General features: G+C 31.6%; 53 protein-coding genes and 1 tRNA gene (1 of these 54 running past the window's edge). 30 read left to right on the top strand and 24 right to left on the bottom strand.

What is annotated here, in order from left to right:
* The 3 genes from NHF47_RS07780 to NHF47_RS07770 all read right to left on the bottom strand — a co-directional run.
* On the bottom strand, nucleotides 1-751 hold the 5' portion of the coding sequence (locus NHF47_RS07780) for a 3'-5' exonuclease (RefSeq protein WP_252764385.1). The gene continues 20 nt to the left of window position 1, outside the view; the window shows 751 of its 771 coding nt (coding positions 1-751); it begins with the start codon at nucleotides 749-751; the stop codon falls past the left edge of the window.
* Between the two features lie 94 nt (nucleotides 752-845).
* Nucleotides 846-2,180, bottom strand: a complete 1,335-nt coding sequence (locus NHF47_RS07775; RefSeq protein WP_252764384.1) for a dihydrolipoamide acetyltransferase family protein — start codon at nucleotides 2,178-2,180, stop codon at nucleotides 846-848.
* An 84-nt stretch (nucleotides 2,181-2,264) separates the two neighbouring features.
* Nucleotides 2,265-3,413, bottom strand: a complete 1,149-nt coding sequence (locus tag NHF47_RS07770; RefSeq protein WP_252764383.1) for a glycosyltransferase family 2 protein — start codon at nucleotides 3,411-3,413, stop codon at nucleotides 2,265-2,267.
* 111 nt (nucleotides 3,414-3,524) lie between these two features.
* On the opposite strand from NHF47_RS07770, the gene NHF47_RS07765 reads away from it, so the two are divergent.
* The 12 genes from NHF47_RS07765 to NHF47_RS07710 all read left to right on the top strand — a co-directional run bounded on the left by NHF47_RS07765 (nucleotide 3,525) and on the right by NHF47_RS07710 (nucleotide 19,075).
* The gene (locus tag NHF47_RS07765) at nucleotides 3,525-5,375 is read left to right on the top strand and encodes a CocE/NonD family hydrolase (RefSeq protein ID WP_252764382.1); all 1,851 of its coding nucleotides are present in this window, start codon (nucleotides 3,525-3,527) and stop codon (nucleotides 5,373-5,375) included.
* A gap of 173 nt (nucleotides 5,376-5,548) precedes the next feature.
* On the top strand, nucleotides 5,549-7,411 hold the full coding sequence (locus tag NHF47_RS07760; RefSeq protein WP_252764381.1) for an ABC-F family ATP-binding cassette domain-containing protein: 1,863 nt from the start codon (nucleotides 5,549-5,551) through the stop codon (nucleotides 7,409-7,411).
* Between the two features lie 63 nt (nucleotides 7,412-7,474).
* A complete protein-coding gene (locus tag NHF47_RS07755; protein WP_252764380.1) occupies nucleotides 7,475-8,293 on the top strand; it encodes an O-methyltransferase in 819 nt (272 codons plus the stop codon).
* A gap of 85 nt (nucleotides 8,294-8,378) precedes the next feature.
* Complete coding sequence (locus NHF47_RS07750) at nucleotides 8,379-9,068, top strand: ABC transporter ATP-binding protein (RefSeq protein WP_254005711.1); 690 nt, start codon at nucleotides 8,379-8,381, stop codon at nucleotides 9,066-9,068.
* A 7-nt stretch (nucleotides 9,069-9,075) separates the two neighbouring features.
* Complete coding sequence (locus NHF47_RS07745; protein ID WP_252764379.1) at nucleotides 9,076-9,243, top strand: hypothetical protein; 168 nt, start codon at nucleotides 9,076-9,078, stop codon at nucleotides 9,241-9,243.
* A 242-nt stretch (nucleotides 9,244-9,485) separates the two neighbouring features.
* The gene (locus NHF47_RS07740; protein WP_252764378.1) at nucleotides 9,486-12,410 is read left to right on the top strand and encodes a pitrilysin family protein; all 2,925 of its coding nucleotides are present in this window, start codon (nucleotides 9,486-9,488) and stop codon (nucleotides 12,408-12,410) included.
* A 100-nt stretch (nucleotides 12,411-12,510) separates the two neighbouring features.
* On the top strand, nucleotides 12,511-13,371 hold the full coding sequence (locus NHF47_RS07735; protein WP_252764377.1) for a RimK family alpha-L-glutamate ligase: 861 nt from the start codon (nucleotides 12,511-12,513) through the stop codon (nucleotides 13,369-13,371).
* Nucleotides 13,372-13,584: 213 nt separating this feature from the next.
* On the top strand, nucleotides 13,585-14,154 hold the full coding sequence (locus tag NHF47_RS07730) for a cob(I)yrinic acid a,c-diamide adenosyltransferase (RefSeq protein WP_252764376.1): 570 nt from the start codon (nucleotides 13,585-13,587) through the stop codon (nucleotides 14,152-14,154).
* Nucleotides 14,155-14,354: 200 nt separating this feature from the next.
* The gene (locus tag NHF47_RS07725; RefSeq protein ID WP_002986941.1) at nucleotides 14,355-14,576 is read left to right on the top strand and encodes a DUF2795 domain-containing protein; all 222 of its coding nucleotides are present in this window, start codon (nucleotides 14,355-14,357) and stop codon (nucleotides 14,574-14,576) included.
* Nucleotides 14,577-14,662: 86 nt separating this feature from the next.
* Nucleotides 14,663-18,019, top strand: coding sequence for a preprotein translocase subunit SecA (gene secA / locus NHF47_RS07720; RefSeq protein WP_252764375.1), 3,357 nt, complete (start codon nucleotides 14,663-14,665; stop codon nucleotides 18,017-18,019).
* An 83-nt stretch (nucleotides 18,020-18,102) separates the two neighbouring features.
* Complete coding sequence (locus NHF47_RS07715; RefSeq protein WP_252764374.1) at nucleotides 18,103-18,675, top strand: hypothetical protein; 573 nt, start codon at nucleotides 18,103-18,105, stop codon at nucleotides 18,673-18,675.
* Nucleotide 18,676: 1 nt separating this feature from the next.
* Nucleotides 18,677-19,075 (top strand): hypothetical protein, encoded by a 399-nt coding sequence (locus NHF47_RS07710; RefSeq protein WP_252764373.1) that lies wholly within the window; start codon nucleotides 18,677-18,679, stop codon nucleotides 19,073-19,075.
* A gap of 45 nt (nucleotides 19,076-19,120) precedes the next feature.
* Here the strand turns inward: NHF47_RS07710 and NHF47_RS07705 are convergent, their stop codons facing one another.
* Both NHF47_RS07705 and NHF47_RS07700 read right to left on the bottom strand, forming a co-directional pair.
* Entirely contained in the window at nucleotides 19,121-19,966 is an 846-nt protein-coding gene (locus tag NHF47_RS07705) for a DUF5777 family beta-barrel protein (RefSeq protein ID WP_252764372.1), read from the bottom strand.
* A gap of 16 nt (nucleotides 19,967-19,982) precedes the next feature.
* Complete coding sequence (locus NHF47_RS07700) at nucleotides 19,983-20,375, bottom strand: OB-fold putative lipoprotein (protein ID WP_252764371.1); 393 nt, start codon at nucleotides 20,373-20,375, stop codon at nucleotides 19,983-19,985.
* Nucleotides 20,376-20,462: 87 nt separating this feature from the next.
* Here NHF47_RS07700 and NHF47_RS07695 point away from each other — a divergent pair, with 87 nt between their 5' ends.
* Complete coding sequence (locus NHF47_RS07695; RefSeq protein WP_252764370.1) at nucleotides 20,463-20,825, top strand: hypothetical protein; 363 nt, start codon at nucleotides 20,463-20,465, stop codon at nucleotides 20,823-20,825.
* 12 nt (nucleotides 20,826-20,837) lie between these two features.
* A complete protein-coding gene (locus NHF47_RS07690) occupies nucleotides 20,838-21,377 on the top strand; it encodes a YceI family protein (RefSeq protein WP_252764369.1) in 540 nt (179 codons plus the stop codon).
* Nucleotides 21,378-21,411: 34 nt separating this feature from the next.
* On the opposite strand, the gene NHF47_RS07685 is transcribed toward NHF47_RS07690, so the two are convergent.
* The 4 genes from NHF47_RS07685 to NHF47_RS07670 all read right to left on the bottom strand — a co-directional run bounded on the left by NHF47_RS07685 (nucleotide 21,412) and on the right by NHF47_RS07670 (nucleotide 26,560).
* Nucleotides 21,412-22,119, bottom strand: coding sequence for a DUF6048 family protein (locus NHF47_RS07685; protein ID WP_252764368.1), 708 nt, complete (start codon nucleotides 22,117-22,119; stop codon nucleotides 21,412-21,414).
* The gene (locus NHF47_RS07680; RefSeq protein ID WP_252764367.1) at nucleotides 22,100-22,630 is read right to left on the bottom strand and encodes a DUF6452 family protein; all 531 of its coding nucleotides are present in this window, start codon (nucleotides 22,628-22,630) and stop codon (nucleotides 22,100-22,102) included. The genes NHF47_RS07685 and NHF47_RS07680 overlap by 20 nt, the downstream gene beginning before the upstream one ends.
* Before the next feature lie 20 nt (nucleotides 22,631-22,650).
* On the bottom strand, nucleotides 22,651-24,063 hold the full coding sequence (gene rlmD / locus NHF47_RS07675) for a 23S rRNA (uracil(1939)-C(5))-methyltransferase RlmD (protein ID WP_252766068.1): 1,413 nt from the start codon (nucleotides 24,061-24,063) through the stop codon (nucleotides 22,651-22,653).
* Between the two features lie 157 nt (nucleotides 24,064-24,220).
* The gene (locus NHF47_RS07670) at nucleotides 24,221-26,560 is read right to left on the bottom strand and encodes a fibronectin type III domain-containing protein (RefSeq protein WP_252764366.1); all 2,340 of its coding nucleotides are present in this window, start codon (nucleotides 26,558-26,560) and stop codon (nucleotides 24,221-24,223) included.
* Between the two features lie 169 nt (nucleotides 26,561-26,729).
* On the opposite strand from NHF47_RS07670, the gene NHF47_RS07665 reads away from it, so the two are divergent.
* From NHF47_RS07665 to rocD, 4 genes are all read left to right on the top strand, one after another.
* Nucleotides 26,730-27,575: a hypothetical protein gene (locus tag NHF47_RS07665; protein WP_252764365.1), complete on the top strand. Its 846-nt coding sequence runs from the start codon at nucleotides 26,730-26,732 to the stop codon at nucleotides 27,573-27,575.
* A gap of 121 nt (nucleotides 27,576-27,696) precedes the next feature.
* Nucleotides 27,697-28,248, top strand: a complete 552-nt coding sequence (locus NHF47_RS07660; protein WP_252764364.1) for a DUF1697 domain-containing protein — start codon at nucleotides 27,697-27,699, stop codon at nucleotides 28,246-28,248.
* A 108-nt stretch (nucleotides 28,249-28,356) separates the two neighbouring features.
* Nucleotides 28,357-28,767 carry an OsmC family protein gene (locus NHF47_RS07655; protein ID WP_252764363.1) on the top strand — a complete coding sequence of 137 codons (411 nt, stop codon included), beginning with the start codon at nucleotides 28,357-28,359 and terminating at the stop codon, nucleotides 28,765-28,767.
* A gap of 187 nt (nucleotides 28,768-28,954) precedes the next feature.
* Nucleotides 28,955-30,199: an ornithine--oxo-acid transaminase gene (rocD, locus tag NHF47_RS07650; RefSeq protein WP_252764362.1), complete on the top strand. Its 1,245-nt coding sequence runs from the start codon at nucleotides 28,955-28,957 to the stop codon at nucleotides 30,197-30,199.
* Nucleotides 30,200-30,267: 68 nt separating this feature from the next.
* On the opposite strand, the gene NHF47_RS07645 is transcribed toward rocD, so the two are convergent.
* The 7 genes from NHF47_RS07645 to rsfS form a co-directional block, all read right to left on the bottom strand.
* Nucleotides 30,268-31,143 carry a superoxide dismutase gene (locus tag NHF47_RS07645; protein WP_252764361.1) on the bottom strand — a complete coding sequence of 292 codons (876 nt, stop codon included), beginning with the start codon at nucleotides 31,141-31,143 and terminating at the stop codon, nucleotides 30,268-30,270.
* On the bottom strand, nucleotides 31,140-31,418 hold the full coding sequence (locus tag NHF47_RS07640; RefSeq protein WP_252764360.1) for an acyl-CoA-binding protein: 279 nt from the start codon (nucleotides 31,416-31,418) through the stop codon (nucleotides 31,140-31,142). The genes NHF47_RS07645 and NHF47_RS07640 overlap by 4 nt, the downstream gene beginning before the upstream one ends.
* On the bottom strand, nucleotides 31,419-32,066 hold the full coding sequence (locus NHF47_RS07635) for a phosphatidylserine decarboxylase family protein (protein ID WP_252764359.1): 648 nt from the start codon (nucleotides 32,064-32,066) through the stop codon (nucleotides 31,419-31,421).
* On the bottom strand, nucleotides 32,056-32,868 hold the full coding sequence (locus NHF47_RS07630) for a phosphatidate cytidylyltransferase (RefSeq protein WP_252764358.1): 813 nt from the start codon (nucleotides 32,866-32,868) through the stop codon (nucleotides 32,056-32,058). Before NHF47_RS07630 ends, NHF47_RS07635 begins: the two co-directional genes overlap by 11 nt.
* Nucleotide 32,869: 1 nt before the next feature.
* Nucleotides 32,870-33,475, bottom strand: coding sequence for a lactate utilization protein (locus NHF47_RS07625; protein WP_252764357.1), 606 nt, complete (start codon nucleotides 33,473-33,475; stop codon nucleotides 32,870-32,872).
* Nucleotides 33,476-33,590: 115 nt separating this feature from the next.
* Nucleotides 33,591-35,507, bottom strand: coding sequence for an ATP-dependent zinc metalloprotease FtsH (ftsH, locus tag NHF47_RS07620; RefSeq protein ID WP_252764356.1), 1,917 nt, complete (start codon nucleotides 35,505-35,507; stop codon nucleotides 33,591-33,593).
* 9 nt (nucleotides 35,508-35,516) lie between these two features.
* Nucleotides 35,517-35,885: a ribosome silencing factor gene (rsfS, locus tag NHF47_RS07615; RefSeq protein ID WP_140999316.1), complete on the bottom strand. Its 369-nt coding sequence runs from the start codon at nucleotides 35,883-35,885 to the stop codon at nucleotides 35,517-35,519.
* 94 nt (nucleotides 35,886-35,979) lie between these two features.
* Between rsfS and NHF47_RS07610 the strand changes: the two genes are divergently transcribed.
* Complete coding sequence (locus NHF47_RS07610; RefSeq protein ID WP_252764355.1) at nucleotides 35,980-36,705, top strand: biotin--[acetyl-CoA-carboxylase] ligase; 726 nt, start codon at nucleotides 35,980-35,982, stop codon at nucleotides 36,703-36,705.
* A 97-nt stretch (nucleotides 36,706-36,802) separates the two neighbouring features.
* Complete coding sequence (gene ccsA / locus NHF47_RS07605; protein WP_252764354.1) at nucleotides 36,803-40,015, top strand: cytochrome c biogenesis protein CcsA; 3,213 nt, start codon at nucleotides 36,803-36,805, stop codon at nucleotides 40,013-40,015.
* Between the two features lie 72 nt (nucleotides 40,016-40,087).
* Here ccsA and NHF47_RS07600 read toward each other — a convergent pair whose 3' ends face one another.
* Together NHF47_RS07600 and NHF47_RS07595 are read right to left on the bottom strand one after the other, a co-directional pair.
* On the bottom strand, nucleotides 40,088-41,128 hold the full coding sequence (locus NHF47_RS07600; protein ID WP_252764353.1) for a PLP-dependent cysteine synthase family protein: 1,041 nt from the start codon (nucleotides 41,126-41,128) through the stop codon (nucleotides 40,088-40,090).
* 79 nt (nucleotides 41,129-41,207) lie between these two features.
* Nucleotides 41,208-43,268 carry a S9 family peptidase gene (locus NHF47_RS07595; RefSeq protein WP_252764352.1) on the bottom strand — a complete coding sequence of 687 codons (2,061 nt, stop codon included), beginning with the start codon at nucleotides 43,266-43,268 and terminating at the stop codon, nucleotides 41,208-41,210.
* Between the two features lie 140 nt (nucleotides 43,269-43,408).
* On the opposite strand from NHF47_RS07595, the gene NHF47_RS07590 reads away from it, so the two are divergent.
* Entirely contained in the window at nucleotides 43,409-43,732 is a 324-nt protein-coding gene (locus NHF47_RS07590) for a YbaB/EbfC family nucleoid-associated protein (RefSeq protein ID WP_140999311.1), read from the top strand.
* A 49-nt stretch (nucleotides 43,733-43,781) separates the two neighbouring features.
* On the opposite strand, the gene NHF47_RS07585 is transcribed toward NHF47_RS07590, so the two are convergent.
* From NHF47_RS07585 to NHF47_RS07575, 3 genes are read right to left on the bottom strand one after another with little or no spacing between them, the layout of a single operon-like run.
* The gene (locus tag NHF47_RS07585) at nucleotides 43,782-44,495 is read right to left on the bottom strand and encodes a ThiF family adenylyltransferase (RefSeq protein ID WP_252764351.1); all 714 of its coding nucleotides are present in this window, start codon (nucleotides 44,493-44,495) and stop codon (nucleotides 43,782-43,784) included.
* 37 nt (nucleotides 44,496-44,532) lie between these two features.
* Nucleotides 44,533-45,186, bottom strand: a complete 654-nt coding sequence (locus NHF47_RS07580; protein WP_252764350.1) for a TatD family hydrolase — start codon at nucleotides 45,184-45,186, stop codon at nucleotides 44,533-44,535.
* On the bottom strand, nucleotides 45,186-45,779 hold the full coding sequence (locus tag NHF47_RS07575; protein WP_252764349.1) for a DUF1684 domain-containing protein: 594 nt from the start codon (nucleotides 45,777-45,779) through the stop codon (nucleotides 45,186-45,188). The genes NHF47_RS07580 and NHF47_RS07575 overlap by 1 nt, the downstream gene beginning before the upstream one ends.
* Nucleotides 45,780-45,863: 84 nt before the next feature.
* Here NHF47_RS07575 and NHF47_RS07570 point away from each other — a divergent pair, with 84 nt between their 5' ends.
* The 7 genes from NHF47_RS07570 (at nucleotide 45,864) to NHF47_RS07540 (ending at nucleotide 52,556) form a co-directional block, all read left to right on the top strand.
* Nucleotides 45,864-47,105 carry an MFS transporter gene (locus NHF47_RS07570; RefSeq protein WP_252764348.1) on the top strand — a complete coding sequence of 414 codons (1,242 nt, stop codon included), beginning with the start codon at nucleotides 45,864-45,866 and terminating at the stop codon, nucleotides 47,103-47,105.
* 69 nt (nucleotides 47,106-47,174) lie between these two features.
* Nucleotides 47,175-47,534 carry a BlaI/MecI/CopY family transcriptional regulator gene (locus NHF47_RS07565; RefSeq protein WP_140999307.1) on the top strand — a complete coding sequence of 120 codons (360 nt, stop codon included), beginning with the start codon at nucleotides 47,175-47,177 and terminating at the stop codon, nucleotides 47,532-47,534.
* A 1-nt stretch (nucleotide 47,535) separates the two neighbouring features.
* A complete protein-coding gene (locus NHF47_RS17280; protein ID WP_308219260.1) occupies nucleotides 47,536-49,395 on the top strand; it encodes a M56 family metallopeptidase in 1,860 nt (619 codons plus the stop codon).
* Between the two features lie 66 nt (nucleotides 49,396-49,461).
* Nucleotides 49,462-49,602, top strand: a complete 141-nt coding sequence (locus NHF47_RS07555) for an SsrA-binding protein (RefSeq protein ID WP_140999305.1) — start codon at nucleotides 49,462-49,464, stop codon at nucleotides 49,600-49,602.
* A gap of 101 nt (nucleotides 49,603-49,703) precedes the next feature.
* A tRNA-Arg gene (locus NHF47_RS07550) sits at nucleotides 49,704-49,777 on the top strand.
* Between the two features lie 267 nt (nucleotides 49,778-50,044).
* Nucleotides 50,045-51,256, top strand: coding sequence for a hypothetical protein (locus NHF47_RS07545; RefSeq protein ID WP_252764347.1), 1,212 nt, complete (start codon nucleotides 50,045-50,047; stop codon nucleotides 51,254-51,256).
* Between the two features lie 853 nt (nucleotides 51,257-52,109).
* Entirely contained in the window at nucleotides 52,110-52,556 is a 447-nt protein-coding gene (locus tag NHF47_RS07540; RefSeq protein ID WP_252764346.1) for a hypothetical protein, read from the top strand.
* Nucleotides 52,557-52,587: 31 nt separating this feature from the next.
* On the opposite strand, the gene NHF47_RS07535 is transcribed toward NHF47_RS07540, so the two are convergent.
* Nucleotides 52,588-53,313: a TIM44-like domain-containing protein gene (locus NHF47_RS07535; RefSeq protein WP_252764345.1), complete on the bottom strand. Its 726-nt coding sequence runs from the start codon at nucleotides 53,311-53,313 to the stop codon at nucleotides 52,588-52,590.
* A gap of 190 nt (nucleotides 53,314-53,503) precedes the next feature.
* A complete protein-coding gene (locus NHF47_RS07530; RefSeq protein WP_252764344.1) occupies nucleotides 53,504-54,319 on the bottom strand; it encodes a hypothetical protein in 816 nt (271 codons plus the stop codon).
* 257 nt (nucleotides 54,320-54,576) lie between these two features.
* On the opposite strand from NHF47_RS07530, the gene NHF47_RS07525 reads away from it, so the two are divergent.
* On the top strand, nucleotides 54,577-55,284 hold the full coding sequence (locus NHF47_RS07525) for a hypothetical protein (RefSeq protein WP_252764343.1): 708 nt from the start codon (nucleotides 54,577-54,579) through the stop codon (nucleotides 55,282-55,284).
* Nucleotides 55,281-56,390, top strand: coding sequence for an enolase C-terminal domain-like protein (locus tag NHF47_RS07520; protein ID WP_252764342.1), 1,110 nt, complete (start codon nucleotides 55,281-55,283; stop codon nucleotides 56,388-56,390). Before NHF47_RS07525 ends, NHF47_RS07520 begins: the two co-directional genes overlap by 4 nt.
* 49 nt (nucleotides 56,391-56,439) lie before the next feature.
* On the opposite strand, the gene NHF47_RS07515 is transcribed toward NHF47_RS07520, so the two are convergent.
* Complete coding sequence (locus NHF47_RS07515; RefSeq protein ID WP_252764341.1) at nucleotides 56,440-57,537, bottom strand: slipin family protein; 1,098 nt, start codon at nucleotides 57,535-57,537, stop codon at nucleotides 56,440-56,442.
* Between the last annotated feature and the right edge of the window lie 134 nt (nucleotides 57,538-57,671).

Raw genomic sequence — 57,671 nt, 5'->3', positions numbered from 1 at the left:
GAAGTTTTATTCCTGTTAGCACTTTTTTGGTATAGAGAGGAAAATCGGCATTTTGCAACCAACTAAAATAACCGGGTTCTTTTTCCAAAACTTCTTCTACTAATACACCTTTGTGTTTTCCGAAAGAAAAAACTTCTTTATCATCTTTATTTAAAATAATAAAACCAGCAAAATCGACGGTTTTCTTTCTTGTTGTAAATTCAGCTAAAGATTTAATATCATTTTCTAAATCTTCATAGTGATCTAACTGTGCTTTTAAAATTTCATAGGTTGCCATAGTGTCAGCTTCAGCACTGTGTGCGTTTTCAAGACTTTGATTGCAATAAAATTTATAGGCTGCACTTAGCGTTCGTTCTTCCTTCTTATGAAAAATAGTTTGAATATCAACGGAAACCCTATTCTTCATATCAAAATCAACTCCTGCCCGTAATAATTCTTCTGCCAACAAAGGAATATCAAAACGATCTGAATTAAAACCTGCTAAATCAGAATCTTTAATCATATTATAAACATGCGGAGCTAATTCACTAAATGTAGGTTCATTAGCTACTTTTTCATCTGTTATTCCATGAACTGCTGTTGTTTGTGGAGGAATAGGAATTGTTGGGTTAACCAACCAAGTTTTACTTTCTTTATTTCCGTTGGGATACACTTTAAAGATTGAAATTTCTACAATTCTATCTCTTGCTACATCAATTCCAGTCGTTTCAAGATCAAAAAAGCAAATGGGCCTATTGAGTTTTAATTCCATTGTTTGTTTTGTTTTTATTCTGCAAAGATAAAATTTAAAAATAAAAAACCCGACAACCTAGTAAGCTTGTCGGGTAAATTCAAATTTTATTTTCTTAAATATCTCTATTAATATCCCAAGCTTCTAAATATTCAGCAACTCTTTTCACGAAACTACCTCCTAAAGCTCCATCCACTACTCTATGATCATAGGAGTGCGATAAAAACATCTTTTGACGAATTCCAATAAAATCTCCCTCAGGTGTTTCAATAACGGCTGGAACTTTTCGAATAGCTCCCAAAGCAAGAATACCAACTTGTGGCTGATTAATAATTGGAGTTCCAAAAACAGAACCAAAAGTACCCACATTAGTTACAGTATAAGTACCTCCTTGAGTATCGTCTGGTTTTAATTTACCAATTCTAGCTCTGTTTGCTAAATCGTTAACCGTTTTAGCCATACCAACCAAGTTTAATTGGTCTGCATTTTTAATAACCGGAACAATTAAGTTCCCATTAGGTAAAGCAGCAGCCATTCCTAAATTAATATTCTTCTTTTTAATGATGTAGTCACCATCTACAGAAATATTCATACCTGGAAAATCTTTTAAAGCTTTTGCCACTACTTCCATAAAAATAGGTGTAAAAGTTAACTTCTCTCCTTCTCTCTTTTCGAAAGCGCCTTTGACTTTATCTCTCCATTTTACAATATTCGTAACATCTACTTCAATAAAAGATTGAACATGTGCCGAAGTTTGAACGGATTCCACCATATATTTAGAAATCAGTTTTCGCATCCTATCCATTTCTACAATTTCGTCTGCACCATTAACGGAAACAGGAGCTACAGTAGCAACCATTTGATTTTCAGAAGCACTTGCTTTTGGTTGAGAAACCACTTCCTCTGTTTTTGTTTCCTTTTGAGGAACAGTGAATTTAGCTTTTCTCTCTTTTATATAGTTTAATATATCTTCTTTATTAATTCTACCATCTTTTCCAGATCCTTCTAATACCTCTAATTCTTCAAGAGACACACCTTCTTCTTTAGCGATATTGCGTACTAAAGGGGAATAAAATTTAGCCGAGTCTGAAAAATCAATAGTGGTTATGGATTCTTTTGCGGTATCAATAGATTTTGTAATTTCTGCAGCAGCTGTTTCTTCAACTGCTGTGGCAGCAACATTTTTTTGGGGTGTATCTATTGCCCCTCCTTCTGTTTCAATTATTGCAATCGTTTGACCCACCTGAACTACATCATCTACATTAAATAAAATCTCAACTAGTGTTCCTGCAACTTCAGAAGGTACTTCGCTATCAACTTTATCAGTTGCAATCTCAAGTACTGCCTCATCCATTTCAATTTTATCGCCAACTTGTTTTAACCAGTTAGTCACTGTTGCTTCAGCAACACTTTCACCCATTTTAGGTAATTTCAATTCAAACTTTGCCATATTTTTAAACTAAAGTTGTTTTTCTTTATTTGTTTTGCAAAAATAATAAAAATAAGATGTTTTTATCAAGAATTTAATATTATTTTAAACTAATTTAACTTCACCTCTATCGTTAGAATCATTACTTCCGATAAGATAACTTGATGGGTAAATATAATTTTTATACGTAAAATTCGAGTTCTTATTTAACTGCATAAAATTAATAATTTCTAGATTATCGAAATCATTGGTATTAAAGATAATTTCAACATTTTTGTTTTCTTTGCCAATATCATCGCTAAACGATTCAATTGAAGACAGATACGTAACACGTTTGTTTAGTTTTAAATCTAATGCTTGTTTACTAAAAACAATATAGCCATCTATTTTTCGGATAATTTTCTTTTGCTGTTTCATCTTTAAAACAGTAAAAGCCACACTTCCTAACTTCATAAAAACATCAAAAAACAAGGATTTTTTAAAATGTTTTTTATAAAAAAACTGCATGGATTTACTAAAACGTTTAAAATATGTCCCATCTCTTACCGTACTTTCTCCTTTGTAATGAATGATAGTCGTAGTCGGAACATACCTATTCTTATATCCTTCTTGAAGTACTCTATAACTTAAATCAATGTCATCTGAATACATAAAGCAAGCTTCATCGAATCCACCTATTTTCAAATATAAGTCCCGTTTCATCATCATAAAAGCACCTACCAAAATAGCAACTTCTCCCGAATCATTTTCAGAAACATGTTGCGCATAATATTGGTTAAACCATTTGGATTTGGGAAAAAATTGATATAACCCAAAAATTTTAGTAAAAGATACCCAAGGTGTAGGCACACCTCTTTTACTTTCTGGAAGAAACTTTCCAACACCATCAATTAATTTACAACCAATTATACCTGTATTGGAAATCCAATTTTCTTCTTGTAATAATTTAGAAAAAGTGTCTTCTGCTACTACTGTATCTGGATTTAAAATACATATGTATTCTCCCTTGGCACTAGCTACACCTATATTATTCCCTTTCGTAAAACCTACATTCTCATTGTTCTCTATAAGAAGTATCTCTGGAAAAAGTTTTTTCATCATTTGGCAACTATCATCCGATGAATGATTGTCAATGACTATAATTTCTCCCGAAAATTCGGGATTCATGTGATTCAATGCCTTTTGAACACTACGTACACATTGCTCTAAAAAATAGCGGACATTATAATTTAAAATAATAACAGAGAGTTGCATGCTGCGAATATAAATATTCTTATAAAATTTAAAAAAACTATTCTCTATTAGTTTTTGACATATTTAAAAATCTCTCTATCTTCGAACAGCAAAATAAAATCCAAATAAAAAATGAAAAAAATAACTCAATTTTTCTTTCTATTCCTTGCTTTTTGTTCTTTTGCACAAGAAGATCTTTCCATGTTGTATGAAAAAAAAGAAGTGTATATTCCCATGCGTGATGGGGTGAAATTATTTACCGCAATTTACACTCCAAAAGACATTTCCAAAAGCAATAAATATCCATTTTTAATGCAACGCACTTGCTACAGTGTAGCGCCTTATGGAGAAGAAAATTTTAAAAAATCTTTAGGCCCTAATTCCTTCCTTTTAAAAGACAAATATATTTTTGTATACCAAGATGTTAGAGGACGTTATATGAGTGAAGGTACTTTTACCAATATGACGCCTCAAGTGGAACATACTGCAAAAACAAATGTTGATGAAAGCACCGATACCTACGACACTATTGATTGGTTGCTAAAAAACATAAAAAACAATAACGGAAAAGTAGGTCAATATGGCACCTCTTATCCTGGTTTTTATACTGCTGTAGGAACGTTAGCCAATCATCCAGCATTAGTAGCTTCTTCTCCTCAAGCTCCAATTTCTGATTTCTTTTTTGATGATTTTCACCATAATGGCGCTTTTGTAACGGGTTATTTCAGGACTTTTCCTGTTTTTGGAGTCCAAAAATCAAAAGCAGAAGATAAAGCTTGGTATATGGATCAATATATTAAACCTACTTCAAAAGATGGTTCTGTTTTTTATAATGAATTAGGAACTATAAAAGAAGCAACCGACAAATATTATGCAAATAATTTTTTCATGCAGGAAATTGTAACGCACCCTAGTTATGATTCGTTTTGGCAAAAAAGAAATTTATTACCCCATTTAAAAAGCATCAATCATGCCGTAATGGTTGTGGGTGGCTGGTTTGATGCAGAAGATTTAGCAGGGCCTTTAAATATTTACAAAACCATAGAAAAAACAAGTCCCAATGCTAAAAACACTATAGTAATGGGACCTTTTTCACACGGTGCTTGGGCTCGTGAAAATGGGAAACATTATCATAACGACATCTATTTTGGAGATAGTATTGCTACTTTTTATCAAAAAAACATAGAATATAAATTCTTCCATCATTATTTAAAAGGAGATACCAAAACAGCTGTTGATTTACCTGAGGCCTATATGTATAACACCGGAAAAAAAGAATGGCAAGAATTCACTACGTGGCCTCCAAAAGAAGTTAACAAACAAAGTTTTTATTTTTATGCTTCTGGAGAATTAGTACAAAGAAAACCTCAGAAAATTTATTTTAGCGAATATTTTAGCGACCCAAATAAACCTGTCCCAAGTAGTGAAAATTATGCTGATTTTAACGGTTTTACTCCTAGAAATTATATGAGTGAAGACCAACGATTTGCTACAAGTCGCCCCGATGTGTTAACTTTTACAACTGAATATTTAAAAGAAGATATTACCCTTGCAGGTGAAATCATGGCGAAACTTAAAATTGCAACAGAAGCTACTGATGCAGATTTTATTGTAAAATTAATTGATATTTACCCCTTAGACGAACCTGAAAACAAAGACAAACCAGAAGTGCTTTATGCAAACTACCACCAAATGGTGCGTAGCGAAATTATGCCCGCTCGTTTTAGAAACAGTTTTGAAAAACCTGAAGCATTACAACCAAATACCAAAACCGATATTGAATTTAGATTACAAGATGTATTACACACCTTTAAAAAAGGACATAAAATTCAAATTCAAATTCAAAGTACTTGGTATCCTTTAATGATGGTAAACCCTCAAAATTTCTTAGAGAATCCGTATTTAGCTACCAAAGACGATTATACCAAAGCCTTTATGAAAGTATATAGCGATAGTCATATTGAGGTAGATGTTTTAAAATAATTTTTAAATAAAAAGCTGTCTAAAGACAGCTTTTTTTATTCCTTAAATCGATATATTACAACATTACTAAAAATTCAAAACTTTTAGATTTTAAACTTTATAGCTTCAACAAAAAAATTACTTTTGCAAAACAATTGGCAAATTGCCATATTGAAAATTGACACCTTACATTTATGAATTATCTTTCAGTCGAAAATATATCGAAAGCCTACGGAGAACGTGTTTTATTTGACAATGTCTCTTTTGGGATTAATAAAGATCAAAAAATTGCTTTCATTGCTAAAAATGGTTCTGGAAAAACTACCATTATGAATATGATTACTGGTTCCGATGAACCTGACACAGGTCAGATTGTACTTCGAAAAGGAATCAACATGGCTTTTTTATCTCAAAATAATAATTTACAAGACGAATTAACGATTGAAGAAAGCATTTTTGCATCGGATAATGATACGTTAAAAATAATAGAAGCGTATGAAAAAGCATTGGAAAACCCAGAAGATGAAGAATTGTACCAAAGAGCCTTTGACGACATGGATCGCTACAATGCATGGGATTTTGAAACCCAATACAAACAAATTTTATCCAAATTAAAATTAGACGATTTAAAGCTGAAAGTTAAAAACCTTTCGGGTGGTCAAAAAAAACGTTTATCTCTAGCAATTATTCTTATCAATCGTCCTGATTTATTAATTTTAGATGAGCCTACCAATCATTTAGACTTAGAAATGATTGAATGGTTAGAAGATTATTTTGCTAAAGAAAATATCACCTTATTTATGGTAACGCACGATCGCTTTTTCTTAGAGCGTGTGTGTAATGAAATCATTGAATTAGACAATAATAAAGTATATCAATACAAAGGGAATTATTCGTATTACTTAGAAAAAAAAGAAGAACGAATTGCTTCTGAAAATGCGAGTATCGATAAAGCACAAAACCTTTTTGTCAAAGAATTAGCTTGGATGCGTCGCCAACCCAAAGCAAGAACTACCAAATCGAAATCGCGTCAAGATGACTTTTATAAAATTAAAGAAAAAGCAGAAAGTCGTAGAAAAGAAAATGTTGTAGAATTGGAAATCAACATGGAACGAATGGGTAGCAAAATCATTGAAATGGTAAAAGTGACTAAAAAATTCCCTGAAAAAACTATACTTGATGATTTCTCCTATTCTTTTCAACGGGGAGAGCGCATTGGAATTATTGGTAAAAACGGAACAGGAAAATCTACCTTTCTCAATATTCTAACGCAAACTGCGCCACCCGATTCAGGAAAAGTAATTATTGGAGACACTATCAAATTAGGTTACTATACACAAAGTGGCATCAATCCCAAACCTGGACAAAAAGTAATCGATATTATTAAAGAATATGGGGAATATATTCCATTAACCAAAGGAAAAATTATTTCCGCTTCTCAACTATTAGAACGTTTTCTTTTTGATGCCAAGAAACAATACGATTTTGTAGAAAAATTAAGTGGTGGCGAATTAAAAAGATTATACTTGTGTACGGTTTTGATTCAAAATCCGAATTTTTTAATTCTCGATGAGCCTACCAATGACTTGGATATTGTAACTTTAAATGTACTAGAAAGTTTCCTATTAGACTATCCTGGTTGCCTTTTAGTGGTAAGTCACGATCGTTATTTTATGGATAAAATTGTAGATCACTTATTTGTTTTTAGAGGCGAAGGAAAAGTAGAAGATTTTCCTGGAAATTATTCCGATTTTAGAGCGTATGAAGATTCAGCTGAACCCAAAGATTTGAATGCCGTAAGTACAGAAAAAGTCAATTGGAAAGAAAAAAATGCCACTACTTCGGGTTTATCTTTTAATGAACAAAAAGAATTCAATAAAATTGAACGAGAAATAAAAGATTTAGAAATTGAAAAAGCTAAAATCGAAAAGGAATTTGCGGATGGAAAAGTAGCTGATGACAAGATTGAAGCCAAAGCCAATGAACTCCAAAAAGTAATTCAATTGTTAGAACAAAAAGAAGAAAGATGGTTTGAATTGAGTTCTAAAATGGAGTGATTTTTCAGTTTAGTAAAAAAGCCTTTATTAATTTTTCTACTTTGTCAGATAAATAATGTTTGAATGAATCATTTAGTTAAAGCCTATCTAAAATTTTTACTCCATTCCAAAAGCGAACATGGAATCCATTCTCCATTTGTATTTGATTTGGTTACCAAATGTTTTTATGACAACTCCCATTATTCGGAATATACAACCTTAAAAAACTATCGAAAAACACTTTTAGAAAATAAAAACACTATAGAAGTAACCGATTTTGGAGCGGGTTCACGAGTTTTTAAATCAAACACAAGGTACATCTCAGCTATTGCTAAAAATGCAGGGATTAGTCCTAAAAATGCACAATTGTTATTTCGTGTCGCTCATTATTTTCAATCTGAAACTATTTTAGAAATTGGCACTTCTTTAGGATTAGCTACTTCAGCTCTAGCCTTAGGTTCCAAAAAATCAAAAATAACTTCCTTAGAAGGTTGCTCCAATACCCTAAATATAGCTAAAACCCAACTTGAAAAATTCAATCTTGATTCGGTGCAACTTATTCCTACAGAATTTTCAAATTATTTGAATACTGAGGGAAGACAACAGCATTGGAAACTCATTTATTTCGATGGCAATCATTCTAAAAAAGCAACCATAGCCTATTTTGAAGTATTACTCTCCACAGCAACTAATGATAGTGTTTGGATTTTTGACGACATACATTGGTCTAAAGACATGGAAGAAGCTTGGAAAATAATCCAAAACCATCCCAAAGTAACCGTAACCATAGACACCTTTCAATGGGGAATGGTTTTCTTTAGAAAAGAACAAAAGAAAGAACATTTTATAATTAACCCTAATCGAAGCATTCGTTCACATCTATTTAAAAAAATTAGACTCTAAGTTGTAACAAATTACTTGCTTTTTCTACTTATGTGTAATTACGAATTCAATATTCTGAATTGTAAATTCTAAATTCTAATTTAAGATGGCACAACCAATCATTGAAATAAAAGGCATTACAAGAGATTTTCCATTAGGTGACGAAACCATTCACGTGTTAAAAGGAATTGATTTAACTATTAACAAAGGGGAATATGTGGCACTAATGGGACCATCAGGTTCCGGAAAATCTACCTTAATGAATCTTTTAGGTTGTTTAGACACACCCACTTCTGGAAGTTATGTACTGAATGGAAAATTAGTGAGTCAAATGCACGATGATGAATTGGCGGAAATTCGTAACAAAGAAATAGGCTTCGTTTTCCAAACCTTTAATTTAATGCCTAGAACCACTGCTTTAGATAATGTTGCTTTACCTATGGTGTATGCAGGCTTTTCAAAATCAGAAAGAAACGAAAGAGCTACTGAAGTACTAACGCAAGTGGGGCTTGCTGATCGTATGGATCACAAACCCAATCAATTATCTGGTGGTCAAAGGCAACGTGTGGCCGTAGGTCGTGCTTTGGTAAACAAACCTGCCATTATTTTAGCCGATGAGCCTACAGGAAACTTAGACAGTAAAACTTCGGTAGAAATTATGAATCTTTTCAATGAAATTCATGCCAAAGGAAACACTGTCATTTTGGTAACACATGAAGAAGATATTGCTGCTTATGCACACCGTATCATTCGATTAAGAGACGGAATTATTGAAAGTGACAATCTAAATAGATAATTGAACTATGAAATCAAAAGCTTTTTTTATAATAGGAATTTTAACAGTTAGCATTTCACAAATTCTTACGCATTATCTTCAATTAAACGATTTTTCCAAAGGTCTATTTATAGGAATAGGATTAGGACTTTTATTGTTAGCGCTATTACAAAAGAATAAAACCGCTAAAAGTTAATTCTAGAAGCGAATAGCTTGGTTTTTATTGGTTATCCTTTTTCCTGCCATTCCAAGTAGTCCCGAAAAAATCGGGAGCTACTTTTTTCTGTCAGGGCTAGTTATTTTTCCATTTCTTCATTTGTTTGGAACTCCTTATCTTTGAAAAACAAAAATCCATCCATGACAAAAATTACGCAACTTACTTGCCATAATAAACATCTTACCTACACATATAATTTTATAAATCTCTAGTTACAAAACATGAAAAAAAAATCTTTATCAGCATTATTTTTTTTAATTAGTTTCATTTCCATTGCGCAAAATCAATTTGAATGGAAACAAGAATCAAAAAATGGATACACATACAAATATGTTACCAACGATCCCGTTAAGGCAAGGTTTTATACTTTAAAAAATGGGTTGACCGTAATTTTAAGCCCAACGAACAAAGATCCTAGAATTCAAGCATATGTTGCTATAAAAGCAGGAAGTAAAACTGACCCTGCTACCAATACAGGTTTAGCGCATTATTTAGAACACATGCTATTTAAAGGAACAGACAAATATGGTAGTCTGGATTGGGAAAAAGAAAAAATTGAATTAGAAAAAATTGATGCATTATATGAACAATATAATAAATCGAAAGATGATAGAGTAAGAAAAGAAATCTATACAAAAATAGATTCAATTTCTGGTGTAGCAAGTAAATATGCCATTGCAAATGAATATGACAAAATGATGTCTGCTATGGGTGCTCAAGGAACAAATGCATTTACTTCTTTTGAGCAAACTGTTTATACAGATGATGTACCGAGTAGTGCTATCGATAAATATTTAGCAGTTCAAGCGGAACGATTTAGAAATCCTATTTTTAGAATTTTTCATACCGAATTAGAGGCCGTATATGAAGAAAAGAACAGAAGTTTAGATAGTGATTCTGAAAAAGTATTTGATGAATTATTCAGTAATTTATTCAAAAAACACAATTATGGTCTACAAACAACTATTGGAACGATTGAACATTTAAAAAATCCTTCTTTGATAGAAATTAGAAAATATTTTAACAAATATTATGTTCCTAATAACATGGGAATAATTATTTCAGGTGATTTTAATCCGGATGAGCTTATTCTCAAAATAGACAAAGCTTTTTCATATATGCAACCAAAAGCATTTGAAAAATATACTTTTCAACAAGAAGAGCCTCTTACAAATCCTATCATAAAAGAAGTGGTTGGTCCAGATGCTGAAAGTTTAACTATTGGTTTTAGATTACCTGGAAATAAAGATAAAGATGTTCTTTTAGCCGATTTAGTAGGCAAAATATTAACTAATGGTAAAACAGGTTTACTAGATCTTAATTTGGTAAAAAAACAACGCTTATTAAGAGCAAGTGCTTTTACTTACACTTTAATTGATCACGGTATTTTATATTTCTACGCTGCTCCTACGGAAGGACAGTCACTTGAAGAAGTGAAAGAATTAGTTTTAAATGAAATTGAAAACTTAAAAAATGGAAATTTTGATGATGATCTAATTACTGCTATTATTAACAACATTAAAAAAGAAAAGATTTACGAAAGCGAAAAGTATTCTAATCGCGCAAGTGTATTAATGGATGCCTTTACTTCTGAATTAGATTGGAAAAATCAAGTGGCCTACATCAATAACCTATCAACCATTAAAAAGGAAGATATTGTAAATTTTGCAAATAAGTATTTAAAAGATAATTATGTTGCCATCCTAAAGAAAAAAGGAGAGAGTCAACTTACTGAAAAAATCGAAAAACCACAAATAACTCCAGTTGAAACTAACGCAGACAAACAATCTGAATTTGTTAAAAGCATTGATAATATAGCTAGTAATAATTCAAAACCAGTTTTTTTAGACTTTAACAAAGACATTCAAAAATCAAAAATAGGTGCTGCCGAATTGCTTACTGTACAAAACAAAGACAATCAGATATTTCGTTTAAGATATCGTTATAAAATAGGAACTCTAAATGATTTAAAACTAGCATTAGCTTCTCAGTATATTCAATTTTTAGGAACAAATACTATGTCTTCAGAAGAAATTGCAAAAGCTTTTTATAATATAGCTTGCAATTTTTATGTAAGTACAGGTGAAGAATATACAACTGTATACATTGAAGGATTACAAGAAAATTTTGAAAAAGCGGTTAACCTTTACGAAGAAACTATTGCTAATTTACAAGCTGATGAAGAAGCTTTAAAAGGGTTAATTGCTAGAAACCTTAAAGCTAGGAAGGATAACAAATCAAATAAAAGATCCATTCTTCAAGGATTAACTAGTTATGCAATGTATGGTCCAGAAAATAAATTTAATTATAATCTTTCTAATGAAGAATTGACTCAAATCACTTCAAAAGAATTAATTGAACGAATTAAAAAATTAAATAATTACGAACAAACTATTATATATTATGGCCCAATTGAAATTAATACAATTGCAAGTCAGTTAAAAAAACTTCATAAGGTTCCAACCCAATTTTCAACTCCTAATCCTAAAAAAGAATTTGTACAAATCCAACAAAATAAAAATCAAGTATTATTTACAAATTATGATATGGTTCAATCTGAAACGAGATGGATTAGAAATACAGAAAAGTACAATTTAAACAAAGAAGCTTTAGTTAACGTATTTAATAATTATTTTGGTGGTGGTATGGGCTCACTAGTTTTCCAAACGATAAGAGAAAGTAAAGCCTTAGCATACAGCACATATGGATATTATGTTTCTCCTCAAAAAAGTAATGAAGACTATTATTATATTGGATACGTAGGAAGCCAAGTTGACAAATTTAAAGAAGCCACTTCAAGTATGAATGAATTGTTAAATAACACCCCTCAAATTAGTGGTAATTTAGAATTAGCAAAAAATCAAGTGAGAAAAGATATTGAAACACAAAGAATAACACAAGATGATATCATTTTTACTTATTTAAGTGCCAAAGATTTAGGGGTTGATAAAGACATAAGGAAAGAAATATATCAAACTGTAAATAAAATTAACATGAATGATTTAGTTACTTTTGAAAAAAATCTCCTTGCAAACAAACCTTATACATATGCCATTGTTGCATCAGAAAAAAATATTTCTATGGAAGAAATGAATAAGTTAGGAGAAGTAAAAATTCTAACTTTAAATGAAATTTTTGGATTCTAAAGTTTTCATTCAATTTATAATTAAAAAAGGCTATTCAATGAATAGCCTTTTTTAATTATATCATAACATTCTCTTATCTTTGGAAAACAAAAATGAATCCATGACAAAAATTGCACTGCTCACTTGTGATAAATTACCTGATTTAAAACCATCTGACCAACAACTTATTCCTGAATTAAAAAAGCATCACATTACAGCTCAAGCCGCTATTTGGGATAATCCAAAAGAAGATTGGACTCAGTATGATTATCTCGTTTTTAGAAACACATGGGATTATTACGAAAAAGAAGACGCATTCAATCAATGGCTTTCTAAAATTGAGCATCTAGGCATTCCTACACTAAATTCATTGAACGTTATTCAACAAAACAAACACAAGTTCTATTTGCAAGAATTGGAACAAAATGGAATTACTATTTTACCAACCTATTTTCAAAAAAAAACAGCTTATCTCGATTTAAAAAACAACATTCCATCACATTGGAAAAAAATTGTGATTAAACCTGCTTTTTCTGCGGGTTCTTATTTAACCAAAGTATTCGAACCAAGTGAAATAGAACAAATCGAGGAAGAATATCAAATAATTGCACAAGAAAAAGAATTATTACTACAAGAGTTTCAACCCGAAATTACTTCTTTAGGTGAAACCTCCTTTATTTTCTTCAACAAAGTATTTTCACATGCGGTCAATAAAAAACCAGCTGCAAATGATTTTAGAATACAAGTACAATTTGGAGGGCAATACACTTTAGTACAACCTCCTGAATCATTGATTCAACAAGCGCAAGAAATTGTCAATCAATTTCCAGAACCATTACTATATGCACGTGTAGATGGAATTGTAAAAAACAACACCATTCACTTAATGGAAGTAGAATGCATTGAACCCGATTTGTATTTTGATTATGCTCCAAACGCATTGCAAAAATTCTCTCAGGCAATAGTGCAATTAATTCCGTAAATTTGAAAATAAAATGAATATGTTTTTTTTGGTTGCCATTTTAGCATTTTTATACATCACCTTACGTTTGATACAAAAAAAGAAATCAAAAAATCTAAATCATAGAAAACCATTTCATATTACATACAGTAAAAGAAAAGACAATACAAAAAAATTAGAACCCTAAATTCAATTTTAAAAAGTTAGGCTCTAAATTCTAAACTCTAAATTCTTATGAAAGTATATACCAAAACAGGAGATAAAGGCACTACGGCTCTTTTCGGTGGTACACGTGTGCCTAAACATCATATTCGCATTGAAAGTTATGGTACAGTTGACGAATTAAATTCACACATTGGATTAATTCGTGATCAAGAGATGCAGTCGCACTACAAAACCGTTTTAATTGAAATTCAGGACCGTCTTTTTACTTTGGGAGCTATTTTAGCAACACCACCAGAAAAAGAAACTTTAAAGAATGGCCAACCTCGTTTGCAACAATTAGGTATCGAAGAAAGTGATATCGAATATTTAGAAAAAGAAATAGACACTATGGAGGAAAATCTTCCTCCTATGACACATTTTGTGTTACCCGGCGGACACACTACAGTGTCATATTGTCATATTGCAAGATGTGTTTGCCGTAGAGCGGAGCGATTAGTGACCCATTTGAATGACATTGAACCAACAGACACCTATGTCATGAAGTACTTAAACCGACTTTCTGACTATCTTTTTGTACTGGCACGAAAGTTGTCCTACGATGTAAAGGCTGAGGAAGTAAAATGGATACCTAGGAAGTAGTTTTTTAGTATTCAGTCTTTGGTAAACCGTAACTCTTTTACATGATTAGTAGTTAAAAAATTGCATCAAAAAATAGTAAAAAAAGAGACACAAATTACTTAAAAAAAAGACGTTCTTATAAATAATAAAAAATAAATCAAAAAAAACTTGATTTTTTAAGTTAAAAAATTATTTTTGCATAAATTTAAATCGATAGAAAAATGTATTGGACATTAGAACTAGCATCCTATTTAAGCGATGCTCCTTGGCCTGCTACCAAAGACGAACTTATCGACTACGCAATCAGAACAGGTGCTCCTCTTGAAGTTGTGGAGAACCTTCAATCAATTGAAGATGAGGGCGAAATCTATGAATCTATGGAGGAAATTTGGCCTGATTATCCAACTGACGAGGATTATCTTTGGAACGAGGATGAGTATTAAAAAATAAAATAACAACATTTAAAAAGTCTCACATTGAGGCTTTTTTTTTGTAAATTTACACACCTAATTTTTGAATAAAAATTATTATGAGTTTAATTAATTCTATATTAAAAGCTTTTGTGGGAGATAAATCTCAAAAAGACGTAAAAGCCATACAACCACTTATTAACAAAGTCAAAACCTTTGAAACAGCACTAGCTTCTTTATCACATGATGAATTGAGAGCTAAGACAAGTGAATTTAAAGAAAAGATAAAAGTTGCTCGCTCTGAAAAAGACAGTAAAATTGAGGCTTTAAAAGTAGAAGCTGAAAACACTACAGATATTGACAAAAGAGAAGACATTTATACTGAAATTGATGCTTTAGAAAAAGAAGCCTATGAAATTTCTGAAAATGTATTAAATGAGTTACTTCCTGAAGCTTTTGCGGTATTAAAGGAAACTGCAAAACGTTTTAAAGACAATACATCGATTACAGTAAGCGCTACTGCTAAAGACCGAGAGCTGTCAGCTACAAAACCCTATATCACTATTGAAGGAGATCAAGCTAATTGGGCGAACTCTTGGGATGCTGCTGGAAAAGCCATTACTTGGGACATGATTCATTATGATGTTCAGCTAATTGGTGGTGTTGTTTTACATCAAGGTAAAATTGCTGAAATGCAAACGGGTGAAGGAAAAACCTTGGTAGCTACTTTACCGCTTTATTTAAATGCATTAACGGGTAACGGTGTTCATTTGGTTACCGTAAACGATTACTTAGCAAAACGGGATAGTACTTGGAAAGCACCACTTTTTGAGTTCCACGGATTAACTGTAGATTGTATTGACAATCACCAACCGAATACAGCAGCGAGAAGAAAAGCCTACAATGCAGATATCACTTATGGAACAAATAACGAATTTGGATTCGATTATTTAAGAGATAATATGGCGCATTCACCTGAAGATTTAGTTCAAAGAAAACACAACTACGCTATTGTAGATGAGGTGGATTCTGTATTAATTGATGATGCTCGTACACCTTTAATTATTTCTGGACCTGTACCACAAGGAGATCGTCATGAATTTAATGAGTTAAAACCAAAAGTAGACAACTTAGTTTCTTTACAAAGAAAATTAGCTACAGACTGTCTTACAGAAGCTAAAAAATTAATTAAAGAAGGTAATACCAAAGATGGTGGTTTCTACTTATTACGTTCGTATAGAGCAATACCAAAAAACAAAGCATTAATTAAATTCTTATCGGAAGAAGGAATCAAACAATTGCTTCAAAAAACGGAAAATCATTACATGGCAGATAACAATCGTGAAATGCCAAAAGTAGATGAAGCATTATACTTTGTAATTGAAGAGAAAAACAATCAAGTAGAATTAACCGATAACGGTATTAAATTCCTTTCTCAAGATACCGATGAGCATTTCTTCGTTTTACCAGATATTGGTACCGAAATTGCAAAAATTGAAAAACAAAACTTATCTACAGAAGAAGAAGCAGAAAAAAGAGAAGAATTGTATAAAGACTTTTCTGTTAAATCGGAACGTATTCATACCTTAACACAATTACTAAAAGCCTATACTTTATTTGAAAGAGATACAGAATATGTAATCATGGATAATAAAGTTATGATTGTTGACGAGCAAACGGGTCGTATCATGGATGGTCGTCGTTATTCTGATGGGTTACACCAAGCAATTGAAGCCAAAGAAAACGTAAAAATTGAAGCAGCTACACAAACTTTTGCAACAGTAACCTTACAGAATTATTTCCGTATGTACAGTAAACTTGCTGGTATGACAGGTACAGCTGTTACAGAAGCAGGTGAGTTTTGGGAAATTTATAAATTAGACGTAGTTGAAATTCCAACTAACAGACCTATTGCCAGAAAAGACAAAGAAGATTTAATCTATAGAACCGTTCGTGAAAAATTCAATGCCGTAATTGAAGATGTAGTTGGTTTATCTCAAGCAGGTCGCCCAGTATTAATTGGTACAACTTCTGTTGAAATTTCGGAATTATTAAGCCGAATGCTGAAAATCAGAAATATTCCGCACAATGTATTGAATGCCAAAATGCATAAAAGTGAAGCTGAAATTGTTGCTGAAGCAGGTAAACCAGGAGTGGTAACGATTGCTACCAATATGGCGGGTCGTGGTACCGATATTAAATTATCTGATGAAGTTAAAAAAGCGGGTGGTTTGGCGATTATTGGGACAGAACGTCATGATTCAAGACGTGTAGACCGTCAGTTAAGAGGTCGTGCGGGTCGTCAAGGAGATGTAGGTAGTTCTCAATTCTACGTGTCTTTAGAAGACAACTTAATGCGTTTGTTTGGTTCTGAAAGAGTAGCCAAAGTAATGGATAGAATGGGATTAAAAGAAGGGGAAGTGATTCAACATTCTATGATGACCAAATCTATCGAAAGAGCTCAGAAAAAAGTAGAAGAAAACAATTTTGGTGTTCGTAAACGTTTATTAGAATATGATGACGTAATGAACGCGCAACGTGAAGTAGTTTACAAACGTCGTCGCCATGCTTTAGAAGGAGAACGTTTAAAAGTGGATATTGCAAACATGATGTATGACACTTGCGAAGTGATTGTACAAAACAATAAACCAGCTGGTGATTTTAAAAACTATGAGTTTGAATTAATTCGTTATTTTTCAATTAGTGCACCTATTACTGCGGAAGAATTTTCAAAATTACAAGAACGTGATATCATTGGTAAAACCTATAAAGCAGTTTTAGACCATTATACAGATAAAACAGAGCGCAATACTAAAGAAGCATTCCCTGTGATTAAAAATGTGTATGAAAACAACAATGGTCAGTACGAAAGAATAGTAGTCCCTTTTACAGATGGTATTAAATCTTTAAATGTGGTTACCAATTTAGAAAAAGCATATACATCTGAAGCAAAATCATTAGTAACTGATTTTGAAAAAAATGTATCTCTTGCAATCATAGATGAAGCTTGGAAAAAACATTTACGCAAAATGGACGAATTAAAACAATCGGTTCAATTAGCCGTTCACGAGCAAAAAGACCCTTTACTTATCTATAAATTCGAAGCATTTAATTTATTCAAACGAATGATGGACGAAGTAAATAAAGAAGTGATTTCGTTCTTATTTAAAGCGGATTTACCTTCTCAAAATGCGAATACAATTAGTGAAGCGAAAGAAGTAAGAAGAAAAGAAAATTATACAGAAAGCAAAGAAGAAGTTTTAAATAGTGATGAATTGGCCGCTAGAAATAGAGAAGCTGGTCAACAAACTCAAGATCGCCCTCAAGTTACGGAAACCATTGTGAGAGAAACTCCAAAAATCAATCGTAATGATACTGTTACAATCAAACACGTTATGAGTGGCAAAACGGAAACTATGAAATTTAAAAAAGCAGAAAACTTAATCGCATCAGGTGAGTGGGTTTTAGCACAATAATTCTTTAAAACTAAGTTAAAAAACATCCTCAATTCGATTCAGAGTTGAGGATTTTTTTATCTTTGAGTAAATCTATACTATACATGAAAAATAAAATATTCTTTCTCATCTCCTTTTTGTGTAGCTGTTATTCTATTTTTTCTCAAGATACAGCAAATTTAAAGTCAGAAGCTTTAAAATCATACAAAGCCAGTACTTCAATGGATTATGACGCTATATTTGATACAACATATCCAAAAGTATTTGATATCATTCCAAAAGAAACCATGAAAGAAATGTTCCAACAAATGATGGACAATGAGCAATTTAGCATACAACTAGTTGAAGTGGAACCTAATTTTACTTTTGGTGAAATTAAAGTAATTGGTAATCAAAAATTTTGCTTAATTGAACATGACAACAGGATGTTAATGACTTTCAAAACACCAATGGAAGATGCAGAAGCCATGACAGCTATTTTCAAAAAATCTATGGATGCACAAAAAGTAAGTTTTGACAAAGATAAAAATGAATTTACAATTGAACTTCGTGCCACGATTATTGGTGTTTCAGACGAACTTACTAAAAACCAATGGAAATTTTTAAATAAAGACAAAGAAAATCAACTATTTAATATGATTTTTGATGAAAAAGTAAAAACAGAATTAGGATTATAAAATGACAAACGAAATAACGTATTCTAGTTTCTTTCAAAAAGTTAAAGATAGCATTAGTAAAGGAACTTTCGCCAAATTAACGTTAGCAAAAACCATTGGCAAACCCGAATTACAAAATATTTATGTAAAATTAATTGTAGAAGAACATACTTTAAAATTCACCTTAACTAAAAAAATCTATGACGGAGAAAAAAAAGAATTTACATCAGTACATGATTTAGAAAATTTAGAAAGTGAAGTAACTCCTTATTTAACAAATCCTTTTTTAACGGCTTTATTGTTTACCATAGAAGATGATGTTACTATGAAAATCAATAAGAAAAAAGTAGCTAGTATTATAGAGCAACCACCAACCTTTAAAAATGCAGATCCTGTTTTAATTGAATATTTAAACGCATAAAAAAAGTCCAATTTTAAAATTGGACTTTTTTTATGTTCTTATAATCTAAAAGACCCTCACGAGATTAAAACCAAAATAAATATCACCTTTCGACCAATTTCCTAAACCATGTGCTAAATAACCCGTTTCATTCATCGCTTGCGCATTGGTAAAATGCAATTGAAAAATGTGACCACCAGTTTCAATATCTACACCTACGGAAATAGGATTATGCGCTAACGAACTTGCCGATCTGTTCAAATGTGCTGCATAATCCATAGTCAAAGCAACACGATTCGAAATTTTATACCTTCCACCTGCGCCAATAGCATATTGACTATTATCTTGGTAATCACTTACAACAAAATTTTCATGAAAAAAAGTAGGTGCTAATTCAAGTGACAAGCGATCCGAAAATTTTCTAGAAATCAAAAGTTGTGTAGTATAATTCAAACGATTTGTAAACGTTAATTTAGGCAATAAATCTTCATCTAATTCGGTATTCACCACAACACTACTAAAACCAACAATAGTTACTGGAAATCCATTTTCAATTTGTGATTGCAATCTATATTTCACAGCTCCTTCATACGATTTTTGAAAACCACTTCTCGAAGCATGAACCGTTAACCAATCGTTAACTCCATATAAAAACTTAATTTGTGTATTAGCATCGTCCAATCCAAAAAAGGTATCAATTCCATTCTTTATAGTTCCAAAACGATGGGATACAATAAAATAAAAATCTCCTTTTGCAGCTAATTTAGTAGATTCTAAGTTAACAATTTTTAGAGATTTGAAAGCAGATGTTACTTGGACTTCAGTAGAATCAGTATCAATTTCAGAGAGTAAATCATCTTGTGCCTGTAAACATAAAGGCAATAGCATAATAGCAAATAAAAACTTTTTCATAGATTTTTTTAGCAATTTATTTAATTTGAGACGCTTGGTCCATTTTGAATTCTTCTAAAAGCTCATCGTAACCGATAAATCTTCCTTTTATTGTAATTGTTTGACCCTTTTCTATTTCTTGATTGGGTTTTTCCAAAAGTGTAGCCGATAAAACCTCATCCATTACAATCAGATTCGATTCGGCATCAAAAGAAGTAACTTTGCCATTAATCGCAATCGTTTTGTCTAGATATTTTTCATTTGCTTTAGTTTCATCTGCAGCAAATTCTGTCATTAATGTTCCCACTGTAATTGAAAAACTTGCTTCTTCTTTACTAATATCTCTATGACTTTTGTAAATATAATTGTATCCAAAAACACCTGCTAAAACGAGGATTACAAGTATTAAAATCCATTTATTTCTTTTCATAATGTTATTTGTTTTTAACAAAAATAGAATAAAATTTTTATCTCTATCTTAAAAAAACTATTTTTACTATAATAAATTTCAAATGCTATGAAAAAAAAATCAGTTTTATTACTGTCATTATTGGCAGTTTTTCTTTTAAGCTGTGCCAATGATTCTGAGTCCGATTTAAGTGAACCTGTAAAACTAGAAGTGGTTACTTATGAAAATTATGTAAAAAATGTAGTTAGTGAAAACTGCTTATTTTGCCATACAAGTCCGCCTCAAAACGGAGCACCCATGCAGCTTACTACTTATGAAGATGTAAAAAATGCGGTTATAAATAGAGGTTTATTAGACAGAATATCGAGTTTTGATCCTAACTTTTCAATGCCATATGGAGGCCCAAGATTACCTCAGACCACAATAGATGCCATGAAAAAATGGTATACAGATGGATTACTTGAACAATAAAAAACAACTGATATGAAAAAAACAATTCTAATTGCATACTTATTATGTATGACCTTATTAGGCTTTTCTCAAGAAAAAAAATCGACCAAAACAGGTGAAATTACTTTTGAAGCCTCTGTTCCTTCTTTTGAAGAAGTAAAAGCCACAAACAAAGGAGTTTCTTGTATTTTAAATACGCAAACTGGTGAAATTGCTTCATTGGCTTTAGTAAAAGGATTTCGTTTTAAAGTAGCTTTAATGGAAGAACACTTTAATGAAAATTACATTGAAAGTAGTAAATATCCAAAAGCTATTTTTAAAGGAAAAATTGAAAACTTTGATGTGTCTAAGTTAACTGAAAAGGAACAAAAATTTACAATCAACGGAACTTTAGAATTACATGGTAAAACTAAAAACATTGTTTCTATTGCCCTGATTAAAAAATCGGGAAACACGATAATTATAGACAATACATTTACCGTTAAACCAGAAGATTTTGATATTAAAATACCTAGTGTGGTAAGTCAGAAAGTAGCTAAAACAGTAGATATAAGCTGTCATTTTAGTCTGTAACTAGAAAGTATACATTACTAAAAAAGACAACTAACTATTCGTTTGTTGTCTTTTTTATTGTCGTTTTATTCTTCTTGTAAATCGGAATGAAATAACTTAAAGTATAATTAAATCCTGCACCAAACTTTCCGTCATAGGTTCTGTTAAATCCAGGGATATAAAGATTATCGAAATTTTCAGGTTTTTTATTAGATACCAAATAATTCAATCGCAAAGAAAAACCTAAATACACATTATTAAACATTTTCGCTTTTACGCCTCCTACCACTTCAATCCAACTCGCATTTAGTCCACTAAACTCTTGATTGGGATATACTGTATTCACTCCGTAAAAATTAGTCGGATCATAAATTTTATACGAATTCAATTGTTGACTAAAAGTACTTACTCCATAACGTAGCCCTATATGAATTAAATTCTCCATATCTAGCCAATTTTCGTAAGAATTAAAATCGAAACCCGCTTTAAAATAGGTGCCACTGGTAGTAAAATTAAACCGGTCGTCGTCTACAGTTTTTTCTTCATTCCCAATTTCACCAGCAATGTAAAACTTCTTAGTTAAACGATACGCAGCTTCTATTTCCAATCCTTTATAAGTATCATCATAGAAAGATTTTGCCAAACGATGCAAATCGACACCTACTCGCAAACCATATCGTTCTGGATATTTTTTAATAGTATCCTGTGCACTAACTTGTATTGAAAAACAAAGAATCGTAAGACTAAAAATATATTTTAACATGTGTTTCATTTTCGTTTTCTATTGTTACATTTTCAACGGTAATACTTTGTATCCAAGTACCAGGTAAAGTAGCCACAATAGCGGTTGGATTGGTAATTTCAAAATTGGTTTTATAGCCACAAGCTCTTGAAATATAAATTTCTTTTCTAGTATAATCAAATATCAGTTCATCAGTAGTTTCATTGACTTCTCCTTTGTTTAAAGTAAAATTGAAAACCGATTGATCTACATTGGTACGTAAAGGAAGAAAAATCTTGTTTGTAGTAAATAAATATCGAGCATCATCTGTTTCCTCCAAAGAGGCATCCGATACAAGTTTAGTATTGGTAACCGTTTCTTCTATCACTAACTTAGTAACACTTTTTAATTCCGTTGGATCGGCATTATCATAAAATTCAATTACCACACGAGGTGTTGTAGGAGTACTTTCTGCACACAAATCATCTTTTTCACAATTCCAAAAAGAAAGTAAAACCAATACTATAAGTGCTATTACGCTTATTTTTTTCATGGCATCAATTTAGTCTTTTATTATCTTTTTTCCAAAAGTACCACATTCTCAACATGATGTGTTTGCGGGAACATATCCACAGGTCGCACACGAACTACTTTGTACAACTCATCTAGCAACGCTAAATCTCTCGCTTGAGTAGCACTATTACAACTCACATACACCACACGTTTTGGAGCAATTTTTAAAATTTGTGCTACTACATCTTTATGCATTCCATCTCGAGGTGGATCGGTAATAATAACATCTGGATGACCGTGTGTTGCAATAAATGTATCGTTAAATACATTTTTCATATCCCCTACAAAGAACTCACAATTCGTGATTTGATTGCGTTTCGCATTTTCTTTGGCATCTGCAATGGCTTCAGGAACGGCTTCTACTCCAATAACTTTTTTCGCTTTTTTGGAAACAAACTGTGCTATTGTTCCTGTACCTGTATATAAATCATACACCAGTTCTTCACCAGTTAAACCAGCAAAATCTCTAGTAATTTTATACAATTCGTAAGCTTGTTCTGAATTGGTTTGGTAAAACGATTTGGCATTAATGCTAAAATGCAACCCTTCCATTTCTTCTAAAATGTAGTCTCTCCCTTTGTAAAGCTTAATATCTTGATCGTAAATGGTATCATTTGGTTTGCCATTTATTACATACAATAAGGACGTAATTTCGGGAAAACGTTCGGCTAAAAAGTCTAATACTAATTCTCTTTGTGCTTTATCTTCTTTAAAAAACTGAAGCAACACCATGATTTCACCTGTAGAAGCGGTACGAATCATTAACGTACGTAACAAACCTTCTTGCGCTCTTGGATTATAAAACTCTAAATCATTAGCCACAGCAAATGCTTTAATTTCATTTCGAATGGCATTAGATGGATCTTGCTGTAAATGACATTTTTCAATATCTAAAATTTTATCCCACATTCTTGGAATATGAAACCCTAAAGCATTTTTATGTTCAAAAGTAGCACCACTTCTCACCTCTTCATCTGTCATCCAACGTGAATTTGAGAAACCAAATTCCATTTTATTGCGATAGAAAAATTGCTTTTCAGAACCCAAGATAGGTTCGAATTCTGGCATTTCAATTTTACCAATGCGTTTGAGATTGTTGTATACTTCTTGATTTTTATAGAACAATTGTTTGTCGTAGTTCATATTTTGCCATTTGCAACCACCACAAGCCCCAAAATGTTGACAAACCGCTTCCACTCTATCTTCAGAAAATTGATGAATGACTGTTGCTTTACCTTCATAATAGGCTTTTCTTTTCTTCATGGTTTGCACATCTACCACATCACCTGGAACTACATTAGGTATAAAAATTACCTTACCATCTGGAGCTTTTGCTACCGATACGCCTTTTGCACCTGCATCAAGGACTTCTACGTTTTCGAATACGATTCGTTCTGTTCTCTTTTTTCCCATAGCGCAAAAATAAAGTATTGCGTACATTTATAGATATAGTTTAAGAAAAAAATATCGTTTTTTATTTTCTTCCTTATTATAATTCAAAAAACATCAAAATAAAACCCGACAAGTAAGAGTACCTATCGGGTTTTAAAGTAAAAAGAGAATTTTCTATTTAGAATATAATTTTCTTGGTGATGCTTTTGCCTTCTTTAGTTTGTGCTTTAATCAACAAAACTTGATTTTTCCTTGGAATGCCTTCAATTACAACCGAAGTTTGAAGAATACTTTCTTTTTGCCATACTAATTTACCTGTAATTTCATACACCGCTACCGATTCCATTTCGTCAGCATAATCAAGTATTAAATCATTAGGATTTGTTTTCACATTTAATTCTGGTTGGTTTTCAAATTGGCTTTTAGCCAAAGTATTACAACCATAGGTATAACTTACTACTAGTTTTGGTGCTTTGGCAGAACCTCCTTCAAAAGAATCTGCGACACGTTTGGCAGCAGTATTGGTCAAACTAACCCCCTTTCCTTTTATTTTAAAAGCAATGGCATTTCCATTTTGCCAATTGGATTTATTGACACAATATTGCACTAAATTCTTCAAAGAAGGGGTGCGTTGCCCTGTTCCACTTTGATTGGTTGTTGGCCAAGCCACTGGAGACCAACTCACCGTTGTTCCATAGTAGTTTCTCGAACTTACTCCATACGATAAAGCTTCTACATATTCTGCAGCATCGCTTGTATTTTCAACCGCAATTTCTAATTCACAAGTAGCACTATTGGCTTCGTCTACCGTAAATTGAATGTAAGCACTATTGATAATGGCTCCTTGAGGAATACGAATATTTACAAATCGCAATCCGATATTTTGATATAACAATCCGTTATAACTGTCATAGGTTAATTCTAAATCTGAACTATCAGTATACAACCTTCCATCTTGGGCTTCTTCCACATCATCATCTCCTGTAAGAATAGAAAAAGTTTCCGTATTGGTAAAGTTTTCTACATAAATATACTTTTCTATTGATGCTGTTCTATTCGTTGTATCAGTAACTACAACGGTTATCGTTTGTGTACCTGCAGCAAAATTATAGTTAAAAGCATAAGGAGCAGTAACATCAGAAGCTACATAATTTCCATTTATATACAATTTAGCATCTACAATTCCTCCTCCATCTTCAATTACATTCACATTTATAGCAATATTATTTCCGTCATCATAACATTGTCCGTTAGTAATCGATAACAATGCAATTTCAGGTGCTGCTTGATAGGTATTCTTAAAAATTTCGACTACAGCTCCATTACTCGGATTCCATACATCTAAATTGGTTGGTAACACAAACGGATTAGAATTGGACACTGACCCAACCGTATCTGCATTGTCAATTTTAATCGTTCTAGCTTCAATTTTATTTTGGTCAACAAAAATCAATTTGAATTGGTTGAAAGACCCAGAATTTCTAGTCCAACTTTTATTGTCGTCATTAGCTCTTAAAGGTGCGCCCCAACACCCTTCACCAAGATAAACGGTTCCGTTATTATCATCTCTTACAAAACCTTCGTCATTACCCGTTTGTGTGGATGGTTTTAGAGGCCAAGTGGATTTTACTGTATGCGAATCGCAATCGATCACCATTCGTACTTCATTATTGTAAAAAGTTTGTGCCCAAGCATTGTATACGCTTGTCCCTTCCGATTTCGCAGCATTATGAGGTCGCATCGGTTTATGGTATTGTGCACCTTTCCAAATTACATTCGTATGGTTTTGCAAATCGTTGTTTAACCATGTGTTTTGGTTTCCTGTTACCGAAATTTCAGAGTTTAAAGAGTACATACGTATTAAATTAGCACCAAATGTGATGGCATAATACGAATCGGAAGTAGGAGTATCAAATAGATTATAAATGGTAGAAGCACCTTCATGGTTTCCTCTAGCTGGAATAATCGGAAACATTCTCCCGTCTGAAGCAATGGTTAATTGCCAATCGTCAAACCATTCTTTCCATTGGGCATCATTATCACTATCTGTCATATCACCTCCAAAAAAAACAGCATGCGGTTTTAATTTGGCCACTAATTTATTTGCTTTTTGACGAGGCGTTCTATTGTTTCTAGAATCACCACCTGCAATAAAAGACAAACGACTCAAATCATTAGGCGCTGTTTTAAACCAAAATCGCTGACTTGTTCCTTGACTGTCTTTAATTACAAAATAATAGGCTGTATTTGCGGACAAACCTGTTATTCTAGCAAATTGATTATTCATACCTCTATAAGAAATGGCGCGATTTACGGTTTTAGTATTAGGATAGGAATTCCAATTGGTTCCAAAATCGGTAGTTCCATAATACACCGTTGGATTAGTTCCCGAAATTTGATTCCATGCAATGGTAATGGTAGTACTTGGATTATCTGATAAGATAATACGATATTTATCATTGTTACTAAACCCCGTAAGATAGCTTAACAATAAAAATAAAAGGTAACTTTTTTTCATGACTGTTTTATTTGTTTGCAACGTAAAAATAATTGGTTTGAGAGAACTAAATATGTATTGAAAAAAACTTAATGATTTTATAATAATCTTAAAAATTATTTAACAAAATAGACATATTTCAATAATGTTTTAGAAAAATCAAAAGTGTATCATTGCTTTCAAAAAAATAATGAATTCTAAAAGTATTTTTGTTCTTAAACTATCTGTAGTAACCATTTTTATTGCAAGAGCCTATCAACATTTTTTTTGGGACGTTCCATACAGAGCCATTTTATGGTATGAAAACTTAATGCGTCCAATTCTCAGTTGGTTTCAGATTGATTGGGAAGATTTTGTTAGCAATACTGAAACGGATACCAAAATTCAATGGATTATTAAAGGAATAGGAATACTCTATTTTATTACTTCCATCTTAGTACTTGCATATAACCAAAATTCTAAAAAATGGATTAAAGTAGTTATAACTATAATTACGATTTGGCAATTTCTTGTCGTCTTTTTGTTTACCAAAGAGTCTTTTTTCCAAATAGGACAATATTTTGAACACAGTTTGCAATTAGGAATGCCTGTTCTATTACTATATACGTATTCTAAGTCTTTTTCATTATCAAAAGCATTGGTGTTTTTAAAAGTACTAGTTGGACTCACCTTTTTGTGTCACGGTTTGTATGCCTTAGGCTTTTATCCCGTGCCTGGTAATTTTATAGACATGACCATTTCTATAGTAGGACTTACAGAAGAACAAGCTCGTTCTTTTTTATGGGTTGCAGGTATAATTGATGTATTCATTCTTCCTTTTTTATTTCTTAAAAAAATAGCAAAAGCTACTGCTATTTATGCTGTTTTTTGGGGCTTTCTAACTGCTTTTGCTAGAATTACAGCTAATTTTTCAGCAGATTTCCCTTTAGAAACACTGCATCAATATGGTTTTGAAACAGTGGTTCGTTTGTGTCATGGTTTAGGACCATTACTAATTATATTTCTTTTGAAAGAAAATAAGACTTCAAAAAAATAAAAACACTCTATAATTCAAATCCATTGAAAACAATTAATTAAAACCTATTTTTTATGATATGATGAAAATTATTTAAATTTAATACCTATATTATATCATAAATTAATTAGAACAAGAAAAGATGACAACTCATTTAGCGCTTTTAAGAGGTATTAATGTTTCAGGACATAATATGATTAAAATGGATGCTCTAAAAAAAGCATTAACAGACATTGGTTTTAAAGAGGTTCAAACATACATTCAATCTGGAAATGTATTTGTAAAAAGTGAAGAAGCAAATGCATCAGCAGTAGGGTTTCAAATTAAGCAAGAAATTTTTAAATCTTTTGGATATGAAGTCCCAGTAATTGTCATTCAAAAAAAAGATTTAGAAGACTGCTTTTCCAATAATTTGTTTTTACAAGAAAAAGATATCGATTCGAAAAAATTGTATGTTGCTTTTGTTTCAAAAACACTAACCAAAGAAGCGATAAATGACTTAAAAATGAGTCAAGTAAAACCTGACGAATGTTTAATTGATGACAATAAAATTTTTATTAAATACGATAAAGGTGCTGGAAAGACCAAATTTGATCAAAAATATATTGAAAAAAAACTACAAGTAACCGCTACCGTTCGTAATTGGAATACCGTTACTAATTTGTTAGATTTATATAAAGAAATGGAAATTTAGCTTACACAAAAGTTAATTGTTTTTTAAATGTAGCATATAAGAATGTTAATCACAATAGATATTGGGTTATTTTAAGTAACTTTAAGGAATAACATAAAAAAAATTAACATGAAAAGAAATGCAACAGCCGTATGGAACGGAGATGTCAAAACAGGAAAAGGAACAATTTCAACACAAAGTAAAACACTTGACAATACGCAATATTCTTTTAAAACTCGATTTGAAGATGGGATAGGCACTAATCCTGAAGAGTTAGTAGCTGCTGCTCATGCTGGATGTTTTACTATGCAATTATCTGCCTTTATTGGTGAAAAAGGATTTACTATTGATGAAATTAAAACCAAATGTGATATTACACTAACAGAGGGTACAATTGTTCAATCCCATTTAACTGTAGAAGCTAAAATAAAAAACATTTCTGATACTGAATTTCAAGAATTGGTCACAAAAGCAGAAGAAAATTGTCCCATTTCAAAATTATTTGATACTGAAATTACATCATCGGCTACTTTGGTATAAAACCCAATTAACCCAAATCATAGAACAACCTCTATTTATTTGATAAATGGAGGTTGTTTGCTTTATAAAAGCGAAGAAAAAAGCATAAAACAAGATTAGATGCAGTAAAATTTTTACATTTGTAATACGGATGATTTCTCTCCACTTTTAAGAAGGAATTGAAGATTAATAATCTAATAAATTTATCATGTCAGTTTTACAAAAAATGAGCTCGGCAGAAGCTATTGCACTAGAAGACAAATTTGGTGCACACAATTATCATCCACTACCTGTGGTTTTAAGCAAAGGAAAAGGTGTATTTGTTTGGGATGTAGAAGGAAAAAAATATTATGATTTCTTATCTGCATACTCTGCGGTAAATCAAGGACATTGCCATCCAAAAATTATAGATGCAATGACTTTGCAAGCACAAACATTAACTTTAACTTCTAGAGCGTTTTATAACGACAAATTAGGCGTTTACGAAAAATACATTACCGAATATTTTGGCTTTGACAAAGTATTACCAATGAATACTGGTGCAGAAGCCGTTGAAACCGCATTAAAAATTTGTAGAAAATGGGCTTATGAAAAGAAAGGAATTTCAGAAAATGAAGCACAAATTATTGTTTGCGAAAACAATTTCCATGGAAGAACTACTACAATTATTTCGTTTTCAAATGATGAAAATGCGCGTAAAAATTTTGGCCCCTACACTGCAGGATTTATCAAAATAGCGTATAACGATATTGATGCATTAGAAAAAGCAATAACTTCTTCAAAAAATATAGCTGGTTTTCTTGTTGAACCTATACAAGGAGAAGCGGGTGTTTATGTTCCAGACGAAGGTTATTTAAGCAAAGCCAAAGCATTATGTGAAGCCAATAATGTTTTATTTATTGCGGACGAAGTACAAACAGGTGTTGCTAGAACTGGTAAATTATTAGCGGTACAACATGAAAATGTACAACCCGATATTTTGATCTTAGGTAAAGCTTTATCAGGTGGTGCTTATCCAGTATCTGCAGTTTTAGCAAATGATTCCATCATGAGTGTGATTAAACCAGGTCAACACGGTTCTACTTTTGGAGGGAATCCAGTTGCCGCAGCGGTTGCAATAGCAGCTTTAGAAGTAGTTAAAGAGGAAAATTTAGCGTCTAATGCTGAAGCTTTAGGGCAATTATTCAGATCAGAATTAAACAAATACATTGCTAACAGTTCTATTTGTTCTTTGGTAAGAGGAAAAGGATTATTAAATGCTATAGTTATCAATGATAGTGAAGAAAGTGAAACAGCATGGAACATTTGCGTTAAGCTTGCTGAAAATGGTCTATTGGCAAAACCAACACATGGCAACATCATTCGTTTTGCACCTCCATTAGTAATGACAGAATACCAATTGTTAGATTGCGTTGGAATCATTATTAACACTTTAAAAGATTTCGAAAAATAAACTTGTAACGGATAATAACTAAAAAAGGGGTTGTGTAATACAACCCCTTTTTTTAGTCTATAATAAATTTATTCTTTTGTTTCTTTTACTGGCTCAGTTTTTTTAGGTTCTGTTGAAATAACGGTAGCATTTACTAAAATTTCCTTTTTTACAGGAGAAACAGAAATTGGCTGTTTTATCAGATTTTCTAAAGCAACAGTATATTTTTTTGATACTACAGTCCAATTAACACTATCAAATATAGTCTCTAAATACTCATTCCTATTGTTTTGATATTGCAAATAATAAGCATGTTCCCATAAATCAATACCTAAAATAGGAATTCCTTTACTTTTAGCATCATTCATTAATGGATTATCTTGATTAGATGTTGTAACGATTTTCAATTCTTTATTTTTTGTCACTATCAACCATACCCAACCTGAACCAAAATGATTGTTCCCTTCTGCTAGAAATTTAGTTTTAAAATTCGAAAAAGAACTATAGCTTGCATTGATGGCTTCCAAAATTTCACCGGATGGCGATTTAGCTCCTTTTGGTTTTAGAATTTCAAAAAACAAAGAATGGTTATAATAACCTCCTGCATTATTTTTGAGTATCATTTCTTCTGGACCAACTTTAGCCAAAACTTCTTCTATGGTTTTTCCCTCCCATTGTTTATTACCGTCTACTTGCTTGTTCAAAAGGGAAGTATATCCTAAATAATGTTTCGAATAATGTAATTCCATTGTTTTACCATCGATAGCTGGTTTTAATGCATCATAAGCATACTTCAAAGGCACCATTTCAAAGCTTTTACCTTTTGCTTTTACGTCATTAGGATTACCAAAAGACACAGAAACCGTTTCTTCTGGTTCTGGAAGTTGTACTTCCACTAAATTACTTTTATCCTTACAGGAAAAAATAAATAAAATAAGAATTAGATAAGAGTAGTGTTTTCTCATAAATTACGTTCTCTCATTAATTCGTTAATAATATCAATATATTTTTGCTTGGCTTCTTCAATTGTAAGATGCTTGACTTGAATCCAAGCATTCAATTTAAATGCATTGATTAAATCTTGAGGATTCTGAATGGTAATATTAGACTCACCGCTTGTAGCCTGTTTATACAACCCATATAAAACCAATTGTATATCTTGTGGTACCGATTCTTGTGGCACCAATTGTGCATTTTCAAATGCTTCTTTAAATAAAGTATCTAAATCTTTATTACTCATTTATTTTTTACAAATAACTGTTTTAGCTCCTATTGCTTTTTCCCCTAGTTTCACATTAACTTCAGTTCCAAGAGGCAAGTAAATATCAACTCTTGATCCAAACTTAATAAATCCAGCATCTTTTCCTTGAACTGCTCGCATTCCTTCTTTCGCATAATTGATAATTCGTCTCGCTAAAGCACCCGCAATTTGACGATACATAATCTCACCGTAAATACGATTATTAATCACAACAGTTGTACGTTCATTTTCTTCACTCGCTTTTGGATGCCAAGCTACCAAATATTTACCAGGATGATATTTACTATACTTTACTACTCCATTAACAGGATAACGGGTAACATGTACATTTATGGGAGACATAAAAATAGAAACCATTAATCGTTTGTCTTGAAAATATTCAGGTTCATATACTTCTTCAATAACCACTACTTTACCATCAACTGGTGCTAAAATATGGTTATCACTATTGTCTGCCTCTCTTTTTGGGTTTCTAAAAAACTGAAGAATCAACACTAAAAAAACAAGAGCAAGAACAATTAAACCAATTCTTAACCATTGGATAGCTATCAAATCTGACGCAAAAATAACTGCTACAACTAAAATAAGCGTTATTAAAATAATTTTGGCTCCTTCTTTATGAAACATAATATAAAATTAAATAAAACAAATTAATAAATGGCACTACAAATATAATACTATCTAAACGATCTAAAATTCCACCGTGACCTGGCATAATATTTCCAGAATCTTTGATTTGAGCAACACGCTTCAATTTTGATTCTATCAAATCTCCAAGTGTACTAAAAATACTAACAATTATAGCAATTATTATCCAAATGTATATATTTTTTGTTTCAATATAGTATTTAGATAAAATTACACTACAAATAATTGTAAAAATCATTCCTCCAACAAAACCTTCAATTGTTTTTTTAGGAGAAACACTGGGAAATAATTTTCTTTTACCAAAATTTTTACCTACTAAATAAGCAAAAGTATCATTTGTCCAAATACAAATAAAAATAGTAATTAAAATCTTTTCATTGTATTTGTTGCCTTTTCCAATGCAAATATAATTTGTCAAGATAAATGGAACAATTACATAGCCTAACAACAATACATAACGCGTACCTAATTTAAATTTAGTCTTCTTAGCATCATAAAGATACAACAATAGCTTTATTGCCATAATCACAGAGAATAAGCTAATTGCAGTCCAAATCCAAATATCAATTTTATTTTTATCCCATAAAAAATAATACAGTAGCAAAGCTATTGGCACACTTACAAAATAATTCAAGTTAGCTAATTTGCAGAACTCATAAACTGCAATAATCAAAAAAACACCAAAAAGAATAGCTAAACTCTCTTTAGAATATAGGATACAGCTTAATAACAAGACAATATAAACAGTACCTGAAATTGCCCTCTTTAATGTTTCATTCATATTAAAGATCTTCTAATAAAAGCAAGTATAAATTTTTATGACTACTACCATAGTGCAAAAAATCTTCTTCCTTCACTTTTTCGAAGTATTTTATTGTAGTAATATTTGTTGGATATTCTTTTTCATACTTTTTCTTAATATGACGTAATCCTTCACTTTTATTAGCCACTAATTGACTCGTAGTAGCTAAAACAACCATATTAGTAGGTAAATCTGCAGGTCTATAATGCTTTAATTGATTGGAAGAAAAAAGTACAGAACCTTCATCCGCAATTAAATTTTCACAAGTTGAAAAATAAAATTTTGCGCCATTTGAAGGGTTTTTGTAAGTCAACTTATTTTCCTCTAACAAATGAAATAATTGAGGTTCATAACACATAACCTCACTTTCGAACCAATCATTCTCCTCTAATATATTAATGAAATTTTCTCCTACTTCATTTAAATTTTCACAATATATAAACTTCCCACCATTTTTTTTAAAGTGGTGGGTAAACATTTCATCAATGGGTAGTTTAACTTCTGGTGCATAAGGGCTTTTCTCATCATCTTTATTGCCCTTTGATGTATGACCAGAGTTTCCAAAAAGTTTTCTAAAAAGACTCATGTATTTTTAGTAGGTAATTGATACTTGCGCGAACCAAAGATAAAAAAAAACTTAGTTCTTTACGGATAAAGAACCAAGTTTTTTTAAAATTGACTCGACTGTAATTTATAACAACCTATTCTGTAGTGATTTCAATTGTTTTTTCGTGTGGCCTATTTCCAAATATAGTTTCTAAATCGTCTTTAAAAATGACCTCTTTTTCAATTAAAATATCAGCCAACTGGATTAATTTATCTTTATTTTCTTCTAATAATTGAACCGCTCTCTTATATTGTGTTTCAATTAATAAAGAAATTTCACTATCAATTACTTTTGCCGTTTCTTCAGAATACGGTTTTGAAAAATTGTATTCGCTTTGTCCTGAAGAATCATAATACGTTATATTGCCTAATTTATCATTCAATCCATAAATGGTAACCATAGCACGAGCTTGTTTGGTAACTTTTTCTAAGTCACTCAAAGCTCCAGTTGAAATTTTATTAAATATTACTTTTTCAGCTGCACGTCCTCCCATAGTAGCGCACATTTCATCTAGCATTTGTTCTGGTCGCACAATTAATCTTTCTTCTGGTAAATACCAAGCCGCTCCTAAACTTTGCCCTCTTGGAACAATCGTTACTTTTACTAAAGGTGCTGCATGTTCTAACATCCAACTCACTGTTGCATGACCCGCTTCATGAATAGCAATAGCTCTTTTTTCTTCTGGAGTAACAATCTTATTCTTTTTCTCCAAACCACCTACAATTCGATCAACAGCATCTAAAAAATCTTGCTTATCAACAGCTTTTTTATCTTTCCTAGCAGCAATTAAGGCCGCTTCATTACACACATTTGCAATATCAGCACCAGAAAACCCAGGAGTTTGTTTCGCTAAAAATTCCGTATCTAATTCTTCTGATTTTTTTATTGGTTTTAAATGTACTTCAAAAATTTCTTTACGCTCTCTGATGTCTGGCAGATCAACATAAATCTGTCTATCAAAACGTCCAGCACGCATCAATGCCTTATCCAACACATCAGCTCTATTGGTAGCCGCTAAAACGATAACGTTTGTATTGGTTCCAAAACCATCCATTTCAGTCAATAACTGATTCAGCGTATTTTCTCTTTCATCATTAGAACCTGACATATTATTTTTACCACGTGCTCTACCTACCGCATCAATCTCATCAATAAAAATAATCGCTGGTGATTTCTCTTTTGCTTGTTTGAATAAATCTCTCACACGTGAAGCTCCAACACCTACAAACATTTCCACAAAATCAGAACCTGACAAAGAAAAGAAAGGTACTTTTGCTTCTCCTGCTACTGCTTTAGCCAATAAGGTTTTCCCTGTTCCTGGAGGTCCAACTAATAATGCACCCTTAGGTATTTTACCACCAATTGAAGTATATTTTTCAGGATTTTTCAAGAACTCAACAATTTCTTGTATCTCTTCTTTTGCCCCTTCAAGACCTGCTACATTTTCAAAGGTCACTTTAACATCATTTTTTTCATCAAATAGTTTTGCTTTGGATTTACCAATACTAAAAATTTGACCACCGCCACTTCCAGAACCACCCGACATTCTTCGCATCATAAAAATCCAAAGACCCGCTAACAAAAGAAAAGGAAGCAATAAAGACAAAATATCACCCCAAATACCTTCTGGCTCTTTAGCATACGTATTTAACAATTTTTTATCGTAAGCTGCTTTTAAACTTTCTTGAAAGGTCTTTAAATCACCAATTTCAAAATAATAATGAGGCCCTTTTTCATTTAGGTTACCCATCACATCGTTTTTAGCATCTTTGTGCTCTTTATTTCCTAAAGCTTCTTTTTTCAGAAATACTTGGGCTTTGGTATTGCTAAAAATCACTTTATCCACTTGACCAGATTCTAAAAACTCATAGAATTTAGACAAAGTGGTTGGTTTTGGATTACTAAAGTTAAATCCATTCCCAAACACATTGATTAAAAGGAATACACCAAGAATAAGTCCGTATATTAACCACGGACTAAATTTTACTTTTGGACTTTTATTTTCAGACATAATTTTTTTCTAATATTTACTTTCTATTGAAGTTATTTTTGCGTCACCCCAAAGGCTCTCTATATTATAATATTCACGGATATGTGTTTGGAAAACGTGTACTACTACATTTACAAAATCCATCAACACCCATTCCCCATTTTCTAAGCCTTCCACATGCCACGGTTTTTCTTTCAGTTCTTTAGACACCACTTTCTGAATGGAATTTGCGATTGCAACTACTTGGGTATTAGAGTTACCATTACAAACAATGAAATAATCGCATACTGTGTTATCAATTTCTCTAAGATCTAAAATATCTATATCAGCTCCTTTTACATCTTCAATTCCCTTAATGATATTTACTACTAAATCGTCGTTACTATTATTTTTTGCCATTTAAATTTTATAAGTTTATGCAAAGTTACCAATTTTTGTCTTTATTTTTGAACCTTAACATAAGATTAAAAATAAAACTTTACATTTTTTGTAAATGAATATTATCAAACTCAATGCCATAGACTCCACAAACAATTTTTTAAAAGAATTGTCAGCTACTCAAATCTTGGACAACTTCACTACTGTAGTAACCGAAAACCAACGTAAAGGAAAAGGTCAACGAGGAGCCACCTGGATCTCTGAAGACGGTAAAAACCTAACATTCAGTATATTTACAAATCACAATCCAGCATTTACAAGCGAAATATACACCATCAACATTCTGGCATCCATTGCACTTATTAAAGTTCTAGAAAAATATCAATTGTCACAATTGCATATCAAATGGCCAAACGACATTTTGTCAGAAAATAAAAAAATTTGTGGCATCTTGATCGAAAATATAATTAAGTCAGACGGAAGTATTCATTCAATTATTGGTATAGGCTTAAATGTAAATCAAAAGGCTTTTGAAAATTTACCAAAAGCATCCTCTATGGCAATTTTAAAAAACAAAATTTTCGACAAAGAGTTACTTTTAGATGAAATTTTAGCTTCATTAAAACATCATTATAATCAATTAGAAAACCCTAGTTTACTTTGGAAAAAATATCATTCGTACCTCTATAAAAAAGGGACACCTGTTGCTTTTGAAGATACTTCAAAAAAACAATTTATGGGAATCATTCAAGGCGTTTCTTCTTTTGGAAAACTAATGGTTTTACTTGAAGATGACACCATTCATGAATATGACATTAAAGAAATAAAAATGCTCTATTAAAACAATTTCTTAAAACTTAACAAAGACTTGTTAAACATTGCAATAAAGTTTTTGTTTTTAAGTACTTTTGCAAACGTTTTAAATTACTACTACAGAAATGGACAAAAAAATATTCTCTTTTTTATTCTCTACACGTTTAATGGCTGTTTTATTTATAATATTTGCAGCATCAATGGCAGCGGGAACTTTTATAGAAGATGCCTACAATACCGAAACCGCTCGAATTATAGTTTACAATGCTTGGTGGTTTGAAGTTATTATGGCATTTTTTGTCATTAATTTTGCTGGAAACATAAAAAGATATCAATTGTACAAAAGAGAAAAATGGGCTACTTTTCTCTTACATCTTTCCTTCTTATTTATTTTAATTGGAGCTTTCATTACACGTTATGTAAGTTTTGAAGGCATGATGTTAATTCGTGAAGGAGAAACCGAAAATAAAATTTATTCTGACAAAACTTTTGTATATGGTTTTGTAGACGGTAAATACAATGGTGAGATGAGGAGACGTTCTTTTGAGAAAAGTAATTATTTTGCACCAGAAGATGTAGCTTGGTATTTAAAACCTTTGTTCTCTAATGATTTTACTATTAAAGGTGATTTTAATGAAATTCCTTTCAAAATAGAATACGAACAATTCATTATGAATGCTAGTGAATCTATTAAAGAAGATCCTAATGGAATGTATTATCTAAAATTAGTAGAATCTAGTGATGGCTCAAGACACGAACATTACCTAAAAGAAGGTCAAGTTCAAAATATTCATAACATTTTATATGCTTTCAACCAACCTACAGATGGAGCTATTAATATCTTCTATGCGAATGATAGCTTGACTTTGAAAACTCCATTTGCTGGTAATTATATGAAAATGGCCGACCAATCTCAAGGTATCGTAAGCAAAGACACGATTCAATCTTTACAACTACGTTCTTTATACAATCTTGCAGGCAGCCAATTTGTTTTTCCCGAAGCACCTAAAAAAGGCACCATCACTTATCAATCTAATAACAATTACAGTGACAAACAAACTCAAGACGCTTTAGTTGTTAAAGTTATTAGTCAAGGGAAAGAAGAGAAACTTACTTTATTAGGTTCCAAAGGAAGTCAAGGTGTTCCACAAACCATTACAATTGGAGATTTAGACTTTACTTTATTTTTTGGAAGTAAAACATATGAAACTCCTTTTGCAGTGAAGCTAGAAGATTTCATTGCAGATAAATACCCTGGAACCGAAAAAAGTTATTCTGCCTTTAAAAGTAAAGTTGAAATACAAGACACACTAAACAACAATATTTTCAGAGATAGTATCTACATGAACAATGTTTTAGATTATAGGGGATATCGTTTTTTTCAGGCAGGTTTTGATCCAGATGAAAAAGGCTCTCATTTATCTGTAAATCATGATCAATTAGGTACTTGGACGACTTATATTGGTTACTTCTTATTGTATTTTGGTTTAATGGCCATATTGTTTGATAAAAACACACGTTTTGGAGATTTAAAGAAAAGAATAAAAAAGACAATGGAAAAGAGAAATTTATTAGCCACTTTATTTTTGTTTTTCTTTACAATTATTGGATATTCCCAAGAGCATACTCATGAAAATGAAATAACAGATGCTAAAAAAGCATTTGAATTTCTTTCGAAATATAAGGTTTCTGAAGAACATGCTTCAGAATTTGGAAAAATGGTTATTCAAGACCAAGGAGGTCGAATGAAACCCATCAATACTTTTTCTTCTGAGCTTTTGCGAAAAGTATCTAAAAGTGATACTTATAATGACATGAATTCAGATCAAGCATTCATTTCTATGACACAATTTCCTCAATATTGGTATACGATGCCAATTATTTATTTAAAAAGAGGAAATGACAGTATCCGAAAAATTGCAGGTATAGATAAAAAAGCAAAATTTGCGGCTTTAATTGACTTTTTTGATGCCAAAGGCAATTACAAACTAGCTCCTTATCTAGATGAAGCTTATGGAGCACAAGTAGCTAATAATTTTCAAAAAGATTTTATAGAAGCAGACAAAAAAGTAAACCTTTTGTATGATGCTTTAAGCGGTAAAATTTTACGTGTTTTCCCAATACCAAATGATAAAAACAACAAATGGGTTTCTTATTTAGAAATTAATGATTCTACTAAAACAGCACTAGACAGCATCAAAAATATTGTTCCTTTTTATTTAGATGCCGTTTCCAAAGCAACCCAAAGCAAAGATTACAAACTTCCCAATTCCATTTTAAAAGGATTAAAAGCCTATCAAAAAAAATATGGTAGTGCTGTAATGCTTTCTGATCAAAAGATTAATACCGAAGTTAAGTATAATAAATATGATATTTTCAAAAGACTATTTTACCTCTACATGCTAGCTGGAGTTTTAATGCTTGGATTTGCGATTTATCAATTGTTTTCATCTGCTAAATGGATTAATTATACGGTAAACTTTTTTCATGTAACAATATTTGTATTTTTCTCTTTACATACTTTAGGATTAATAGCACGTTGGTATGTATCAGGACATGCACCTTGGAGCAATGCGTATGAAAGTATGATTTATGTATCTTGGGCAACGATGCTATTTACGTTGTTACTTGGTTTTCCATATCCAATTTGGTATTTATTGCTTGTAAATATAAGATTAAAAAAATCTTCAATAACTGTTGCTGCTGGTGTATTCGTAGCTTCAATATTGTTAATGGTGGCGCACTGGAGTTGGATGGATCCAGAAATCGGAAATTTACAGCCTGTTTTAAATTCGTATTGGTTAATGATACACGTAGCTGTTATTGTGGCGAGTTATGGACCGTTTACCTTAGGAATGATATTAGGTTTAGTTGCCTTGTTTTTAATGATTTTTACCACAAAAAATAATGCGAAGAAAACAAAGTTAGCTATAGATGAATTAAGTTACATAAATGAAATGGCTTTAACAGTTGGTTTAGTCATGTTAACCATTGGTAACTTTTTAGGCGGACAATGGGCCAATGAGAGTTGGGGTCGCTATTGGGGTTGGGACCCAAAAGAAACCTGGGCATTAATTAGTATTTTTGTGTATGCATTTGTCATTCATGCCAGATTAGTACCTGGATTAAGAGGCAAATGGTTCTACAACTTTGCCAGTGTTTTGGCTTTTGCTTCAATTGTAATGACCTATGTAGGAGTGAACTTTCACTTAAGTGGCTTACACTCTTATGCTTCTGGAGAAAAACAAAATGTTACCTATTATCTATACATTTTAGCTGGAGTGATTGTTATTGGTATATTAGCTTCAATAAAATATAAAAAATACCTCAAGAAATAACTTTATATAATTTATAAAACAAAAAACTCCGAGATTTTTCTCGGAGTTTTTTATATTCCATAAGTAATTGTACTACTTAATAATTTCAATTTTTTGAGCCTCTTCAATATTGACACTATCAAAGAAACCTTGTTCTCCCATCCATTCATCACTATAGATTTTACTCATGTATCTTGAACCGTGATCTGGGAAGATTACTACTATATTACTGTCTTTTGTAAATTCACCTTCTTCTGCAAATTGTTTTACCGCTTGCATCGCAGCTCCTGAAGTATAACCTACAAAAAGACCTTCTTTTCTAGAAATCTCTCTAGCAGTATGCGCACTTTCTTCATCAGAAACTTTGATAAATTTATCAATCATATCAAAATCAGTAGCTGTAGGGATTAAATTCTTTCCTAAACCTTCAATACGGTAAGGATAAATTTCTTCACTATCAAATTCTTTGGTTTCATGGTATTTTTTCAATACTGAACCATAAGCATCCACACCTAAAATTCTGATATTAGGATTCTTTTCTTTTAAAAAACGAGCTGTTCCAGAAATAGTTCCACCCGTTCCACTACAGGCTACTAAGTGCGTAATTTGACCTTTGGTTTGTTCCCAAATTTCAGGCCCCGTAGTGTTGTAATGTGCATCAATATTTAAGTCATTAAAGTACTGATTGATATAAATAGAACCTTTGGTTTCTTCATGTAATCGTTTTGCAACACTGTAATAAGATCTTTTATCATCAGCAGAAACATTTGCTGGGCAAACATATACTTTTGCTCCCATTGTTCGAAGCATGTCTATTTTATCTTTAGATGATTTGGAACTTACTGCTAAAATACAATCATATCCTTTTATGATACTAACCATTGCTAAACTAAATCCTGTATTACCAGAAGTCGTTTCAATGATTGTATCGCCTGGTTTTAAAATACCCCTTCTTTCTGCTTCATTAATAATATATAATGCGATTCTATCTTTGGTAGAATGACCTGGATTAAAAGCCTCTACTTTTGCATAGAAATTGCCATCTATATTTTCAGTTACTCTATTTAATTTAATTAGAGGTGTATTACCGATTAACTCTAAAACATTGTTGTAGGCATTTATTTCTTCTCTCATAAAAACTAAATTATATTTGAGGTAAATTATCGTGTTTTAACAACCCCAAAACCCTGCAAATTTAACAAAAAAAAATTAACTACTTCTTAATATTCTCTAAATCTAACAAAAAACTAAATTCTTTAGCCACTTCTTTAAGGGCCTCAAAACGTCCTGAAGCACCACCATGCCCAGCATCCATATTAGTATGCAAGAATAATAAATTTTTATCAGTTTTCGTAACTCTTAATTTTGCTACCCATTTTGCAGGTTCCCAATATTGCACTTGCGAATCATGCAAACCTGTAGAAACATACATATTTGGATACACTTGAGCGACTACATTGTCATAAGGAGAATACGATTTCATATACTCATAATATTCTTTTTCATTTGGATTTCCCCATTCGTCATATTCTCCTGTCGTTAAAGGAATACTATCATCAAGCATCGTTGTTACCACATCTACAAAAGGCACTTGAGCGATGACTCCATGATATAATTCTGGAGCCATATTAATAATAGCCCCCATTAAAAGGCCACCTGCCGAACCGCCTTCCGCATAAAGATGTTCCGCTGATGTATATTTTTCAGCAATTACATATTTAGAACAATCTATAAAATCAGTAAATGTATTTTTCTTTTTCAATAATTTACCATCTTCGTACCATTGTCTACCTAAATCTTCTCCCCCTCTAATATGAGCAATGGCATAAATGAAGCCTCTATCTAATAAGCTTAAACGTGTCGTTGAAAAATAAGGATCCATAGATGCACCATACGAACCATACGCATATAATAAGAATGGATTGGAACCGTCTTTTTTCATTCCTTTTCGGTACACCATAGAAATAGGCACTTTAGTACCATCTGTTGCGGTAGCCCATATACGTTCTTCTACATAGTTATTTTTATCAAACTTACCTCCTAAAACTTCTTGTTCTTTTAAAACCACTTTCTCTTTGGTTTTCATATTAAAATCAATTACCGAAGAAGGAGTTGTTAAGGATTGATAAGCATAACGCAATATATCAGTATCAAAATCTGGATTGGTAGTTGTGTAAGCGGTATAGGTTTCACTTTCAAAAGGTAAATAATAAGCTCCTTCCCCTTTCCATGGTCTAATTTGAATTTTATTTAATCCGTTAGAACGTTCTTCTACCACAAGATAATCTCTAAAAATATCTACTCCTTCTAAAAGCACATCTTCTCTATGTCCAATTACATCTACCCAGTTTTCCATTCCAGTAGCATTTTCAGGAGTTTTCATCAGTTTGAAATTGGTCGCTTTATCTTTATTGGTTACAATATAAAAGCTATCCCCAAAGTGAGAAATACTGTATTCTAAACCTCTAGTCCTTTTTTGAAACATTCTAAAAGTACCATTAGGCTTATCGGCTTCTAAAAATTGATACTCCGAAGTTAACGTACTTGAAGAACCAATTACAATATATTTTTTTGATTTTTCTTTGTAAACAAAACAATAAAAAGTATCGTCTTTTTCATGATATATCAATTCATCTTGTTTTACATCTGTGTGTAATACATGTTTGTAAATCATGTCGGAACGCAAGGTTTTAGGATCTTTTTTCGTGTAGAAAAAAGTTTTATTATCACTTGCCCAAGTTGTTCCTCCTGTTGTATTTTCAATTAATTCAGATAAAACTTCACCTGTTTCTAAGTTTTTAACTTGAATCATATATTGTCTTCTAGAAACCAAGTCTACACCAAAAGTTACCCATTTATTATCTTCACTCACACTCAAGCCACTTAAGTTGAAATACGCTTGTCCTTTAGCCAATTCATTACAATCAAACATAATTTCTTCTTTGGCCTCTAGACTTCCTTTTTTACGAGCATAAATAGGATAATCTTTACCCGTTTCAAAACGTGTGATGTAATAATATCCATTATAAAAATAAGGAACCGAAGTATCATCTTCCTTAATTCTCACTTTCATTTCCTTGAATAAATCGTCCTGAAGTTGCTTGGTATGAGCCGTCATAGCTTCATAATATTCATTTTCTTTATTCAGGTAATCAATAACTTCTTTGTCTTCTCTTTGGTTTAACCAAAAATAATTATCTGTACGAATGTCACCGTGTTTTTCTAAGTCATGAGGTATTTTCTTAGCAATTGGTGTTTGTAATTTTTCGTTCATTTTTTTTGTTTTGTTTTGACCTTGCAAAGAAACAAAAGTAATTGAAATGAGAACGAAAAAAGAGATTTTTTTCATGAAGTTATACATTTAAAGTTAACAGCTAATTTAGTATTTTTGTACTAATAAAAAAATTAAATATTATGTTTGGAGACCTAATGGGAATGATGGGTAAAATCAAAGAAACCCAAGCCAAAGTAGAAGCCACAAAAAAACGTTTGGATACCGTTTTAATTGATGAAAAAAGTAGCGACGGACTACTTGAAGTAACTTTAACTGCTAATCGCAGTATTAAATCGATACAAATTAACGATACTTTATTAGAAGACAAAGAAATGCTTGAAGATTATTTAGTAACGGTTTTAAACAAAGCAATTGAAAAAGCGACTAATGTAAACGAAGCGGAGTTAGCAGCAGTAGCGAAGGAAGGCATGCCAGATATTCCTGGTATGGATTTATTTAAATAAAATAGGGTTTCTATCTGAACATTTATCTGCTCAGATAGAAACTTCTTAATTACTTGATTAAATTTTTTACTACGGTTTCAGCAGCATGCAAACCAAATAAAGCAGGCATCCAACTATTGGTTCCATAAAAAGACTTTTTAAAATTGGTTCCATCGGTAGTTTTAATACTTGTATAATCCGGACGTTCGTCTGAATATACCACTTTTACTCCTTTTGAAATTCCTTCAGCTTTTAAACGCTTTCTCACGTTTTTAGCTAACGGACAATATTCGGTCTTACTAATATCTCTGACCTTTACATTCTCTGCATTGTACTTTCCTCCTGCTCCCATATTGCTAATCACTTTTACTTTTTTCCTTTTACAAGCAATAATTAAGTTTAGCTTTGGAGTTACACTGTCAATACAGTCTAAAACATAGTCAAATTCTGGTGTAACTAATTCAAAAGCTCTTTCTGGAGATAAAAACTCTTGAATACGAGTCAGTTTTAATTCCGGATTAATATCTAATAAACGATCACCTACTATTTTCACTTTGGGTTCACCCACTGTAGAGTGTAAAGCAGGTAACTGACGATTTATATTGGTAATATCAACTGTATCACCATCCACTATAGTCATGCTTCCTACTCCTGCACGTGCTAAAAATTCGGCTGCAAAACTACCAACACCACCTAAACCTACTACCAATACATTTGCATGGGTTAACTTATGCATTCCTTCTTCTTTAAATAATAAAACTGCTCGTTCTTGCCACTTTGCCATTTATCTTTCTGTTTAAATTTTTTAATTGTTTAAAGGTTTAAAATTCTCTTTTAAATGTTGCTTCAAAATTGTTCTTCACTATTTGTTTGAGTTCATTGATAGGTATATTTTTCATTTCTGAAGCTTTTTCATACACTTGAGCAATGGTTTCTTCAATAGTATCGGTTTCTAAAAAAAATCGATCCATGGGTACTTTTTGAAACACACTTTCTAATTCTGGATTTCGTAATAAATATTTACCAAAAGACAAATAAAATCCATTATCTAAAAGCGATTGCGCGACTTGCTCATTTTTGGAAAAACCGTGAATGATCATTGGATTTTGAACATTCATTTCCTTTTTCACGGCAATTACTTCCTGATAAGCAGCCACACAGTGCAAAATTACAGGTTTATTTGTTTTTTGTACCAATGCCAATTGGGCTTTAAAAACCTCTAATTGCTTTTCCAAAGGAATTTCAATCCGTTTGTCTAAACCACATTCTCCTAAAGCAATACAATTGGTTGATGCTAATTTTTCTTCAATACAAGCTAAATCTCTTCCCACTCGATTGCCATCAATATACCAAGGATGTATCCCGATGGAATAATTAGGAATACTTTCTTGAAATTCCCAAGGATATTGATTGACTACTTCATAAACAGAAGTATCATTTGTAAAGGAATGTGTATGTAAGTTGATAAATTGCATTAATCATGAAATTTTTTAACTCCTGCTTCTATAGCTATATCCAAATCATTTTCTAAAGGCACAATTGGGCAGGAATATTTATAATTATAAGCACAATACGGATTATACGCTTTATTAAAGTTAATTATAACTTTATCTGTGGTTGGAATTCGCATATCAATGTAACGCCCACCAATATAACTTTCTTTACCACATGTTGCATCTGAAAAAGGCAAAAACAAATAATCTTTAAAACCTGGTCTTTTAGACAATTCCATATTTTGATACACATTCAATTGAAATGCTTTCCCTTCCAATTCGAAATACAACGTACCAAACTTTACATACATAGGTGTTCTATCGGTAGACGTTTTCATTTTAAAAGGTTTTTCTTTTTTAGCTTTTTTAAAAATTGCTTCAACAATTAATTTTTCATTAATTGGGTAAAAATCCAACCCTTTAAACTGCGCTCTATCTTCTTCTGTTAACGGACTCTCTGCAGCATCTGCAAATTCAGCATTCATCTTTTTTTGAAATTCATATACTGCTTCTACTTCACTATTTTGTGCGAAAGAAAAACTTATCCAAAACAATAGTATCCCAATTCTCAACATCTCTTTTTTTTTTGCAAAAATATATATTTTGACTTATATAATTTTAAAAAACCGATTTCGTACCTTTGAAAATCAATCCCAATCATGATACAAAAAGCATTTTTCAAGTACATCGAGAACTTTAAAGGTTTTTCTAGAGAAATCTGGATTTTAACCTTAATTACCTTCATTAACAGAGCTGGAACTATGGTGTTACCGTTCTTATCCAAATATTTAAAAGAAGACCTTAATTTCTCACTAGATCAAGTAGGATGGATTATGGTTAGTTTTGGTTGTGGTTCAATGTTAGGCTCATGGTTAGGAGGAAAATTATCCGACAAAATTGGTTTCTATAAAATAATGATTTTTAGTTTGCTTACAAGCGGACTCATGTTTTTTGGTTTACAACACATTACCACTTATGAAGGTTTATTAGTTGCTATCTTTTTAATCATGACCATTGCCGATATGTTTCGACCCGCTATGTTCGTTTCTTTGGCGGCTTATGCTAAACCAGAAAATCGCACACGCGCCCTAACTTTAGTTCGTTTGGCTGTTAACTTAGGTTTCGCAGCCGGACCTGCATTGGGCGGTTTGATTATTATGAATATTGGTTACGAAGGATTGTTTTGGGTAGATGGTTTTACCTGTGTGGCTGCCATTCTTATCTTTTGGATTATGGTAAAAGAAAAACAACATTCCTCTTATTTAAACAAAGAAAATCCAGGAGAAATTTTAACCGCATCTGTTTTTAAAGATGGTCCGTTTTGGACGTTCTTGATTATGTGTTTGATTAATGGGATTATCTTTTTCCAATTATTCTCTACCTTACCTATTTATCATAAAGAACAATTCAACTTAACCGAGTTGCGTACTGGGTTACTCTTAGCTTTTAACGGAATTCTTATTTTCTTTATGGAAATGCCAATTGTAAGCTATATTGAACGTAAAAAATTTGACAAAGTAAAAGTGGTTACCATTGGTACTTTTATCATGGGATTGTGTATGTATCTCCTTTTAATTAACCAATGGGAAATAGTGCTTTGGATAATGATGTTCATTATGACCTTTGGAGAAATGCTCGCTTTTCCTTTTTCCAATTCCTTCGCGATGAGTCGTGCCCCAAAAGGACATGAAGGTCGCTATATGGCTATTTTTACAATGAGTTATAGTTTTGCGCATATTCTATCTGCCAAAACTGGTTTCTTTATTATTGAATTTTCCAATAGCTATCAATACAATTGGTTTTTTATGGGAAGCCTTGGTATTATAGGAACACTATTAGGCTACTTCACCTTAGTATTACTTCGAAAAGAAAAAGCAATTACTTTAAAACTAAAAAAATAGTTAAATAACTAAAAAAATAGTTGTTAAACTAAAAAAATAGTTATAGGTTTGTGTAACAAAAAAAGAGTTATGCAAAAATTAACGAATAAAGAAGAAGAAATCATGCAGATTTTATGGAAGCTGAAGAAAGCTTTTGTAAAAGACATCATGGAAGAAATTATCGAAGATAAACCCCATTACAATACGCTATCTACTATAGTACGAAATTTAGAAGAAAAAGGCTATGTAGGTTACACCGCTTATGGGAAAACACATCAATATTTTCCTATTGTAAGTATTGAAAACTACAGAAAAAAATTCATGAATACCGCTATTGATACGTATTTCAATAGTTCGTATAAAAATTTAGTTTCTTTTTTTGCTGAAGAAGAAAAAATCTCAGCAGACGAGCTTCGTGAAATTTTAGAAATCATAGAAAAGAAAAAGTAGTATGGAAAACCTGATGTTATATATTCTAAAAGTAAATGGATTACTATTGGTTTTCTATTTCGCTTATCATTTTCTGTTAAGAAAAGAGACTTTTTTTCAAAGTAATCGCATTTTTTTACTTTTAGGTATTGCTACTTCATTCGTTTTACCACTCCTTTCATTTACTACTATTATTTGGGTAGACCCAGAACCTATTTCGACCAGTTATGTTTATGAAAACATACCTTTAGGTTCCTTTGAAAATCAAGTTGAAACCAAACCCTTTAACTGGAATCAGTTCTTATTTAGTTGTTATATTCTAGTCTGTATTTTCTTTTTAGGCAAACTCTTGATAGAGCTCTTCTCTTTCTTTAGAATCATAAAAAAAGGAACAAAAATTAAATCGGAGAAAATTGTTTTGGTAGAAACCAATGAAAGTCAGAATCCTTTTTCCTTTTTTAATTACTTAGTAATCAACAAGCAAAACTTCTCGCCTGAAGAATTGGAATTGATTTTGGTACATGAAAAAATCCATATTCAACAAAAACACTCAATAGATGTCTTAATCAGTAAACTCTTGTGTTTGCTTTTTTGGGTCAACCCAATGGTTTGGCGTTACCGAAAAGCCATTTTAGAAAATTTAGAATTTATTGCAGACCAACAAACATCTGCACAAACCAATAAAACGTATGAATACCAAAAAACTTTATTGAAAGCGGTTATTTGTGCGAATCAATTATCAATTACTAATCAATTTTATCAATCATTAATCAAAAAACGAATCGTTATGTTAAACACCAATCCTTCTTCAAAGAAACAACTTTGGAAATACAGTATTGCTTTACCGCTAATACTAGGTTTTATTTTCTGTTTCCAAATTGAAACTATCGCTCAGGTAAAAGAAAGTCAAAAACAAACTCCTAAAAAAGCACAACAATCACAAGAAAAAGTGAAGCTTCGTATTGACAAAAATTCGACCGATGAACAAATCAAAAAAGAAACGACTTACTTACAAGAAAAATATGATGTAACGGTTAAAGTTTCTAAAATTAAAAGAAATGCTGCCAATGAAATTGTTGGTTTAAAAGTAGATTATAAAGATGGTAAAGGAAATTCTGGATCTTCTCAAATTTCTGGAGACGAACCTATTAAACCTTTTGTGTTTTTCATGAATAACCACAATGGCAAGAGAAATATGGGGTTCCAAAGTCTAAGCAATTCTGGCAATAAACCAGCAGTATACGTGTACCGAAACAACGATGAGAATGAAGAGGATGAAGATGTTGTGGCGTATGCTTTTGATGACGAAGAGGTACCAGCGCCTCCTGCTCCACCAGCACCACCTGCATTAGGCAAAATGAAAGCTTTACCTGCTCCACCAAGTCCACCTAATTTTCCTGCTCCACCAGCAGTTCCTTCCGACTTAACTAGTGAAAAAGCCATGAAAGAATTTGAAGAAAAAATGGCTGCTTTTGAAATGAGCATGAAAAAAATGCAACCTCAAATGAAACAATTCGAAAGAGAAATGGAAAAGTACGAAATGGAAATGGAAGGTTTTGAACCCGATATGAAAGCTTTCGAAAAAGAAATGGAAAAGTTTGAAAAAGAAATGGAAGCCTATCAAGAAAAAATGATGAAAAATCGTTATGTCTACGTAGAAAAAATAAAAGATAAAGAAGCGTATCGAGTGCAAGACAAAGCGCATCAAGAAGCGATGATGAAAGCGCATAAAGAAGCGATGGAAGCACATAAAATGGAAATGAAAGCGCACAAAGAAGCATTGAAACAGCAATTAGAAGCAGAGAAAATGAGAATGAAAGCTGAAATGGAACGCGACAAAGCCGAACAAAAAAGAAGAGCGGAAGAATTAAAAAAAATATAATAAGCTAATCAAAACATCCTGTACACACAGGATGTTTTTTTATGTATCTTTGTCAAAAACAAACGCATGTATAAATTTTTGGCCAAACTGAACAAACTAATTTTACCTAGTTTAACCAAGCAAAAACTAGATGTTACCAAAGCCAGCAAATGGCAAAAAGCCTTATTAGCATATCGTTATTACATCACTATCAGGAGTTTAGATTAAAACTCAAAAAAGGCTAAAAAAGCAACCCAAACATTTTTTGATTTTTTTTATTTTTTGATTTGCAAATTAATCAAATATACCTATATTTGCACCCTCAAATAGGCCTCGTGGCGCAACTGAATAGCGCATCTGATTACGGCTCAGAAGGTTACAGGTTTGAATCCTGTCGAGGTCACTCAGAATTTTCTTACAAAACCCTGTAAACAATTGATTTACAGGGTTTTATTTTTTAAAATACTGGTATTCAAACCTCAAAAACCAATATTTTTAAATTTTTGATTTTCAATAAGTTACATTTTTAAAAAATATATTAACTACCCAAAAACTGCCCAGAAAAAACTGAATGGGTAGTGACTTTTAATTTAAAAAAAAGTTATATTTGAATAAATATCAACAAGATACAATAACAATATTAATACATTTGAGATAGATAATTTATTATATGAAAGAAAACGAAATTTTTACAGATTTAACTATTTCTAATAAAAATAAAAAAGTTAGACTATCAAAATACTTTGACTCTCTCAAACGAAATCTACCAGAAAAATGGATTTGGTTAAAAGATAAAGAATATGATGATGTGAAAACATTTTTTCTTATTAATGAAACGATATTTTTGAAAACACCATATTTCAAAAAAACTGAAAAAGATTTAATCTTTTATGGTGAAATAGTTTTAGGCTTAACTTATGATAGTATCATTTTATTAGATGTTAAAGTTAAAAATCTTGTCAATGAAGAAGATTTAATGAGTAAAATGAATGAAGATGAAAAGATATGGGAAAGATTTAAGCTTTTAGAATATTTTTCAAATGAAATTTTGAAGAAGAACAAATATTATAAAGATTTCAATCACAAATATGAATTTGGAGCTTTTAAGGACGAAAATAATTTAGACAAAGATATAAGAGATGAAAGATCTATTAAACTTTCTTCTAAAGAAAAAAACAAATTTTATTTTTTGGAAAAAGGTAAAGAAGCTCAACATTCAAACAAAAGAATAATATATTTCACTCCAAATAATATTTCTCTTTCTCTTAGTTTGATGAAAAAATCTTATAAACAATCAAAAAAACTTTTAAAAAATATATTTGACAAATATCCAAATGAACTTATTCAATTAGAAACAATAGATAAACCTATACTCTATGAATATTTTGAATCAATAACTACTAGTGTTATCTTTGCATATATAGCTGTAGAATCATTTGCAAATGCTGCTATTCCAGAAGATTTTAATTATGAAAAAATTAATGATAAAAAGATAAAAGAAATCTGGTCAAAAGAAAATATTGAAAGATGGATGCCGACATCAAAAAAAATTAAAGATTTATTACCTAAAATTTTAAACACTAGCAATATTGTTGATGAGATTTTTTGGAAAGACTTTGAAAATCTTGAACAACTAAGAAACAATATCGTGCATCAAAAAACAATAGATAATGGAACTGAACTTGAATCGGAACTTTATAACAAGTTATTAAAAAAAGAAATTTTCAAAATAATTTCATCTTCAATATCGGTTATAAAGTTTTTTTATAATTATGACAATGCTCATCCATATTTTCCATTAGGTTTAGGAATTGCTAAATTAAAATTTGAGGAAATAAATGATATTGAAGAACATTTTGGAACATTTAAAAAAATTGAATAATTAACCCTAATAATTTTAAAAAAATATTTATATAAGTATGAGTATAAAATACCCAAAAACTGCCCAATAAAGAACAAAACCCTTGATTTTAAAGGGCTCACGCTTCAAGTTTTTTTTCTGTCGAGGTCACGAATAAATTCTATAAAAAGAGAAAAAGAGCAAGTAATTTTGCTCTTTTTTTGTTTTATAGGATTTTCAAAGCGGAGTTGTAAGGAAAGACGAAGACAACCCCGATAGCGCAGATTTACAATCCGTGCTAGTAATCTTAGCCATAAAATTATCTTTCGTTATATTTGTAGAAATTCAATTCGTATCATTGATTTTGAATAACAACTTTTCAAAGAAATAAAACCTCAACACTAAAATTTATTATTAATAAGCCTAAACAGTTTATGCAAAAATATTTTTTTATACTAATTCTTGGAATATTATTTCTATTTATGTGGTCAATTTCTGCCTATATTAATAATACAATCACATCAACTGATTTTTTAAGAGAAACGATTCTTTATCTTTTACTTATTGTTTTGCTAATTATAATTAAGAATAAAAAGGATAATAAATTAAACTATTAAACAAACAAGTATTTATCTCATCTATCTCCTCTTCTACTTCTTATGTGTTCGTATACTTGCTGCTTTTCATTATAAAAGCAACTCGAAAATTCCAATCTAAGGTGTTAAACTACAAACAATCTATATTCAAAAAATACCAAAAAGTTTGTATTGTAGACCGCAATTCAAAAGACTAAATTTGAGTATGATATACTAACATTTGCATCTTCTCATTTTGGTTAAGATCGAAATATTACAAAACCAAAAATGAGCTAAGGCAAAACTTAAATTGTAAAAGCATGAAAAAATTGATTTTTATGAGTGTCATCTCACTATTATTAGGATTGACTGTGAAAGCGCAACAAAACAATATTGTGGTATCCATTGCAAAAAAAGCAACTAGTTGTAATTCAACCGACTTAGGTTACCAAGTGTATTATGGTGCTTCGAGTTCCTCTGAATTGGAAAGGAAAGCGGTTACCGAATTAAAACGAAATAATCCCGATTGGCAAAGTGTAGAAAGCAAAGACAATATCGATTGGGGTAGCTACATGGGGAATTACTTGGTAATTATTTCCACCGTTACTACAGATTCCAAAGGATGCCAAAGAGTTACTTATGGTGTGGGTTTTGGAAAAGAAAGCAGTAGCGCTTTAAAAGATGCTCTTTCGCATGTAAAAGGTAGAAATTGGACTTGGCTCGAAAGCAAACACGGTTATCGAATAGAAGTCGAAAAAAGATATTAAAAAAGCCGATTACAAGAATCGGCTTTTTAAATTAGGCTAAAATTCCAGCTTTTAAACTGTCTGGAATAGAATTTTCTAGTTTCGCAAATTGTAAAGATAAACTGCCTTCTCTAATTTCATCTAACAACCATTTGCCTTCTGTATATTCAAAAAACCAAATATAATCTAAACTCTGTACCCCACTTTTTCCTTGAACAATCTTACCTGAATCTCTTTCTTTTAAATAATCTTCGGCTTCTACATCGATAGCAACCGCAATACGTGATCCTTCAAAATCAGGACTATCTGTTAATTCCAAGTATAAAGGTCTTATTTTTTCAAGTTTTTCTAAACGACTAACATTTTTTAAATTATCTCTTTTCCATTGTTCAATAAAAACAGCTTGTTGATTTTGCCAATACCAATGATTGACATATTCTCTTACTTCGCCCATGTCTTCATTGGACCAAGCATTGTAAACTCTTCTGATACTATTTGAAAATTCTTTTTCAAGTTGTAGCCAATTGAACGCTTTATTCTTGATGCTTATTTTTTGTAAAATCTTTTTATTCTTTCGCACTTTAATAGATTCTACAATTTTCACATATAGAATTAAAGGGAAAAGGACCACAAATAAAAGGGCTAATAAAATCTTACCCCAAAAGGATTTAAACAACCCTTTTGCTATGAAACCTCCAGGGCCAGCGTATATAGGGTCTATATAAAATAAGGCTATAAGGACAACCAACCAAATCCATTTTTTCTTATCTAATTTCATTTTGAATGTTTTAGGGATTGAAAAGTATACTATTTTTCTTTAATACTAAAATAAATTTTAAATTATTAAACCTAATTTTTTTCTTTCTTTTTGTCTCCCAATAAATCAATTTCCGTGCTAGCAATCTTAGCCATAAAATTATACTTTCATTCTATTTGCAAATAGAATTGTTCAGAAATTCAATTATTCTTTATGTCAATTGATCGAGTAGTGCTTCAAATCTATCTATATCTTCTTGAGTCATTTCATTTTTTGTTTTAAAGAAAAGATGACCTTCTTTATATTCAATATCCAATCCTTTAATTTCTGAAAATTTAGAAAACAAGTCAAATAATTGGGGTTCATAAGTAGACTTCTTAATGGGTTCACAATGATACGAACCAAAAGTTTTCAAATTCACTCCATTTAACTGAAGTAACTTTTCTTCTACTTTATTTTTTTCAATTAAAATATAATGCCCTGAAAAACCTAAATTTTTTATCCAACAAAATAATTGATTGGTCCTGCTGTATTCTATATTTCCTAAACTAACGGCTACAAAACCAATCAGGGTATTCTTTTCAACCTTACTAAAGGTCTTGAAAAAAAAATATTCGTTATACTTAGCAAACATGTGTAATGACTCAATTAAGTCAATCGCATCATCAGCAACCTCTTTGAATTCATACTTAAGGTTTTCAATATAGTAGGAACTGCTCTCTTTGAAAAATCGATACTCATCGGATAGAAAAGGGTCTTCTTCATCATCATAATATTCTACTTCATCTGAATTCCAGTTACCAGATTCAGCTTGTTCTAAACTTAGTTTAGCTCCAGTTTCTGGATCAATAATGTACGCATCTTCTAAACTGGTTTTTAAGTTTTTAAAATATTGTTTATCTGACTTGCTTTCCTTTTTTAATTTCGTAACAAATCCCTTTTCAGAATTTATACTTTTTATGAAAATATAGGAACCAATAACAAAGACAGCAAAAACTATAATAATTAAAATTATTGAGGCAAACATAATTGAAATTTAAAAACAGGTTAATAAATTTTTTTTCAATAATAGTAAATTATTTCCACTTTAAGAGTCAATTTAATAAATGAAATACTCCTATAAATGCTAACAAAATTTTTAATAATTATCCAAAAGTCTGCCTCTTCTCACGAAATAAATCAACTCCCAAATCAAATCTTTCCTCTATATTTGCACGATTAAATTTCGCAAAAATTCCCCAAATAAAATTTTTCGCTAGTAACCATTAAACTGTTTTATTTGAGATGATGCAGATCCAATTTCGAACTATTGGTTCGTTAACCCAACCCGAACAAGAACGTATCTGGGCTATTTACAAAACTTCCTATACTGTGGAACGTGAGGTTTTTCTTGACAAACAACAACGTTTGGACCTGTATGCCATGTACTACAATCCTAAAAAAGAATTGGTTGGTTTTACTGGTATTCGGAAAAATTCTTGTACAACGTCTTCTCGAAAATATATTGCAATTTATTTGGGTCAAACCATTATTTTACCCCAGTATCGTGGAAAAAAACTCATTCAAAAAACGGTGATGCGCATTATGCTCCATCTCAAATTTAAAAATCCGTTTCATAAAATTGTAATTTGGAATGATTCGCTTAGCTATCGTCCGTATTTAGTGATGGCCAAAGGATTAAAGGATTTTTATCCGAATCCGAATAAAGCAGAACAAAAAGAATTTGAAGCCATTCGCGATGAATTGGGTATGAAATATTATCCAGAAAGTTATGACAAGCAAACGGGTATCGTATCTAAAGCACATCGCGTTCTTTTAGCAGATGAAATCACCTTAACGGAAAAAGATTTGCAAAACGAATACATTCAATTTTTCGTAAAGAAGAATCCGGGTTATATAGAAGGCAACGGATTGATCACTTTTTCACCGGCTACTTTTGGGAATTTATTCTATTATTTAGTGGGCCGAAAATTTAAAAGAGCTAGAAAATGACAGTAACCATTACAAAACTATATCGCCTACAAATTCCTTTTAAAGGAGGTTCTTACGAACATCATTTGGCAAAACGCAATACTACGGATTCAGTCATTATGGTTATTGAAGACACTAACGGTATTCAAGGTATAGGCGAATGTTGTCCAAGGGATTATGTGACTTTTGAAACGTATGAAAGTGTGATTGAAAATGTAAAGGAATTAGCTCCTTCTATTTTTTTACATTTTGACGAAAGTTTAGCCAGCATACCAAACGCCTTACAATTCGTTCCAGATACAATCCCTTCGGTACGTTGTCTTTTTGAAACGGCTTTACTAACCTATTTCATGCGAAAAAAGCAGAAGAATGGGTTTGAAGTTTTGGGTTTACCCCAACAAAAAACGCTTACCTATTCTGCTGCATTTGATTCAGGAGAAGCGACTACTTTTGAAAAAATGGGCCAATTTTATTCGGCATTGCAATTTAAAAGTGCCAAACTTAAAATTCATTCGGATAACGAAATAAACAAACAACGTATTCTTAGAATACGGGAACTTTTAGGGAACCACACTTCGATTCGTTTGGACGGAAATGAAATTTGGGAATGGAATAAAAACCACCATGAAATAGAAGCTTTAGTCGATTTAGGTATTCGCTGTTTTGAACAACTTTTTCATAAAAAAGATAATCCATCGTGTGCTGCTTTTCGCAAGCATTTTGGAGATACTATCGAATTAATCGCGGATGAATCGGTTACCACCTTAGCTTCTGCTCAGTTTCATGCTACAAAGGAATATTTCACAGGTGTAAATCTGAAAATAAGCAAAAATGGTGGTTATTTTCGTGCCTTGGAAATCGCCCAACTTTTTCAAGAACAAAACAAAACGGTGCGATTGGGTTGTCATGTGGGTGAAACTTCTTTGCTTTCACTTTGGGGAATTCTTTTTGCAACTGCTTTTCCTAATCTAAAAGACCAAGAAGGTGGTTTTGGTACTTACATCCTTACGGAAGATCCTTTTCAACCTTCTATACTTTTTGGTACAGAAGGAAAAATAGCACTGACACCTCAATTTATACAAAATATCAATCCATTTGAATTTCGCCATCCTAATGAAATCCAATAAAAAAAGCCTATGAATTTACATCCATAAGCCTTTCCCAAATTAAACTAAACTATTTCACAAAAATTTCGCGCAATTGTCCGATAACGTTGCCACCTCCAGAAATGGTAATCTCTCCAATCTTATCTGCAATCTTTTCTACATATTCCATTTCTTTCAATTTCCACAACATTTCATTTTCTTCCATCAATTTGGCAGTATTCAACATATTACGCATCGCTGCGGTTTCTTCACGACGCATAATACTGTTCGCTTGTGCTTTTTTCTCTGCTACCAAAACCTGGTTCATGATTTCTTTCATATCACCTGGTAAAATCACATCACGAATACCCGCTTCTTGAATCACAACCCCTAAAGCAGCAGCTTTATTTCGTGTGTCTTCCAAAATGATTTCGGTAATGCTCTCTTTTTTGTTTAACAATTCATCCAAAGTAAATCCGCCTACAAAAGCACGCAACGCCAACTGCATCAATACATACAATTGTTTTTCATACTCTTTGTTGTCGATAACCGCTTTGATAATATTGGTTACTTTGAAATTCACAAAGAAGTTAATACGCAAAGCTGCTTTATCTTTGGTCAACAATTCCTGACCAGAAATTTCCATTTGCTTTTGACGCATATCTACATAAACCACTTCTACTGGAATGGCATTGTTCCAAAAGTAGTAGGTTCCTGCGGTTAACTCTTTGTTGAAAATACCATTGATAAACAACAACCCTTTCTCATAGCTTGCTACTTGAAATTTTCGAGTGTATACTTTCAATTTGATGTTCTCTAACAAACCTCTTTCGATTTTTTCAGTAATCTCAACTTTTGTTAAATCTACCTTTACGAATTCATTCTTCAAATAGCCTTTCCAGAACGCATAACGACCGGTTTGCAATACTTCTTTAAATATACCATTGGTAAAGTACAACGCCATTTCGGTATCGCCTACTTCAACAATCTCTAGCATAGCAGCCAATTCTTGGTTCTCTAACAAAATATTCAATTCGACTGGAGCCACAAAAGAATGTTTCATCTCAAAGAGTTTAACCTCTTTCTTTCCCCAAATCCAGTATTTACCTTCTTTTAAAATTTGTACCAACTTACCGCGTTCAAATACCAAACCAACTTGGTAAGCATTAATAGTAATTAATCGAATCATTTCTTTATATTTTTAAATTTTAATTTGCTTTTAAAAAGAAAATTTTTGGTTTTTATCCTTCACCCAAAACGGAATAAGGTTAGTAAACAGAAGCATTCTCATGGTGTACTGTTTTATGGTATCGGTTTATAAAA

It is taken from the genome of Flavobacterium sp. NRK F7, assembly GCF_024054195.1.
In the GTDB taxonomy this organism is placed as follows: domain Bacteria; phylum Bacteroidota; class Bacteroidia; order Flavobacteriales; family Flavobacteriaceae; genus Flavobacterium.
Note: the sequence above shows the minus strand (reverse complement) of the source record. Positions and strands in the feature narration are given on the sequence as shown.

Excerpts from the sequence above, each read along its gene's own strand:
- secA (WP_252764375.1), top strand. The coding sequence starts at position 14,663 with ATGAGTTTAATTAATTCTATATTAAAAGCTTTTGTGGGAGATAAATCT.
- NHF47_RS07745 (WP_252764379.1), top strand. The coding sequence starts at position 9,076 with ATGAAATCAAAAGCTTTTTTTATAATAGGAATTTTAACAGTTAGCATT.
- NHF47_RS07515 (WP_252764341.1), bottom strand. The coding sequence starts at position 57,537 with ATGATTCGATTAATTACTATTAATGCTTACCAAGTTGGTTTGGTATTT.
- NHF47_RS07640 (WP_252764360.1), bottom strand. The coding sequence starts at position 31,418 with ATGAGTAATAAAGATTTAGATACTTTATTTAAAGAAGCATTTGAAAAT.
- NHF47_RS07755 (WP_252764380.1), top strand. The coding sequence starts at position 7,475 with ATGAATCATTTAGTTAAAGCCTATCTAAAATTTTTACTCCATTCCAAA.
- NHF47_RS07645 (WP_252764361.1), bottom strand. The coding sequence starts at position 31,143 with ATGAGAAAACACTACTCTTATCTAATTCTTATTTTATTTATTTTTTCC.
- NHF47_RS07595 (WP_252764352.1), bottom strand. The coding sequence starts at position 43,268 with ATGAACGAAAAATTACAAACACCAATTGCTAAGAAAATACCTCATGAC.
- NHF47_RS07740 (WP_252764378.1), top strand. The coding sequence starts at position 9,486 with ATGAAAAAAAAATCTTTATCAGCATTATTTTTTTTAATTAGTTTCATT.
- NHF47_RS17280 (WP_308219260.1), top strand. The coding sequence starts at position 47,536 with ATGGAAAACCTGATGTTATATATTCTAAAAGTAAATGGATTACTATTG.
- NHF47_RS07770 (WP_252764383.1), bottom strand. The coding sequence starts at position 3,413 with ATGCAACTCTCTGTTATTATTTTAAATTATAATGTCCGCTATTTTTTA.
- NHF47_RS07750 (WP_254005711.1), top strand. The coding sequence starts at position 8,379 with ATGGCACAACCAATCATTGAAATAAAAGGCATTACAAGAGATTTTCCA.
- NHF47_RS07525 (WP_252764343.1), top strand. The coding sequence starts at position 54,577 with ATGATGCAGATCCAATTTCGAACTATTGGTTCGTTAACCCAACCCGAA.
- NHF47_RS07710 (WP_252764373.1), top strand. The coding sequence starts at position 18,677 with ATGACAAACGAAATAACGTATTCTAGTTTCTTTCAAAAAGTTAAAGAT.
- NHF47_RS07695 (WP_252764370.1), top strand. The coding sequence starts at position 20,463 with ATGAAAAAAAAATCAGTTTTATTACTGTCATTATTGGCAGTTTTTCTT.
- NHF47_RS07535 (WP_252764345.1), bottom strand. The coding sequence starts at position 53,313 with ATGAAATTAGATAAGAAAAAATGGATTTGGTTGGTTGTCCTTATAGCC.
- NHF47_RS07555 (WP_140999305.1), top strand. The coding sequence starts at position 49,462 with ATGTATAAATTTTTGGCCAAACTGAACAAACTAATTTTACCTAGTTTA.
- NHF47_RS07715 (WP_252764374.1), top strand. The coding sequence starts at position 18,103 with ATGAAAAATAAAATATTCTTTCTCATCTCCTTTTTGTGTAGCTGTTAT.
- NHF47_RS07690 (WP_252764369.1), top strand. The coding sequence starts at position 20,838 with ATGAAAAAAACAATTCTAATTGCATACTTATTATGTATGACCTTATTA.
- NHF47_RS07760 (WP_252764381.1), top strand. The coding sequence starts at position 5,549 with ATGAATTATCTTTCAGTCGAAAATATATCGAAAGCCTACGGAGAACGT.
- NHF47_RS07575 (WP_252764349.1), bottom strand. The coding sequence starts at position 45,779 with ATGTTGAGAATTGGGATACTATTGTTTTGGATAAGTTTTTCTTTCGCA.
- NHF47_RS07600 (WP_252764353.1), bottom strand. The coding sequence starts at position 41,128 with ATGAGAGAAGAAATAAATGCCTACAACAATGTTTTAGAGTTAATCGGT.
- NHF47_RS07630 (WP_252764358.1), bottom strand. The coding sequence starts at position 32,868 with ATGAATGAAACATTAAAGAGGGCAATTTCAGGTACTGTTTATATTGTC.
- NHF47_RS07670 (WP_252764366.1), bottom strand. The coding sequence starts at position 26,560 with ATGAAAAAAAGTTACCTTTTATTTTTATTGTTAAGCTATCTTACGGGG.
- NHF47_RS07705 (WP_252764372.1), bottom strand. The coding sequence starts at position 19,966 with ATGAAAAAGTTTTTATTTGCTATTATGCTATTGCCTTTATGTTTACAG.
- NHF47_RS07540 (WP_252764346.1), top strand. The coding sequence starts at position 52,110 with ATGAAAAAATTGATTTTTATGAGTGTCATCTCACTATTATTAGGATTG.
- NHF47_RS07725 (WP_002986941.1), top strand. The coding sequence starts at position 14,355 with ATGTATTGGACATTAGAACTAGCATCCTATTTAAGCGATGCTCCTTGG.
- NHF47_RS07520 (WP_252764342.1), top strand. The coding sequence starts at position 55,281 with ATGACAGTAACCATTACAAAACTATATCGCCTACAAATTCCTTTTAAA.
- rlmD (WP_252766068.1), bottom strand. The coding sequence starts at position 24,063 with ATGGGAAAAAAGAGAACAGAACGAATCGTATTCGAAAACGTAGAAGTC.
- NHF47_RS07765 (WP_252764382.1), top strand. The coding sequence starts at position 3,525 with ATGAAAAAAATAACTCAATTTTTCTTTCTATTCCTTGCTTTTTGTTCT.
- ftsH (WP_252764356.1), bottom strand. The coding sequence starts at position 35,507 with ATGTCTGAAAATAAAAGTCCAAAAGTAAAATTTAGTCCGTGGTTAATA.
- NHF47_RS07610 (WP_252764355.1), top strand. The coding sequence starts at position 35,980 with ATGAATATTATCAAACTCAATGCCATAGACTCCACAAACAATTTTTTA.
- NHF47_RS07565 (WP_140999307.1), top strand. The coding sequence starts at position 47,175 with ATGCAAAAATTAACGAATAAAGAAGAAGAAATCATGCAGATTTTATGG.
- NHF47_RS07590 (WP_140999311.1), top strand. The coding sequence starts at position 43,409 with ATGTTTGGAGACCTAATGGGAATGATGGGTAAAATCAAAGAAACCCAA.
- NHF47_RS07545 (WP_252764347.1), top strand. The coding sequence starts at position 50,045 with ATGAAAGAAAACGAAATTTTTACAGATTTAACTATTTCTAATAAAAAT.
- NHF47_RS07570 (WP_252764348.1), top strand. The coding sequence starts at position 45,864 with ATGATACAAAAAGCATTTTTCAAGTACATCGAGAACTTTAAAGGTTTT.
- NHF47_RS07680 (WP_252764367.1), bottom strand. The coding sequence starts at position 22,630 with ATGAAAAAAATAAGCGTAATAGCACTTATAGTATTGGTTTTACTTTCT.
- rsfS (WP_140999316.1), bottom strand. The coding sequence starts at position 35,885 with ATGGCAAAAAATAATAGTAACGACGATTTAGTAGTAAATATCATTAAG.
- NHF47_RS07735 (WP_252764377.1), top strand. The coding sequence starts at position 12,511 with ATGACAAAAATTGCACTGCTCACTTGTGATAAATTACCTGATTTAAAA.
- NHF47_RS07730 (WP_252764376.1), top strand. The coding sequence starts at position 13,585 with ATGAAAGTATATACCAAAACAGGAGATAAAGGCACTACGGCTCTTTTC.
- NHF47_RS07585 (WP_252764351.1), bottom strand. The coding sequence starts at position 44,495 with ATGGCAAAGTGGCAAGAACGAGCAGTTTTATTATTTAAAGAAGAAGGA.
- NHF47_RS07580 (WP_252764350.1), bottom strand. The coding sequence starts at position 45,186 with ATGCAATTTATCAACTTACATACACATTCCTTTACAAATGATACTTCT.
- NHF47_RS07660 (WP_252764364.1), top strand. The coding sequence starts at position 27,697 with ATGACAACTCATTTAGCGCTTTTAAGAGGTATTAATGTTTCAGGACAT.
- NHF47_RS07655 (WP_252764363.1), top strand. The coding sequence starts at position 28,357 with ATGAAAAGAAATGCAACAGCCGTATGGAACGGAGATGTCAAAACAGGA.
- NHF47_RS07775 (WP_252764384.1), bottom strand. The coding sequence starts at position 2,180 with ATGGCAAAGTTTGAATTGAAATTACCTAAAATGGGTGAAAGTGTTGCT.
- NHF47_RS07685 (WP_252764368.1), bottom strand. The coding sequence starts at position 22,119 with ATGTTAAAATATATTTTTAGTCTTACGATTCTTTGTTTTTCAATACAA.
- NHF47_RS07635 (WP_252764359.1), bottom strand. The coding sequence starts at position 32,066 with ATGTTTCATAAAGAAGGAGCCAAAATTATTTTAATAACGCTTATTTTA.
- rocD (WP_252764362.1), top strand. The coding sequence starts at position 28,955 with ATGTCAGTTTTACAAAAAATGAGCTCGGCAGAAGCTATTGCACTAGAA.
- ccsA (WP_252764354.1), top strand. The coding sequence starts at position 36,803 with ATGGACAAAAAAATATTCTCTTTTTTATTCTCTACACGTTTAATGGCT.
- NHF47_RS07700 (WP_252764371.1), bottom strand. The coding sequence starts at position 20,375 with ATGAAAAGAAATAAATGGATTTTAATACTTGTAATCCTCGTTTTAGCA.
- NHF47_RS07530 (WP_252764344.1), bottom strand. The coding sequence starts at position 54,319 with ATGTTTGCCTCAATAATTTTAATTATTATAGTTTTTGCTGTCTTTGTT.
- NHF47_RS07625 (WP_252764357.1), bottom strand. The coding sequence starts at position 33,475 with ATGAGTCTTTTTAGAAAACTTTTTGGAAACTCTGGTCATACATCAAAG.
- NHF47_RS07665 (WP_252764365.1), top strand. The coding sequence starts at position 26,730 with ATGAATTCTAAAAGTATTTTTGTTCTTAAACTATCTGTAGTAACCATT.